Here is a 56,622-nt window from a genome sequence, read left to right on the forward strand (position 1 = left end):
TTCCCGTCAAGCCCCATGTGCGCAAGTACCTGCTGCTGCACCTGGGCGTGGAGCCCTACGTGCTGAGCCCCAGCGGGCGCTTCGGCAAGATTCTGTTTCACTTGCTGCGCCGCCAGGTGAAGGGCAAGCTCTGGCACGCGGGCAGCCGCGAGGGCTGCACCCAGACGCTGCAGGTGGATCTGCGCAACTTCCCCGTACACCAGTACGGGCTGACGGAGCTGACTGACTACTCCATCTTCCAGTTCAACGACTTTGTGGACGAGACCCTGAAGGAGGAGCTCTACACCTGGATCCGCAACTTTGTGAACCGGCGCACCACCATCCGCGAGGTCATCCTCGACTTCATGGCCGGCTACGACCTGCTGGAGGAGGACATCCAGTTCGAGACCCTGCGTAAGGCCGTGCAGCGCAACGTGAACGTGAAGGAGCTGAAAAATAAACGCCCGAAATCGGTAGGAAAAATGTCCCGCGAAAAGGTGGTTTTGTCCCAGGAATCGGTGGATTTGTCTCATAAAACGGTGGGTTTGTCCCGCTATGCCGACGTACTGGCTCTGCGTCAGCAACTTATGCAGACGCCACTTACGCTCTTCGCGCGCTAAATGGCCTTCGCATTCGACCCGTTTGGTCCCCGCAACCTCTACAACGCGGCAGCTGGCGAGGACAACATCGGTGGCCTGGCCGCCGTGTGGTACACGCCGGCCAGCAACTTCCGCAGCTGGCCCACCCTGGGCGAGTTGCGCATCACCTCGCTCGACCTGATAGAGGGCGCGGCCTGGTACCAGCTGCTGAGCACCCGCGGCTCCCTGAGCTACGACCAGAAGCCCAAGGCCCTGCCGCGCCAGGGTACCGTGCAGACCCAGAAGCTGGCGGGCGCCATTCCGCGCCACGCGGCTGAACTCGCAGCCGGCTTGGAACCGCTGCCGGCAGGGGAGTACGTGGCCCTCTACCGCGACCTGAACGGGCAGGTGCAGCTCGTGGGCACGCCTGCCGAGCCGCTGGAACTGAGCTACTCGTACTCGGCCGGCACCGAAAGCCGCCGCAACGGCTACGACTGGACGCTGCAGGGCGAGACGCCGCGCGTGGCGCGCCCCTACCTCGGCTCCTGGCTCGTGTCGGAGCGCGGGCTGGAACTCGGCGAGCTGCAGGGCACAGGCGACGGCTCCGTGCAGCTGCGCACGGCCGGTGGGCAGTTGCTGGCCACGGTGCCGGCGGGCAAGTCTATTATCCTGAAATCGGGCTTTAAGCTCGGCTACGAGATAGTCTAGTCCTTTTTCAGGGCATTCGGGAGGGTAAGCTTTGCCAGTAGATATGGCAAAGCTTACCCTCCCTGCTTTTAAGCTGAAGTGGCAGACCCGCTTCCGCGACAACGACAACTTCGAGATTGGCGAGGCCGACCTGCGCGAGTTTGCCCTCGACGCGGCCGACACGTTTGGCCTGGCCGATGCGCTGTGGAACTACCGCGGCGCGTTTATCGTGCCCACTGCGCCGGCTACTATCGTAGTAGCCCGCGGCGACGTGTTCACCTCCGGGCGCGGCCTGTGGCAGTCGCTGGAGGCCGGCAGCGTGAGCACCGCCCCAGCTGCGGGCACGCAGTGGCGCCAACTGCTGGAGCTGGGCTACCAGGACGGCGGGGTATTCGTGCCTGACACCAATCAGGTAGTGAAAAAGGACTGGGTGTACACCTATGGGCGGCAGCGCTGGCGTTCCAACCGCGACATGGTGGCCAACGCCGCCCCGGCCGCCGGCAACTGGACGCTGGTGCTCGATGCGACGCCCGGCAACACGTTCGACGAACTTTTCCTGGTAGGAGACACCGAAGCGGCCACCCGCGCCGCCCGCATCGCGCAGGATGGCGTAGGGAACATCTTTCTACGCAGCACGCTGTTTGGCTACGGGTTTCAGTATTACCCTGGCGACTACGAGGTGAAAGCAGACGGCGAGTTAGCCATTAATGGTCGGCAGGGCGTGCGTCTACCACGCCTGACGCAGGCCGAGCGGGAGGCTATTCTATTGCCCCGCCCGCCTGGTCTACTCGTGTACCAGACAGATGGTGCGCAGCCAGGCTACTATGAGCTGACGGCCTCGGGTTGGCAGCCGCTGGGCGGGGGGGCGCCCAGCCCCGCCGATGCGCTTACTCAGGACGAGGTGGATACGCTGCTGGCAACGGGAGAAGTCGCTGCCGCCGCATACGAAATAGCGGCGGGCTACATTCAGTACTTCGGCGCGGATGGCCAGGTGACTACGTACACCGACCTGGCTACGGCACTGACGGCGCCACACCGCTACCAAAACGGCATTGTGCAGGTACGCCAGAGCGAGCCGGCGCTGAGCCGTGACGCGCTGAACCCGCCGTATCGGTCGCTGTACGGCAACAACAACCTGCTGTTTCTGCAAAACCACACGCTGCAACTCTCGCTATCAGCTAGTGGTATTTCCATTAATGGTGGCGGCAGTGGCCGCATCATCGGTGGCGGCTACGGCGCGAACAAGAACTACCTGCGCAATGGTCACCTGGAGCAGGCTATTCTTGCGCCGGGCGCCGGCAATACCATCGTGCTGGAAAACATGCTGCCGCTCACCTACGGCCAGATGAGAATCGAAGGCCCTGGCACGGTGGAGCTGGTCGGCAGCACGGATATTACGGGCTGGCAGATAGACCCGCAAACGACGATTGTAGATAAGCGCGGCGGCACACCTGGCGACCTCTCCAACTACGATACACGAGCCGAAGCTGCCGCGAAATACGGCGTAGCTACCCGCGGCACGGCGGAGCTCACGTTTACGCAAGATGCCGAGTACGCGCAGGTGAACACCACCTTTACAGTCGATGCAGTAGGCGCCCGAGTAGGAGCCGTGGTGCGAATTCGGCTCGGTGCTGGTGCGTCTGAGCCAACGCTACCAAGTAGCGGTTTCCTCAAGCTCACCAGCGCCACGTTCACCAGTGGCAAGGCGCACATCTACTCATTTTGCGTGGCGGCTGATGGCATTATCGAGTACTATATCATCGTGCTACCATGAGCCTTAGACGTGCTTTTTTCGCGGGCCTGGCGCTAGCGCAAGCGCCGGTTGTGCCTATTGAAGCGGATGTGGCGTGGTCGCCAGCCTTTACGCAGAATGGGGCCATCCTCGCCCCAGCGCGTATTGGTGAGGTATTGGGCACTAGCTCGTACACGTTCGAGTGTTGGCTCTATACCACGTTTCAAGACGGTTTTAGCTGGGTAGGCGGCTACGACGACGTAAGGAATCGCTTCTCCAGCCATATTCCCTTTCAGGGGCGCATCTATTTCGACAGCGGCGATATTACCAATGGAGGGCGGATGGAGTTCGGCTATTTCGCACAGCTGATTCAAACGTGGAATCATATAGCCGTGCAGGTTGATACCGCCACTAATCAGATGCGGTTCTACCTGAATGGAGAGCTGTATTACCAGCAAACCGGTATTTCGTTACGCCTGCCGACCAATGATGTACCATTTGTGTTCGGCTATCAAGGCCAATCCTACCTGAGCGAAATTCGCTACTGGGATCTGATTCGCACGCCCCAGCAACTCAAAGCGGATATGGCTATCAGTTACGGTAACGGCGTCGGGCGTACAGGGCTACGCTTCTGCTGGCGCGGCAACGAGACGGGCGAGACGGGTACACTGGTACGCGACCGGAGCGGCAACAATCTACATGCACTACTCAACTAAACCATGCTCACAGAATACACTAGCCAACCTATTAGCGTCGACGTGATCGACTACGTGCGTGGCGCCACACGCTACCACCAAGTAGTGGTAAACCGCTCAATTTCCATTGTGAATAATGCGGACGGCTCCGTGACCGTCACCATGCCGCTGGAAATTCACGCTTACGCGGTGAATGAGGATGGCAGCCGCGGCGAACGAATGCCGCACGCCGACCGCCGCGACACGTTGGTATCGGAGGCTGACCGTGCTGTAGACCCCGCCACTGGTGCTATGCGCTACCGCCGTCTGACTAGCACCACCTCCTACAACTACGCTACTGGCGAGGAGGAGGAAATACCAGTGCCCGAGGGGCAGATACTAGGCGACTGGCTGGCATACCTGGAGGCCAAGCCAGAGCCGCTCATGCTACAAGGCAAGTTCTTGGCTGCCGTGCATGATACGCAGGATGTGAACCTACGTCACCTGCGCGAGCAGTACATTCGCGACGCTGACGCCGCGCCTAGTCGTTTTCAATAATGCTAGAACTACCTGACGCTACTGTGCCGGTATTGCTCGTTGCCCTCGTAGCCATGATAGCCGGCGCGGTCTGGAAGTCGCGCGCCAAGTAACTCGCAGCCGCCTGCTCACGGAGTAGGCGGCTTTTTTGTGTCCTTTTTGCCGGCTCCGGCTGCCGGCAGCTTTGCATCACTATTTACCCAAGGTGATGCGAATCAATACCCTTCTATCTGCTATTCTGCATGGTGCGTTCCTCCTGGAAGGAGCGGCCATGCAGACATTTAATGCCCTGGCTGTGCAGGTGCTTACGGGTCAGATCCAAGCCTCGAGCTTCGAGGACGAAGAGGAGAAGGAGCCGGTAGCCGCTTGCTATGCCCTGACGCCGCACGCCGCGGGCCTGGGTATCATCGGGTATGGTTCGCTCGGTGAGGTGCCCGCCGGCTCGGTGGCCATCCACACCATCGCCGGCGTGATGCTGCCCGAGGACAGCTGGTTCACCGGCATGGGCACCCGCACCATTGGCCAGCGCATTCTGGCGGCCGACGCGCACGAGAACATCATCGGCCACGTGGCCGTGTGGCGCACGCCCGGCGGCTCTACCATGGGCCTGGAGTCGTTCGCCAACATTATTGCTGGCACCAAGAAACCACTGGTCAGCTATGCCGAGCAGATGTGCTCAGCCGGCTACTGGGCTGGATCCAGTGCCAACGGGGGCATCGTCGTAGGGGGGCGCACGGCCATGATTGGCAGCATCGGTACCAAGATCGAGTTCCTGGATTTCACCGGCTTCTACGAGAAGCTGGGTATCAAGCAAATCGGCGCCAACGCTACTGCCTCTACCAACAAAAACGCTGCCTTCGACCAGCTCATTGCTGGCAATGCCAAACCGATCCAGCAGGAGCTACTGGATCCACTGAACGAGGTGTTTTTGAGCACCGTGCGCACCAACCGCGACGGCAAGCTCGACGCCAAGAAGGAGAAGGAACTGCTCTCCGGCATGGTCTACATCGGCCAGGCCAACGTCGACAACGGCCTGGGCGACATGCTCGGCACGCTCGACGACGCCGTGAACCTGGTTGCGCAGCTGGCTGAAGAAGCCAACGACGCCGGCACCAGTTCGGCCCAATCTGCCACCAATTCAAACTCACATACCGTGTCGCTTTTCGCTAAGAAAACCGTGACGCTGGGCGCGGCTATGCTCGCCCTCGTCGCCAAAGAAACCGTGACGGCCGAAGCTGCCGCCGCCGCTAACGAGGACCTGGTTGCTGCCGGCATCACCGGCGCCGCCCTCATCACTGAGGCCCAGGAGCAAGCCTACGAGACCACTGCCCAGCAGCTCACCGAGGCCCAGGCTACCATCAAAGCCACCAACGACGCCCTGGCTGCTGCCGGCGCCACCGATATCGCCGCCCTAGTGAAGCAGCGCGACGAGTTCGAGGCCAAAGCTATCGAGTACGGCGCGAAGGATGGTGACACTGCCACCACCGCCGTGCGCAAGGATGGCAAAAGCGACGTGGAGACCCCTGACGCCGACGCCAGCCAGCAGCTGATTGACGAGCTGCCTCACAACAAGGCCCTCGACAACAACCCGCTGTTCGCGGCCGCCAAGTAGGCGCGCTAGACCTCGCCAACTAGAGAGCTCAACTACCTCATTCCCATATCACTACTGCAATGACTATTGCAAACATTATCACCGAGTTCGGGGCGTATTACCTCAACAACGGTCAGAACGCTACCCGCCTGGTGCAGCTGCTGTTCCGTCCGGCCGTAACGTCGCTGCTGTTCACGCCGCGCGTGACCGACGACACCACCTACCAAGCCTCACAGACGCGCCTGGGCCGCATCCTGCAGCCCTTCCACAAGAACTGGACGCCGCTGGGCGCCCTGGAGGCGCTGCCTATCGTCATCAAAAACTTCCGCTTGAAAGCGGATTTGGAGGAAACTCCGGACGATCTGGAGGCCACGTGGTTGGGTTTCCTGGCCGGTGACGGCCTGGACCGCAAGACCTGGCCTTTCGTGCGCTGGTTCATCGAGGTGCACGCTTTGCCCCAGATCCAGGAAGATTACGAGCTGAACGAAATCTACCTGGGCGTGCGCGCTGAGCCTGACGGCAAGACCCCCGGCGCTGCTGGCACGGCCGTAGATGGCATCCGCAAACAGATCAACGACTTCGCTGGCTCTGGCCGCACCGAGCCGATGATCCTGGGCGCTATTCCTTCGGATCCAAAGGCGTTCTGCGAGTACGTAGAGTCGATGGCCCACCAGACGGTGAAGCGCTACCGCAACGTGCCCATGTTCATGAACATGAACGAGGACCTGGCCCTGCGCTACGCCATCGGCCGCGACGCCAAGTACAACCTCACCACGACCTACACGCAGGGGGCGCCGACTCCGGACGCCAATAACCTGCTCACGACGGCCGTGCCGATCCAGCACGCTCGTCAGCGCGTGATTGGCCTGCCCTCCATGGGCGACTCGACCAAGATCTGGATGTCGCCGGCCGACAACATGATCCGTCTGGAGAAGAAAACCCAGAACGCGAATCAGTTCCAGATTGAGAGCGTGGACCGCAAAGTGAAGCTGTTCACGGACTTCCGCAAGGGCACAGGCTTCCTGATGCCGGAGGCCATCTTCACCAACGACCAGGACATCGACTAAACGTCCACCTGCAGCATGACCGACTCCTCACTAAAGGGGAGTCGGTCTTCTGTAACAACGCATCATTCAATTTCAAAGCCTTACGACCGTGGGAGCTACTGCAAATACAAACAAAGAAGTTAAGAAAGAGGAGGTTACGCTGACGCCAGAGCAGGTAATCGAAAACCTGAAGGCCCAGTTAGCGGCGAAAGACGCCCAGATTGCGGAGCAGGAAACTGTGATCAGTGACCAGACCGAGGCGCTGAAGGCTGCCGAGGCCCAGGGCGCCGGTGCGCTGCCGGTGATCAGCCACGAGGGCAAGCGCTACAAAGTAGTAGCTCGCAAGTTCAACGTGGATGGCGACACGGTAGAGGCCACGACGCTGAAGACCAACAAGGAGTTGGTGGCCAAGCTGATCGAGAAAGGTTCGGGCATCCTGAAGGAAATCGAAGCCAAGTAAGCAGCTGCTCTCATTCAATCAAGTACTCACGTCTTATCTATCCTACAACTATGGATTTAAGCAATTTAACGAGCCTGGGTGGTTTGGAGGGTGCAGATAACACCCCCGGCCTGCTCAACTATGTGCTCTGGGCACCAATTAGCTGGTTTGCGACTATTGCAAAAGCGCCCAAGTATGACCCGACGGCCGTACCAGGTACGTCGGCCATTATCGCCACCAAACACACGTTTAAGCCAGGGTTCGGTTTCATTCGCATCTACCTGACGCTGGACAGCAACGAGCTAAAGGGCAGCGTCGTGGGGGAGCGGGATGGTCGCGGCCAGAAAATCGAGCTAGAAGGCTTTCACCCTGGCAACAAGGCCGCAGCCTTGGAGTTCTTCAACCTTGTGAAGAATATCGACGGCATCATGCTCGTGCCCGATGCCGATGGTACCTACGTGCAAGTAGGCGCTGATGGGCTGCCCGTGGAACTGGCTCCAGCCTACAACTCAGGTAAAATTTCTGGCGGTCGTCGTGGTATCACCGTGAAGGCCGAGTGCTACGCGGCTGGCATCAAACTCTACAGCGCTGATGTGGAGATGAAGCCAGGTGACCAGAGCCCCACGCAGACGCCTACTGCCTAAGATGGCCCTGAAATCTTTCCCTCAGCTCCGGCCGGAGGTAGCAGCCAAATACGAGGCGACCATTGTCCCCACTAGGATCGAGATCCAACGGTTGCGGCGTACAATCGATTTATGCACGTTGACGCTGGCTGAGGCCGACGAGCTGGTGAAGGATCCTCAGTTCACCTACCTGGTCGCGAAGCAGCCACGTAAGGGCAAGCGCACCAAGAGTGCAACGACAGTAACCAATTCGTAAAGGAACCGGATTGGTGAACCGAGGGAAAGGCCCCAGCCGCTTGGCTGGGGCTTTTTTGCGTCCTTTTTCACCGAGGTAGCCGGCGGCAGTTTTGGGGCATGAAACACAGAATCGCCCCCGCCAAACTCGCCATCGTGCAAACCCTCGACGGCCAGAAAGTTCGCATCGTGAAGACCGACCTGGTGCGCGAAAAAGTGCAGGTGAAGAACCTGGCCACCGGCCTGCCTTACTGGACTAATCCCGACCAGCTGCAGCCACTGTAATGCTGACGGACGTGCAGACTTGGCTGCAGCAGCCGGCTGACTTCGCTGCCGGCGCCGCTCTGTATGCCGCCCATGGTACGAGCTCGGTATATCGGCAGCTCTTCGCCCGCGGCGAGACGAGCTACAGCCGGCAGCTGCTCGTGCGTGAGCTGCAGGCCCTGGCCACGCGTGAGGCAGATGAAGCGCCAAAGTCGCCTACCCTGGAAATCGTGGTTTCTGCGCCGGTAGTGCCGTTTACGGCGCCCGAACCGCAGAAGTCGCCTACCCCTACAACGTCGGCGTCTGAGGAAAGCGTGCGCAAAGTGCGTGCGCAACTGAAAGCCCTACGCGACGAGCGCAGCCAAACGCACGCGCAGCTCACGGCGCCGCGCCTGGCCCGGAAGGACCGGCTGCAGCTGGCCCTGCGCATCCTCGATATCGGCGACGAGGTGCTGGCTGCGGAGGAGCGCCTGGCCTACGTGCAGCAGCATGGCCAGCTGCCGCCCGGCCCAGTGGCCACCGCTGATGTGACCGATGCCGGTGAGCTGCGCCGCCGGCTCGACAACCTGGTGGCCCTGCGCAGCAAGGTGCGCAAGCGTCCCGACCGCGCGGTCGAATTGCCGCAGATCGAGGCTGATATCCAACTAATCCGAGAAAAACTAACGGCTATTGTACGTGTCTGAATTAGTGCCAAAAAATCTACCCGGTGCGCAGGACGTGATTCTGCACAAGTCCACGGCCGTGGAGCGCATCTACGCGGCCAGTATCAACGAGGCCAACGGAGAAGGCCCTGGGCTGAAGGCGTTGTCGCCGGCCGACCAGCTGGTCAACCAGCAGATCGAGGCGGCGTACGCGCTGCTCTCGAACTACCACACCTTCGACCAGGCCTGGCCCCTGCTGGCGAAGCAGTTCGATATCAGTCGCGCCACGTGCTACCGGCGGCTGGCCGACGCGCAAAACCTGATGGGCGACCTGAAAAAGGTACGCAAAGAGGGCCGAAAGGCCATCCTGATGGAGTTTGCGCGCAAGATTCTGCAGTTGGCCCTCTCGCAGCGCCCACCCGATACGCGGGCGGCATTGGCGGCCATGAAGTTCGAAGCCAACGTGGCTGGCCTTATGCGGGCCGATTCGGGCCAGGAGGAAGCGGCCGGCGTAGGTGGTGGCAATACCAGCTACGTGATTAATCTGACTGTGGAAGGCCGCAAACCGCGCACTATCAACCTGATGGATCCAGAGAGCATTCAGGATACCGACTACGAGTTGATCCAGGAGGCCGTGCAGGGGAGTGTGTTCGATGGCAACATGATGGCCAAGATGATCGAGGAGCGGCGCGAGGAGGGCGGCACTGATGGTAATCGTTGACCAAATCAAGCTCAAGTTTAACCAGCCGCAACTGCGCTACGTCACCGCGCCGCGCAAAAAGGAGGGCGTCAGCATCTGGGGTAGGGGAACGGGCAAGTCGACGATTATCGCATGGGATATTCACGAAATCGTGCAGACGATGCCCCGTTCGTGCTGGGTAATTGTGGGGAGCACCTACAAACAGGTACTCACGCGCACCCTGCCCTCGACGATTGCCGGCCTGGAGGCCCTGGGCTACAAACTAGACCGGGATTTCTACGTCGGGCGCCATCCACCGCCCTCCAAGCTGTTTGATCGGCCCATCCAAGGGCCGCTGAAGTACGACCACTTCATTATTTTCAAGAACGGCACCGGGTTTCACCTGGTGTCGCTTGATGCCGGTGGTTCGGCCTCACGTGGTCTGAACGTAGACGGTTTTATCGGTGATGAGGCCCTGCTATTCAACAAAGAAAAGCTCGACGCCGACTTGTCGGCTACCAACCGCGGCAACGGGCAGTATTTCGGCAAAAATCCGAAGCACCACGGTGTTTTCCTGTTTTCGTCAATGCCCTGGGGCGACCAGGGGCGCTGGCTGCTGGACAAGAGCAAATACTACGAAAAGGACGGTATTGACCTCAACGAGCGGCAAAACGAACTGATTGCGGCGCAGGTGCGCTTTATCGACGCCGAAACGGACGAGGAGCGCCTGCACATCTGGCGGGAACAGGTGGTGAAGCTGATGATGGACATCCGCTATTACCCCAGTGCGGCCACCAAGGGCAGTTTCTATTCGGAGGCCAACGCGTTCGATAATATCCAGAACCTGGGCCTGCAGTACTTGCTGGATCAGCGCCGGTTCATGACCGACTTCACGTTCATGGTCGAAATCATGAACCGGCGGCCCACGACGGTGGAGGGTGGTTTCTACCCCAAACTCAACCAGGCCCGCCACGTGGTAGCAGCGGATGCGGACGACTATATCCTGGGGCTGGAGTACAACCTGAAGAAGCTCTCGGCCGCCGGTGGACCACAGAAACTAGGCGATAAGGACTTGTCCGATAGCCGGGGTGATGGGGACTGCCGCAGTCACCTACCCCTGGTAGGGGCCGTAGACTGGGGTGGTAAAATCTCGGTGCTCACAGTAGGCCAGAAGCACGACGACGTACGGGAGTACCGCATGCTCAAGGGCATGTACGTCAAGCACCCCAAGATGGTGAGTGACCTGGCCAACGACTTCTGTGACTACTATCAATACCAGCTGCGTAAGGAGTTGATCTTCCTGGAGGATGCCGAGTGGGGTAACAACCGCAACCCCAATAGCCCCTGGACGCTGAACGAGACGTTCATCAAGGTGCTGCAGAGTAGGGGCTGGAGAGTGAGCCGGGCCAACCTGGGACGTGTACCTGGCCATCCTACCCGCTACCTGGTCGCGCAGGAGATTCTGGAGGAGAAGGATCCTCGTCGCTACCGCATGCGCTTCAACAAGGTCAACACCAAGGACGTGGTGCAGGCCATGCTGCTGGCGCCCGTAGGGCAGGATACCAAGGGCAATATCTCGAAGATCAAGAAGAGTGAACGGAACGAGAGCTTCCCCCAGGAGCACGCGACCCACTTCACGGATACCGTGGATCTGCACATGCTCTACATCGGTACCGAGGTGCTACTCACCACGCCTGACTTCAGTAGCATCATCATCACGTCACGATGAGTGACAGTGTAGTGACATTATGGTGACAGTGCAGTGACATTATGGTGACAGTGCAGTGACATCCTGGACACGAGTCGGACATTGCTGTCCTTCGTGTCCGAGCTGAGCCCCGACCCCCAACGGTCGGGGCTTTTTTGTGTCCCGGCCTGGCAGATATCACCGAAGTCGCCATCGGCAGCTGCCGACCGAGATTAGTGCAAGCTGGGGCAATCTGCTAGACTTCTGAGACTGCAAACGCTCCAAACACGGCAAAAACGGCGTTTCTAGCGCGTGCGGGCACATCGCATTGAGATTGGCTTTTTGCCGGTTTTGGGAGCACGTCGGCCGGATTCGTGTCCTTTTCGCCGGCAACGCGACGCGGCAGTTTTGCACCATGCAAACCGCCCCGATTCGCCTCAAAGATGCGCTTGACCTGCTCGACAGCGGCACGCCGGTGGCCGTGCGCTTCGTCAAGTGTAACCGGCGCCAGCGCACTGGTGGCGACTTCGGCGAGCTGCCGGCCGCGCGCCTGGGCCGCAAGAAGTCGGCCGTGCTGCGCCTGCCCACCGCCGAGGAAGAAACGGAGGCCGACCGCGCCGACTGCGCGGCCGATGGCCTGGTACCGGTGCCCAAAGACCCGCAGCACTGGCGCAATGCTACCCGCAACCTAGTCGATACCCGCACCGGCAACCTGGTCAAGGTGCACCTCTATTTGCTCGTGTTCGTCGCGGGCCGCAAAGTGATTATCTAAATATGCAACGCGTAGTGTTTACTTCGGCCGGGAACATGGCCTATATGCCGCGTACGGGCGGATTTGTACGCCTGAACGGCGCCCTGGGTGCCGCGGCTGGCCCCGCCATCGGCGCGGCTGAGAAGCCCGCCGGCGTGGAGTCTACGACGCCCATCGAAAAGGGTCAGAACGGCGAAATCGCGCTCTGGGGCGATGCCAACGACTTCCCGCAGCAGGTCATCAAGTCGATTAATTCCAACACTATCCTGCCCGCGGTCCTGGACTGGAAAACGCGGGCCGTTTACGGTGGGGGCGTGGTGTACGGCCGCGTGACGGGCTTCGACAAGGACGGCAACGAGCAGTTTCAGCGCGTGCACCTGCCGGAAGTGGAGACGTTTTTCCGCCGCAGCAACATCAAGCGCTACGCGTTCGAGTCGCTGCAGAATATCTTCACCTTCGCCAACGGCTTCCCTGAGCTGATTCTCTCGCGCGACCGGAGCACCATCACGAGTCTGAGCACGCCCGACTCGGCGTTCTACCGCTTCTCAGTACCGACGTTGAAAATGCCGGTGCCGGAGTGGGGCTACATCTCGGCCAACTGGCCCGACGCGCAGCCCGGCGACGGCTACACCACCCGCGTACCGGTGCTCGACCCCTACGGCGACGCGGTGCAGGCCCTGCGCCAGGACAAGCGCGGCTTCAAATTCATCTACCCGCTGGCGCTGCCTTCGCCTGGTCAGTCACTCTACCAGCTGGCCGCGTGGAATAGCATCCGCAAAAGCGGCTGGCTAGACGTGGCGCAGGCTATTCCGGAGTTCAAGGCCGCCATGTTCAAGAATCAGCTCACGATTAAGTATCTGATTGAGGCCGATATCCGCTACTGGCAGTGGAAGTACCCCGACTGGGATACGCTCCAGCAAGACCAGCGCCGCGTCATCATCGACGAGGAGCTGGCTGCCTTCGAGGACACCATGGCCGGCAACGCTGGCGCCGGCAAAACGGTGATGTCGGTGACGATTCCCGACCCGCAGACGGGGCAGCAGATTTCGGTGTTCAAAATCACGGCTATCGACGACAAGATCAAGTCGGGCCTGCACATCGAAGACTCGCAAGAAGCCTCCTCGCACATCTACACGGCCCTCTCGGTCGATCCGACGCTGGTCGGCATCAGCCCTGGGAAGGGGATGGGCGCCGGCTCTGGCAGCGACAAGCGTGTAGCCTTCAACACCTTCATTTCGACCCACCGCTTCCACCAGGACCTGGTGCTGGAGCCGCTCTACCTGGTGCGCGACTACAACGGCTGGCCGGCCGACCTCGAATTCCGCTTCCTCAACCCGCTGGTGCAGACGCTCGATGCCTCGTCGCCAGTGAAAACCACCACTGGCAATGCCACAGAAAAAGCCCCTGCTGACGACGACAGCGCAGCTGAGTAAGTACGTTACGCTCGATACCAACGAGACGGAGCTGCCGGCGCCCCTGGTGACGGAACTCCTGCGGCTGGAGGACCAGCTGCTGCGGGCACTACTCGGTGGCCCGCTACTGGAATGGCTGCGCGCCGAGGCCGACGCCGACCCGGCGCTCGACGAGGCCGACTCGCTGGCCGGCGAGTTGCTGCGCCTGGTACACGCCCCGCTGGCGCGCATTGGCCTGTCGGGTGTGCTCGACGAACTGAGTGTGACGGTAAGCAACACCGGCATTCAGATCATGTCGACCGGCACGCATAAGACCGCCTTTCAGTGGCAAGTGGTGCGCCTGGACCGCACGCTCAGCCGCAAGGGGTACCTCGACGTGAACGTGCTGGTGCAGTGGCTGGAGGATAACTACCAGTCATCCGAGCAGCTGCAGGAGTGGGCTGACTCCGCCCAAGGCCAGCGGCATCGGAATAACCTCATCACGTCCGCGCCGGAGTTTAGCGACCTGGTGGATATTCAGGACTCGTGGTGCACGTTCCGTGGCCTCTGGCCGGTGATACAGCGCCAGTCCACTTTCGTGCTGCAGAACGCCATCGGCTACCTGTACTGGGCCGAACTGCACGAGCAAGTGCGGACGCGCACCCTGACGCCCGAAAACGAGCAGCTGCTGCGCGAGTACGTACGCCCGGCGCTGGCGCACCTGACGCTGGCCCGCGCCGTGCCCGAGGGCCTGCTGGTGCTCACCAGCGACGGCCTGGTGCTGGCGCAGGAGCAGGAACAGCCGGTGCGCCCCGACCCGCACTTTGCCGAGCTGCTGGCCATGCGCGCCCGCGACGCCGAGCAGACCGCCAGCGTGTATCTGCTGCAGCTGCGCCAGCACCTGAACGCGGAGGCCTCGGCCACCCGCTATGCCACCTATTTCAGCTCACCGGCTTACGTGAGCCCTTCTATCCCTCGCAATCCTACCAATACCGCGCAGTCGCGGGTGTATCGCTTTATCTGATGCGTATTCTGTTAGACGCTGCCGGCGCCGTGGCGACCAAAGGCAGCAAGCTGGAAGTATCCCTGCTGGCGGGTATCACGGCCCTGCCGTTCATGCCGCTGGTCGAGAAATACCTGTTCAAAGACTGGCAGTTCCTGGGCTTTTTGTCGGTGCTGATCATGGTCGACACGTTCACGGCCGTGGGCTATGCCTGGCACATGGGCACGCTCAGCAGCCGCGCGTTTTCGCGCCTGTTCAAGAAGCTGCTCATCTACATGGGCCTGCTGATCATGGCTCACGTCATGAGCAGCTTTACGGTCAACGGCCAGCCCAACTTCCTGTTTCAGCACTTCAATTGGCTGATTTTTATCTCCATCATGGTCCGTGAGGCCCTCTCCATTGTGGAGAACATCGGCGCCATGGAGCCCTCGCTCGTGCCGCCCTGGGTGCGCCGCCGGCTGGCCGCGCTCAACGAGTCCGGCCCTTCGCTGGGCGTGGTCTTCACGGCTGACCCACCGGCGCCTGCCGCCCCATCTCCTTCGTCACCAACTACTGACCCCGTATGAAAACCGGAGCCAAGGGCATTGCCCTGATCAAAGAAAAAGAGGAATTCCGCGCCCGCTGGTACACGTGTCCCACCGGCTACCCCACCATCGGTTACGGCCACGTGATCCAGAAAGGGGAGGAGCACTACTACAAAGTTGCGCTGACGGAACCGGAAGCTGCCGCCCTGCTGGCGAAGGATCTCGCGCGCTACGAAAAGGCCGTGCTGCGCGGCACGGAGGCCGTGACGCTCACCCAGAACCAATTCGACGCCTGCGTGTGCCTGTGCTACAACATCGGCGAGGCCGGCTTCGAATCGTCGACCGTAGCCCGCCGCATCACGGCCCGCACCTCGGAGGCCACGATCCGCGAAGCCTGGTCGCGCTGGAACAAAGGCACCGTGAAGGGGCAGAAGGTGACGTTGCCCGGCCTGGTAAAGCGGCGCAAGGAAGAAGCGGACCTCTTTTTCAGCAAGTAGCTATGACCAGAAAACGGATATACGAATGGTTATTTAAAGCATTTGTAGGCGCTTTAGGGCTACTGGTGGGCTTTTGGCTGGCGGCCATGATGGCCCTGCTCATTAGCAGCCTGAGCAGCTGCGCGGCTACCCGCCCCGAGCCAGTGGCGCCGCTGCTGGCCACCTCGCCGGCAGTGGCACTCGACTCGGCCGGCCACGAGGAGCCAGCGGTCGACTTTCGCCGGCCGGATTACGCCCGTAGCCTGCCAACGCGCCGCGGCAACGACGTCGCCGCGGCACCGGTGGCCAGCACTAAGAGCGGCGTGTTAGGGGCGCTGCACACTGTATTCGGCGGCAAAGTGAAGGATAAGAGCCGCAACACCTACCAGACGACCATCTACAACGCGCCGGCTAAGGTCAAAGGCAGCAACGTGGCCACCGACTCGGGCACGGTGACGGATAACTGGAAAGCGGCCAAGAAGCAGGACCAAAAACCGAAGATCAACCAGAGCACCAATCAGGGCCTGGCCAGTGTCCACGTCGTAGCCGGTGTTGTCGTGGTTTTAGCGGTGCTGGCCTTCTTTTTCTTCCGACGAAACAAGTAGGGATATGAAGAAAAACGCAAAAGCTCCTATCGGCTTTGGTCGCAAGCCTGACCCAGATCCCAACGGCACCGGTGACGGTTTCCGGCTCTATAGCGGTGACGTCGACGTGGAGGAAGAGGAGGAGTCAGGTCCACCGCCCCGCCAGCCCAAGGCGAATGCCGTTTTTGTAGGAGATATCGAGGCCCATGCCATCCTGATGGCGTATAGCCTGTTTCCGCTGACGCCCCTGAGCCTGTTGGAGCACCAACTGATTCAAGTGATTGCCGGTCTGGAAAAGGAACTGGAAAAGTACACGCAGGAGTTATAGGGGCGTGCCTTATGCACCGTACGCCCTTTATTGCAACAAGCCCCGGCCTCATGGTCGGGGCTTTTTTGTGTCCTTTTTCACCGAGGTAGGCGGCGGCAGTTTTGCCGCATGGATACCCTACAACTCGGCCCCAAACGCTACCAGGTAGCTACTTCCTGGAATCAGCTCAAGCGCGCCCAGCTGCTGCAAATAGTGCGCGTGCTCTACGGCCCCAAGTCGCACTACCCCCTGAAGCTGCGCCTGCTCAGTGTCATCAGTGGCGCCCCGCTCGACGACTTGCTGCGCCGGCCGGCCGTGCAGATGGTGCAGCTCTACCCGCTCACCGACTTCCTGTTCGACGAGGAGCAGTACCTCACCGAGCAGCTGCTACCCGAAGTGCGCGTGCCTGTTCAGCACGTCTCACAGTGGCGTGCCCGCTGGGTCGGCCCCCGCAGCAGCTTCCGCAACCTGCTCTTCGGCGAGTTCATTTTCGCCGATACCTACTTCCGCCTCTACGCCACGCGCCAGTCGGCCGAGGCGCTGGACCTACTCGTGGCCACACTCTACCGGCCCATGGTACCGGGCCTAGGGCCACGCCACCCGCAGTGGCAGGGCGACCGGCGCGAGCCTTTCAACGAGCACCGCACCGAGTACTACGTCAAGCACCTGCGCACGATTCCGGATGCCGAGAAGCTGGCCATTTACACCTGGTACCGCGGCTGCCGGCAGCAGTTGGAGCGCGAGTTTCCCGAGGTGTTCGAAGCGGCCGAAACCACCGCTAACGCGCAGGCCAGCGACTGGGGCCGCGTGCTACGCAAGCTCTCCGGCGGCGCCTTCGGTCCGCTGGAGCAAACCGCGCGGCAGCATGCGCGCACCGTGCTGGCCGAAATGCAGGACATGGCCCGCGACTACCAGAAAGCCCTCAAACAAGCGAAAAAATGAGAACCAGCGAGTACAACGCCCTCTTCCGCGGCCTGGCCATGCGACACAAGTTGATTCAGCATACGGAGGCCGCGCCCCGCTTCTGCCGCATCGTCGTCAGCATCGACCCGCTGCAGAAAATCGTCGACATGTCGGAGTTGATGAGCAAAGTCATCGGCCGCACCATCAAGCCTGGTCCCGGCCAACAGGTGTTGGTGGTGGAGTCATTCCACACGCAGTATCGCGAGTCGGGCGACAACCGCACGCGCCTGCGCAGTGGTGCTTTTATGGTGCTGCAGCAAGTCACGGCTGGCGACCACGACGCCATTGAGCAGGTGCTGGACCGCACTGAGCAGACCGGCGAGGAGCTGCTGGCGGCTATCCTGGCCGACCCCAAGTATCAGGTGAAAAATCGCTTCGATCCAAGCAGCATCACCAGCGACGAGTTAGGCCCGCTGGGCAACGGCACCTGGTACGGCACCCGCTTCGACTTCGACTTTATCACACCTGCCTCGGCCGCGCTGCACCACAATCCGACGGCCTTTCTCAGTTAACCGATGCTCATCGACTTAAAAATTGTCTATACGTTCTATGAGTCGTGGCGCGACCCACAGGACGACCGCATTTCGGAGGACCGCTACTGGGGAGCAACCTGGCGGTTCGATACGGTTACCCGCAAGGTTGTGTACCAGGAGCGGGGCACCAATTACGCCCGCTGGACGGGCGAGGGCGCGCAGGATGACTATCCTCTGGACTACTACCGGCCAACGGATAAGGAAGTGTTTGCCTTTACGGAGGGCGATAAGCGCTACGCCTATTTCCACGACGGAGAGGGCGACGTAGTCTTGCAGGAAGCCGGCATCTTTGTGGATTTCGACGTGGTGCAGGCCACGTGCTTCGGGGGCAACACGGCCAGCATCGTGCTGGCCGTTTCCGGCACGGACGGCCCCTACACCTACCAGTGGGCGGATGGCCCGACCACCAAGGACCGGAGCCTGGTGAAAGGTGGCGTGCAGTACACGGTGACCGTGACCGACGTGCCCACCGGCATGCGGAAAACGGTCCGGATCGATGCGGGCCAGAATCCGCGCATCGAGGTGCTCGTGCGCAAGACCGACAACAACCTGGTGCTGGAGGTGAGTGGGGGCGTGGCGCCCTACACCTACGCCTGGGAGGATGGGGCCACCACGGCCGCCCGCGAGGGCCTGGCGCCGGGCATTTACCAGTGCGAGATTACCGATGCGGTGGGCTGCTCGCAGACCGTGGACGTGACCATCGAAGGTTTCCGCTTCTACTGGAGCGGCAACCCCATTACGCTCTCGCTCGATGCCGGCAGCGAGTACCGCGACGACCCTGCCACCAAGCCCGACCTGACGTTCCTGTGCGAGGTATGGCTGGAGGAAGTGTACGGCAGCGGAGTATTCGTGCAAATCGGCACCGTGCTCGAGCAGCCCGCCGACCGCGACGGCCGCACCGTGTTTCAGGTGGAAGAGTTGCTCGACGCCTACCTCGACTACTACGTGCCGGCCGTATGGCAGGCTACCATCACGCAGGCCACGCCGCTGTTTCGCCGCTTCTACCTGCAATATGCCGAGGTGTTCGGCGAACCACCGGTGCGCGACGCGGCGACCGTGCTGACGCAAAACTTTGTGCTGCGCGGCGGCCTGAGCCGCTACGAGGGTGTGGCTCGCACCTACCAGGATAGCTACCGACCGCTGGTGCGGCCCTTCCTGACGTGGCAGCCCAACGACAAGGCCGTTTACCTGGATCAGCCTGAATTTCTCTACTACCTGGTCGACTCGGCCGTCACCGAGTTCGAGCTGCGCCTGCGCGTGCGCTACGACGACGACTCCACCGAGGAGCGCACCGTGGCCACGCAGGAAGGCGTGGCCCGCTTCGAGGTGTACTGCCTGCCCGCTGGCTTTCAGCAGCTGGGCCTGGCCGACACCGAGGAGCGCCACGTGGTGGGCTGGGAGGTGTGGGTGAGTTCTACCACCGGTACGGCCCAGACCGAAACCCGCCGCTACCAGCTCGACCGGCGCCCGGTGCGCCAGCGCCGCTACCTGGTCTATGCCAACTCGCTGGGCGGGATGGACACGGTGGCCATGACCGGCGAAGGCCAACTCGATGCCGAAGTGGTAGGCGAGGAGGTGGAACGCTCGCCGGTGCCGTTTCCGGATCCGCTGCTCGACGACCAGCTGGTGCTCGACCGTACCCTGCGGCCGGTGCTCAAGCTGGCCGGCGGCGTGCGCGACAACTCCCGCGAGTGGCTGGCCGCGCAGCAGGAGTTGCTGCTCTCGCGCCGCGTGCTGCTGCTCACTGGCCCGCGCTGGCAGCCGGTAGTCGTGAAAGCGCAGACGACGACCATCCGCAAGGAGGGCGAAAACGTGCAGACGCTGGAGCTGGTGCTGCAGTTGCCGCGGGAGCGATTTTACACCCCGCGCCTGGGGGCTACGGCCGTCACGCGCCACGATCTGCTGCTGCCATGATGGGCCTGAAAACCGCCCTGGGCTGGCTGGATTTGCAGCCGGGCACCGTGGGCATCGAAATCAACAATCCGTTTTTCCAGTTCGACGCCGTGCCGGGGGTGACCACCTACCCGTTCTCCTTGCCGATGACGCCGGGCAACCTGCGCAAGCTCAACTTCCCGCACGTGCGCGCCGCCCAGGGCGAGCAGCCCGCGCCCGAGTCGGTGGAGTTCTACGTCGACGGCGTGCTTTGGCGCGTGGGCAGCCTGCTCTATCAGGAGCACCAGCCCGACAAGCAGCTGCTCGTCTACAAGTTCGCGGCCGGTGCCGACGATTTGCAGGCGCGCATCGAGGGCGTCACGCTGGCCTCCCTCGACCTGGGCACCGTGCCGCTGGTGCGCGACCTGCAGCAGCCGACGTACGCGTTGCGCCGGCTGCGCAATGAGGGCTTCTACGGCGACAAATACCCGCTGTGGGCGGGCTATTTGAACGACGTGGGTGTGCTGAGCCCGCAGCCGCGCTGGGTGCCGCTGCTGCGCCAGCTGCTGGCCAGCGTAGGCTACACCGTGGCCGGCGACTGGCTAACCAGCGCTACGGCGCAGCAGCTGGCCATCTACTCCGACCGCGCGGCCGAGGATGAGGCCGGCAATCCACTCAGCGAGGTAGCGCTGAATCAGTTCGTGCCGAGCAACGTGGGGGTAGGGGCCGCGCTGGTGGCCATGCAGACGCTGTTCGGGCTGGGCCTGGACTTCGACACCGTGCGCCGGCAGTTGCGCCTGGTGCCCCTGCGCGAGGTGGCTGAGGACGATGCCTACCTGGTGCGTGAGCCCGGCGTGCTCACCCGCGCCCTGCCCAGCCAGTACCAGGGCTACACGCTGGAATTTGGGCTGGAGGCCGACGAGCTGAGTAAAACCGAGGATATCAGTTGGAGCAAGCTGGTCATCGATGGGGGGAAGGAAGTGATTACAACCGAGGCCGGGGCGCTGCACACCTTCATCGGTGGGCCGGCCGTGGTCAAGCGCGGGGCCTCGCCCGCGCGGGAGCTGGGCAATGAGTCGCGCTGTGGACTACGCTTTCTCTTCGACCGCGACGACCAGCTCAGCGGCGGCCTGGTGCTGCGCTGGGCCGGGGAGCAGGGCCTCTACGAACAGTGCCACAAGCCCTGGCTGGATCTGCTGGCCCGCGCCGGCACGGAGGAGCGCACCATGCCCTTCCGCGTGGCCGACCTGCTGGCGCTGAATCCGGCCCGCAAGGAGATGGTCGGCCCGCGCAAATACCTGTGGGAGAAGGTGTCCGTGACCGTGAGTACGAGCACGCGCCTGCAGTCTGCCCGCTTCACCTACCGTCACGTGCGTCGCTAATGGAACAGAATAACCAAGTACAACTGGCCACCCAGTGGCTCGACATCACCATCGAGCGGTTCGTGGCCAATATCCGCCGGCTGAAAGTCGTCGACACCGGTGCGCTGGCCGGCAGTTTTCAGAAGCAAGTCATCGGCGCAGCGGATGGCGACGTGCTGAAGATGCGCCTGAGCTACGCCCTGTGGGGCATGTTCCAGGATATGGGCGTGGGTAGGGGCATGGGTGCTGGCGTGCGCAAGGGGGACGACGGCTACGACCGCATCCGCAACAGCCGCGGCAAGCTCAAGCGCCACACGCGCAAGGCCCGCGCCTGGTACTCGAAGGAGGCCTACGCCCAGACCAAGCGCCTCTCCGAACTCATGCTGGAGCTAAAGGGCCAGGTGCTGCTGACGACCATCACCAGCCTGCCCACTCAAACAACAGTTAACCTATAAGTGAATTTACTGTGGCAGTAGATAAGGAACAGCGGCAGTTAGAGATTATCCTCAACGCCCAGCAGGCCAACGCCAGCATTAAAGATATGGCCGCGGGCGTCGCGCTGATGAAGAATCAGCTCGAAAAAATGGCGGCTGATGACCCCAAGCGGGAGCAGCTAAAGCAGGATTTTCAGGAACTCACGCAACGCGTAGGCGAGGCGCGAACGGCCCTGCGCACGCACGTAGAAACGGAAGAGGAAGCGGCGGCCGCGGCCGCTAAGTTGGCCGAGGAAAATGCCCGGCTAGCGGCTGAGCAGCAAGAAACCATCCGGACGGGCCAACTGGCGACGGCTTCCATGAAGGAGATGAAGGCCGCGGCCGGCCTGCTCGATACGCAGCTGCAGGGATTGTCGGCCGACGACCCCGGCCGCGCGGCCATGCTGCGCGACTACCAGGTGCTGCAGCAGCGTATCGGCGCAGCGGCTGCGGAGATGCGTACCTACCAGAAAACGGCCGAGGAGTTAGCCGAGGAGGAGCGGCAGCTGGCTGCCGAGACGGCGCGGCTCAATCAGGAAAATCAGCAAGTCATCCTGAACGGCAAGAAGGTCACGGCCTCGTTCAACGAGATGGACCAGGCCGCGAAGCTGTTGGAGGCGCAACTGAAGGACCTTTCGGCTGACGACCCCGGCCGCAAGAAGATGGTGCAGGACTACCAGGAGCTACAAGACCGCATCGGTTTGGTGAAGAAGGAACTGGGCGAAACGGCCGAGAAGGGCTTCACGATGAAGGATGCGCTGATGTTTGCCGGCGTGGATCTGGGCCTGAGTGCGGCCGTTGACCTGGTGAAAGAGTTCGGGGCGCAGCTCGCTGAAACGGTGAAGGAGTTCGGCAATCTGCGTAGTCAGATTAACCAACTGACCGGCGCCACCGGCGAGGAGCTGGACCAGCTCACCACCGGCGTGGCCGGCCTGGCGAAGTCCTTCGGCAAAGAATACGACGAGGTGCTCGTGGCCAGCAACGCGCTGAGCAAGCAGATGGGCATCTCCCAGAAGGAGGCGCTGGACCTGATTGAAAAGGGGTTTGTTTCCGGCGCCGACGTCAATGGCGAGTTCCTGGATCAGCTGAAGGAGTACCCTGGCCAGTTCAAGGCCGCCGGCTTCTCCGCCTCGGAGTTTATTGGCATCGTGAGCAAGTCGCAGACCGATGGCATTTTCTCCGATAAAGGGGCTGACGTGGTAAAAGAATTCGGCCTCCGGATACGGGAGCAGACTTCCTCCACCAAGGATGCCATGGAGGCGGCTTTCGGGCCGGAGTTTACCAGCGAGCTGTTTAAGGGCCTGAACGACGGCAGCATCACCACCACGGACGCGCTCAAGCGCGTGGCCACGGAGATGGACGAGACGAAAATCCCGGCCAACCAGCTGCAAACCGTCATTGCCGACGTATTCGGTGGCCCTGGTGAGGACGCAGGTATCGACTACCTGAAGTCACTGAAAAACGTGGGTGGGGGCATCGATGAGCTGATCGACAAGACCAACCCGTACATCCAGCGCCAGCAGGCCCTGATCGACTCAAACAAGGAGCTAGCCGGCGTGCAGAACGACCTGGCCAAGGAGTTCGAGGGGGGCAGCTCTATCCTGGACCGTCTCAGCAATCAGACCATGACGGTGCTCTACTCCATGGTGCTGAGCCTGGTGGCCGTGTTCAAGGAAATCTTCGCGCCCCTGCAGGACGTGTGGAACGCGTTTTTGGAGCTAGGGGAGTCGGTGGGCATCTTCTCGAAGGAAGGCATCACAGCCCGCGACATCGGCGAGGCGATTGGGGCCGTGTTTCGGGCGCTACTCACCCCGACCCGGTTCCTGATCACGGCGCTGGCCGAAGGGGCGAAGTGGTTTATCGACTGGGCCAAAAACTCGGAGGTGGCGCGCGTGGCCATCCTGGCGCTGACGTTTCCGATCCGCGCGTTTTTTGAGCTACTGACCAACGGGCCGGCCTACTTTGCGGGCTTCACGGCCGCCGCAGAAACGGCTTTCACGCGCATCGGTGGTGCGATTAAGATGGCACTGCGGGGCGATTTTGAAGGCGCGAAAGCGGAGTTCGGCAAACTGGGTGGCGATGCGGCTGCGTCGTTCCAAAAAGCGTTCAGCGACGCCATGGGCAAGCAGGCGCCCGATGTGCCGGCACCGGCGCCAGCAGCGCCAGGGGAGGAGCCTACTCTGCGCGCAGCGGGGGGCGATGGCACCACGCAGAAGGACCGCGACGATGCGGCGAAAGCGGCCGCTGCCGAAGCGAAAAAACGGCAACAGGAGCGCGACAAGGCCGATAAGGACCGCCTGGATGCCACCAAGCGGTGGGTAGCGGAGGAAGGCGAGTTGCTGAAGGGCCGCGACGCACTGCTCGACCAACTGGACCGCCAGAGCATGACCGACCAGGAGGCCCGGCGCCAGGCGCAGCGCGACAAATTATTTGCCGATGCCGATGCCCGCGTGCTGAAGCTCACCGGCACGGAACTGGACTACACCGAACAGGTGACTGGCATTGTGGAGGCCCGCAACCTGGCCCTGCGCGAGCTGGCGGCCAAGTTCGAAGAAGAAGATGAGAAGAAGCGCCAGGACGCGCTAGCTGAGCAGTTGGCCCAAAACGCGGCGGAAGAAGAAGTGAAGCTAGCCGAACTAGAAGTGAAGCTGGCCAACGGGGTGCTGAACGAGCAAACCTACCAGGACGCCATCTACGCGGTGAAAAAGGCGGCTGCCGAGCGGGAGCTGGCGCTGCTGCAGGAAAAAGGTGGCGTGGAGTCAGCCGAGTACGCCAAGGCCACTGCCGCCAAGCTGAAAGAAGAGGCTGCCTACATTACTAAGAAAAAGTCCCTGGATAACGAGCTGGTCAAATTCGAGATGTTGGTAGGGGCTGCCAAGAAGGTGCTCACCAGCGAGGAGGTAGCGTTTCTGGGGGAAGCCTTCGGTAAGAAGAGCGGCATTTATAAAGCCGCTATTGCCGCGCAGAAAGCTGTGGCCATTGCCGAAATCGGTATCGGGCTGAGCAAGCAGTTTGCCGCTAACGCCGAGGCTGGGGCCAAGATTTCGGCGCTGTTCCCACCGGCGTCCATTGGCCTGGGTACGGCCTATACGATTGGGGCAAACGTGGCCTCGACCGTCAGCGCTGGTATTGCCACAGGCAAAGTGCTGGGCTTCCGCATCGGTGGTGCCACCGGTGCTGCCGGCATGGGCAAGGAGGTAGGGCTGCAGGTCGGCGGCAACGGCAAGCTGGTCGACTCCGATGGTTTTGCCGTGGCCGGCGTGGTGCACGAGAACGAGTATGTCATCCCGGCCTGGCTGCGGCAGGATCCGCAAGTGATCCAGATGGAGCAGTACCTGGAGGCCCGCCGGGTGCGCGGCTACCTGGGTGGCGGCGCCACCTCGGGCGACGTAGTGCCAGCGGCCGCGGCCGTAGGGGAGAGCCAGCTCGCGCAGCTGCTCACCGAGCTACTTGCTGTGCAGCGGACCCAGAATGCCCGCATGGACGAGTGGGCACGTGAGCTGAAGGTAGTGCAGAGCCTCTACGAGTTTGACCGGGACTACGGTACCTATAAGAAGGTGAACAACGAGAGCGGCCTGCGCTAAAATGGTGTTCAGAATAGAGTTCTTTTCTGAACGGTTTCAGTGGCTGCCTTAGCGCCCCCGAAAACGCGGTTTTTCGGGGGCGTTTTTACATAGGTAATCTGAACACCTATCTTAGAGGGATGAGAGAAGCACTAAGGATGGATCCGGCTGATCGGCACCGAGGCCAGCGCAGCTATCGAAAACTACATGGCCAGTATGTCGAGCACCTCGACGTGGTTGATTATGATATCGAACGTTACTGGAGCTATGGCCACCGTCCACCGGGTAAACCAGTGCGGTGCTATGCGAAGTACTCGCCAATAAATCGAGATGTTGTTCTGATATCGTTTCCTGGTCAAGCGCACGAGGTGACGGATGTTATCACGAAAGAGCGTGCGCCTTATTGCCAGGTCGTAGGCAGTTTGTTCAGCGACTGCGAACTAGTACGCCAATTACATCTTGCTGAAAAGGCGTTTTTGTGCGAGTAGCTCTATACGCCCGCGTGTCTACTGGCGACAAAGATCAGGATCCAGAAAACCAGTTGATTGTACTACGGCGTGAGGCCCAGCGCGCCGGCGACATAATCTATAAAGAGTACATCGATCAAGAGTCCGGGCGTAAGAGCAGCCGGAAGGCTTTCCTGGAAATGATGCGTGATGCACAAAAGCGGCACTTCGAGCTGGTGCGCGTCTGGGACCTGAGCCGCTTCAGCCGCGAGGGTATCGAGAAGGTGTTCGAGCACACGTCTTTTCTGGAACAGTGCGGAGTAGCCTTCTGGAGCTACTCGGAGCCCCTGCTCAATACAGTTGGGCCAATGCGCGAGTTGATGAAAGCCATGGTGGCCTGGGCTGCCGGCTACTACTCGCAGCGCCTGAGCGAAAACGTACGGGCGGGCCTGGCTAGGAAGCGGCTCAAGGCCGAGGAGAAAGGGGAGGAGTACACCCACGGCCGCCGAGCAGTGGCGCCGGCACTCGTCGCCCAGATACAGGAGTTGCAGGCGCAGGGGCTGAGCGTCCGGAAGATCAGCAGGGAGGTGGCCATGCCGGTGGGTACCGTGCACAAGTACCTGAAGAAGGAGTTATCCGAGTAGCCTCGCAGAAAGCCTCTCAGTTTTGAGAAGCTTTCTGCGAGGCTCGCATTGTTGTGTCCTTTTTATCCGAAGCTGCTGCCGACAGTTTTGGGTATGAATAAGTTACTTCTCGTCTGTTTTTTGGTATTGGTGGTGTCTTGCGTAGAAGCCAAGCCGTACCCCATCAACCCAAGCCGACACGACCGGCTACACCACCGTGCCGGCAACCGCTGGGGCAAATATCGCCCAACGCGATGTCGGTATTGCCATCGGACTGCCCCATAATTTGCCCCACTATTCTTGAAAAATGCCTTCGTATGCTCTAAACCAAGTGTTGTAGAGTCCGGGTGGGGCGCCTTTTTTTTGACCCTGCTACAAGGAGCTATATTGAATCGCCTCATACACCGCGTATGAGGCTGTTTCTATGTAACGTGTATAACTACGGCTAACAAGTGATAACAATACTCCGCCCCCTATTGGGAATTCCTAGGCGACTATGCGAGCAGTCTTGCGGGCGGTCTGCAGCAACTCCTGCTCGTCGATGCTCAGGTAGCGGTTAAAGCTTTTATCAGTGGTGTGGCCGGTGGCCAGCATCACCTAGGACTTATGAATGCCTTGGTAAATTTTCAATGCGTTGTAAGTCTTGCGGTCCAGGCGCGAGGAGGGCGGGATGCGCGTGAGGCCGGTCAGGTGCTGCGCATGGGGTAGGTAGTCATATATCGTGCGCACATAGAGGAGGCAAGTGGCTAGGGGCCTAGCGGAGCATACTGCTCCACCAGCGCTACGGGCTTGAACAAGTCGTCGTCGAAATAGGGATGAAGCAGAAAGTGCCGGTCTTGTTGGGAGCAGCGGGCGCAGAACGCCTGCATGGACGGGTGGGCACGTGAATGGCAGGTAGTACAGAACCTGTACGATTTTGATAAATATTATGACAATTATAAAAAGGTGAATAAATAGAGCAGTATTCGGTAAAAAAGTCCTTCATAAATCGGGGTAAAAAATCGCCTCAAAAACTACGTTTTTAGGCCCGCCAACGTAGGTGCTCAACTCCTTCATAATCACCCGTTTTTGAATGGGGCTTCGTAGGTCTGAATATAACAGCGGTGGGTCTTTTACCTAGTAGCGTAAAGGCTAGCAGTTGCCAGCCAGTTTTGTAGGCTGAGTTTCGTAGCGTAAAAGTAAGATATTGGCCGACAGCCGGCGCCACTTGCTGACGGGGTTGAGCTTGGTAGTAGATGGTCCCACTATCTCAGCCGGGTTTATGAGGAAGAAGCCAGTGGGTAATCTTATCTTTGGGCTGGAGTCCCACTTTCGTGTAAATATTTTGCCTTTTACTCCTACTCTGGACTTCTTAAACAGCTTCATAATGCATTTGAATAAATGTATTTGTAAGGCTAATAATTTAATTTTTTCGACTTAATGGCATATCTGCCAAAAAATAATAAATGTTAAGTGTAATTAAGCCATTAACCTCTTTGAGATTCTTCTTTGCTATTATGGTTTTTTGGAGTCATATACAATTTTTTGATCAAGCTATGTATCCTGGTTATAATAAACTTTATAATAACGTGCTTTCAGAAGGTTATATAGGAGTTGGGTTCTTTTTTATTTTGAGTGGATTTATACTCTCTTATAATTATGATGATAAGATAATAAATAGAAAGATATCATTTAAAAAATTTTGGGTGGCTAGGATTGCGAGAATATATCCTTTGCATATTGCTGGTAGTATAATGGCAATACTCATTATAGTAAATTCAGTAAAATCATCAGCTGATTTTTTTGCAACCCCTGCTTTATCTGTTTCGATATTTTTAAGTAATATTACTCTTCTTCATAGTTTTATTCCTGATGTAAAATATTTTTTCTCATATAACTGGGTGTCATGGAGTATATCCGATGAATTGTTTTTTTATATAGTATTTCCTTTTATAATTTATTTTTTTGTCAAAAACAAGTTATTAATAAAGTTTGGCTGGGTTTTGTATTTATTAATTCCTGTATTAATATATTATTCAGGACATTCCTCTTATGATAATCATAAGTTTTTTTATATAAATCCTTTTTTTAGAATAGTGGATTTTATACTGGGTATTAATTTGAATCAGTTATTTAAATTAGAAATATTTTCTAGGTTATATAAGAAAAAAATATCGGCAACTGTACTTGAGATAATGTCTATAGGGATGTTTGCGGGGTTTATGTATATTCATGAAGATGTGCCACAGGTTTACAGATATTCATGTTTTTATTGGTTGCCAATGTCGCTTATTATATTTTCTTTTGCATATCAAAATGGATACTTATCTTCTTTAATATCTGGGTATTTTTTTGTTTTGTTAGGAGAAATGAGCTTTAGTTTCTATATATTTCATCAATTATTAGTAAGATATTTTGTATTCGAAAATAACCTGATGGTGATAACTGAAAATCCTTATCTGTTAGTTTTTGCAATTCTTATGACAAGCTTGTTTGTTAGTTACCTTGCGCATAAATATATTGAATTGCCTTGTAATGCATATATAAAAAATAGATACAAGAGAAGTAGTTTTGCTCTGCCTGCTAAAGGATAAAAATAATTACAGCTGTGCATAATACGAAAGCTGGGATCTATGCTTGTGTAAGTGCGCGCGACAGAAGCCAAGGTAACGAAAATAAATTATTTGAATTACGGGCTTTCGTAGAATGTCTGGGCTACTCAATATATAAGGGGCTACTAAAGCAAACGGGTTGAATTTATTTATAACCATTTGTAATGAAGCTAGTAGACCACCATCCAAAATTTTAAACCCCTCCAGGATCTTCGAAAACGCAGTTTCTTAGGGGCGGTTTTCATGCCGTTTTTTGGAGGGGTTCCGGTAGCTTTGAATGAGAAAAGTCGCGGTCGCGCATCCCTGTAAAGTGAAAGATACCTACTCCCGACCCAACCAGTTGTCTCTTGGCTCTAAGGCGATACTAGTTTTAACGGGCATCTGTCTTCTGCCATTTCTAAGGTTAGCTTTCTTCGCTCACGCATATTTGGATGACTTTATATTTCCTATTATGGTGCGCCAGCAGGGAGTGTGGGAACACACAATGCATATGTACAATGTATGGCAGGGACGTTTCTCTGCTTCTCTTATAACGGCACTGCATCCATTGGCTTGGGGTGATTTGCACGCAGTGAAGCCTTTTGCCTTTGGCTTCATTCTTCTATTTACAAGCGTAGTTTTTTTTGCAAGCAATTCGTTACTCGAAGGCAGCACAGTACCAATTAGCAAGCGTTTAGCGGCTGGCGGCTTGGTGCTCAGCATATCATTAGTTATGCTGCCTAATCCCGTTGAGGCGTTTTTTTTGGCTCCTTTCCGCCTTGTTTTATATGGGTGGTTGCGCGTGTTGCTTACTGCTGCTAGGTGTGGTCGCTAAACTTCATCTGCCTCAAAATAAAGTTAGTCGTTTGATATGTTGGGTAATAGCCATCATACTGGCGTTACTAACCCCCGGCTTCTCAGAGATGATTAACTGCTTCATTCTTGCCTTAGTGATTGTTTTGTTACCTCAGATCAGAAGTCGCAGCTTACAGAGGCCATGGATAGGGCTGCTAACAATAGCTGTTGTGGCGGCAGCAGTAGCAACGTTGGCACCTGGCAATTTTGTTAGAAGTGCTAGTTATCAGCATGTGGACCTACTGCATAGTGTGGTGCTCTCTGCCGCATCGCTCGGCTATAGTTTTATAGGGTGGTTTAGCAGTGGCATACTCATCTTACTGACGCTGCTTGTGCTACCGGCACTTCAGCGGTTAGTCAATGATCCAGCCCTTCCAATTACACGCTTCACTCGAATAGTCTGGTTTTGGCCTTTATGGATGTTATTAGGACTGGCTTTTTGCTACCTGTTTAGTTATTTAGCTATAGATGGTCCGCCACCATCCAGAGCAAGGAATCTCATAATGCCATTACTTATAATAGGCTGGTTTATGTCAATTGCTGGTATTCTCTCTTATTTGCTGCGTCGGGGTGCCACGCCTTTGCAACGGCTGCCTACTTATGTACGTCTAGGAATGAGTTTATTGGTACTATTACTAGTTTTGTCAGATCAGAACATTACTTTAAAAAGGAGTCGAATAGGGCAACCTACTAATAGTGTCACGCAGGCATACCGTGACTGGCTCAGCGGGGATGCAGCACAATACAATCGAGAAGAAGAAGCCCGATATACGCTTATCAGGCAGACATTAGCGGATTCCGTAGTCATACCTCCATTAAGTGTTCAGCCTGTTACCTTGGTGTGGTGGGACATCTCTGAAAATCCTGCCATGTGGGGCAACCGGGCTTATGCTGATTACTTTCATAAAAAGGCTATTTGGGTAAAGCTCTGAAAGCCGCTATCTATGTCCGCGTGAGTACCCGAGATAAAGGCCAGGGCATCGAAAGTTAACTGCTTAAGTTGCGAGCGAGGCTTCGCCGAGCGGCTGAGCTACTCTAATACACCGATTAGGAGTCGGGTGCTATTCAAGCAACTCTTTCGGGAGGCCTACCAGCGCCGCTTCGACGTGGTGCTGTTTTAGCCTCTGGATCGATTCAGTAGAGAAGGGGTAGCTAAGACGCTGGACTGCTTACAAAACGTATCCTTTTTTGGTAGGTCAAAAGCTTCACCAAGCACAGAATAGCACTAGTATTTAGGAGTACAGCAAATGGATGGAGTGTACCTAAGCAAGCTAGACTACCGACGCGACGTTTTAGGAGCTTGTCGGGAGGGTGGGGTGGCTTTGGGGGCTGCTTTTAGCTCCTCTCTACGGCGTTGCTCTACCAAGGCGTTGCTCCAAATGTAAACAGTGGCATTGTTAGTCAGTGTATTCTGCTCGTAGCCCAGATACACTTTATCGCCCTGCCAGACGTGCTTTTCTACGTGGTCGTTGGCCTGATAGCCAGGGCCATATAAGTCAGAAAACGCCTCCAACATTCCCCGGCTGTTGGCATCGCCCTGCGTAGTAAGGCGCACCGTGATAAGCTTACCCTTATAAAAATAATAGAGAATGCTAGCGGCCTGCGCCTGCCCTACCTGATAGGAGTCGGTAGTACGGCGGTAAATTTTGGTGTTGCCAGTGGCATCTACCAGCACCAGATTGCGGAAGGCAGAGATGGGCATCTCAAACGTTACGTCCCGAAACCCATACGTACGATCTAGCTGCTGCAAGCCGTCGGTAGTGGGAGCGGTGGCAAATGCGTCGGTGGGTTGCTGCTGCGCTTGTGCCGTTGGGCAGGCAGAAAGAAGGGTGCCAAGCAAAAGAGTCGAAAATAGCGTGCGAAGCATAATCAAGAGCAGGGAAAGAAACGGAATGGCAAGTATGATTGTAGTTGCCTATAGCGGGCAAATACAACCAGTTTGAGCGAATTCGCTCAAAACACAAGCCAAAAGCTACTTTACAGAAAACAAAATCCTATTTCCTGTTTTGATTTGAACACTGCTCAAAGAAAAATAGCATGCTAACAAGCAGGACGTTTTTCGTGCGGCGGAAGGTAGAGCTGCTGGTTAACAAGCAGTAAGTGTTTGGCCTTAGGAAGAAAAAGCGCCTAACAGCTACGCCTGGCTGGCCGGAGATGCATGCGGTGGTAGCAGAAGAGGCTCGGGCGTATCGTCGGGTAGCACTTCGGCCCCGCTGCCGGCATCGGGCACCAGGCGTTTCCAGACCGCTTGCTTCAGATTCTCAAGACGGTTGAGCGCCTCAAGGACGGTTGTATTGGTTTGTACTGTATGAAAGAAGCCAGTTTTGCGGCCTACCTGCACCAGCTGTTCCAGCACCAGCGGTAGCACCCAGCCTACTACATTGGAGGCCAGCGTCCCCCGGAGTCCCAGGCGCACCAGTATCCGGGCTGCCATGCGCTCCAGAAGCAGAGCTCGTGCGGCCGGAAGTGCTTTGTTTGCCAGAAAGTCGCTGACCAGCTGCATATTGCCTTTCTGAATTTCTGTCTGTAGAACATCGTGTACTGCCGTAAGCGCCGTGGTTATGGCCCGTCGGAAAAGCCGACCCGTTTGCCAGGCTGTTAGACCAGTGGTTTTGGCTGCTTGCAGCAGGCGAGGAAGCAAAGCGGAGGTGTTCATGCCAGACGAAGGAAACAAGAGGGGAGAAGTTAGCGTTGTACGTAGCAAAGCTGCTGGGAAGATGCTATTTTTGTAGATTCTTACGTAGTTTGTAGATTCTTACGTAGTGCGTTTTTCCGATCTATGCCTGCTTTTCTCCTGGATATCAATTTGCAGCAATTGCCTGATGAGTACCTGACCGGAGAATGGCGGGTGGCAGACCGGGTGCTGAACCGCACGGCACCCGATAGCACACTGGCACTTGCTACGCGCTTCTTGCTGTCGCCGGGCATGCTGAGGGTAGAGGCGCCGCAGCAGGAAAACACGGGTTCCTGGACCGTACAGCGCGATGAGTTGTTGCAGCGCCCCTACCTGCAACTAACGCTGCCACAAGAAGATACACGCGCGCTGATCACGCGCATGCGCCGCTCGCCCGATGGGCAGGAAAGCCGGCTGAATCTGTACTTCTTGTCGGGCATGGAGCTGCAGCTGACGCGCCCATAACCATCTTTCAAACTTGTTTCTCCTTACACCTGCTATTCGTATGGATGCTGCTGCTCATGCCGCCACTGCCCACTCAGCAGATCAGGAAAATGCACAATTTCTTTTCCTGGCTGAGGTAATCCCGCAACTTGTTTGGATTACTGATCCGGAGGGGTATCATACCTACTTCAATCAGCACTGGATTGAGTTTACGGGGTATGACGTGCAGGCCAGCAAGGGTACCGAAATGTGGAACAACCTGCTGCACCCCGACGACCGGCAGCGCGCCCGCGACCGATGGAACCACTCCCTAAGCACGGGCGACTTCTACGAGATTGAGTACCGGTTTTTGTCGAAGCAAGGGGGCTACCGCTGGTTTCTGGGCCAGGCCCTACCCCAGCGCGATGTCAGTGGCGCCATTGTACGCTGGTTCGGCACGTGCACGGATATTCAGGAACAGAAAGAAAAAGAAGAGCAACTCCGCCTGCGGGAGCAGGAACTAACGACGCTGGCCAATGCCATTCCACAGATGGCGTGGATGGCCGAGCCTAGTGGCCACATCTTCTGGCACAACGAGCGGTGGTACGACTATACGGGTGCTACCCTGGAGCAGACTCAAGGCCAGGGCTGGCTGGAAGTAGTGCACCCTACCTACATAAAGAATATCACCGAACACCTGACTCAGGCTTTTGCAACTGGAGAAGCTTGGCAGGATACCTATCCTATCCGGAACAAGGAGGGCGATTACCGCTGGTTTCTCGCACGGGCAGTGCCACTGCGCGACGAGGATGGCAAGGTGCTGCGCTGGTTTGGCACCAATACCGATATAACGGAACAAAAACAGCTGCAAGAGCAGCTGGAGCGTTCTTACTCCGATCTGGAAGCTAAAATTACCTTCCGTACGCTGGAGCTGGAACACCAGGTGCAGGAGCTACGCCGTCGGCTGGGCGAAGCGTAGGAGTGTAGGCAAAGCATACGGCAAACGAGAAAAACGGCCCTGGAGGCCGTTTTTCTCGTTTATACCAACCCAGATTCTATGCAGGCGGTAAAAGGGGAACATTCATTTTGCTACCTTCTTCCATGCAGGCTATTGTAATTACCGCCGCCGGCGGTCCGGAAACGCTACAACTACAGCAGGTTGACACGCCTACCCCTGCCGCGCACCAGGTGCTGGTGCGGGTGCAGGCCGCCGGCGTCAACCGTCCCGATGTGCTGATACGCCAGGGCAAATACGCCGGCACAGGCGACGTGGCGGGCATGGTGCCGGGACTGGAAATAGCGGGCGTGGTAGAGCAATGCGGTGCCGCCGTCACTCGCTGGCAGCCCGGCGACGCTGTGTGCGCCCTACTACCCGCGGGCGGCTACGCCGAGTATGCTGCGGTAGACGCTGCCCACTGTTTGCCCGTGCCGGTTGGCTGGAGTCCTGCTGAAGCCGCCTCCCTACCCGAAACCGTGTTTACGGTGTGGCACAACGTGTTTGAGCGCGGGGCACTGCAACCCGACGAAACGCTGCTGGTACACGGCGGTAGCAGCGGCATTGGCATCACGGCTGTGCAGCTGGCCCACGCCCTAGGAAGCAAGGTAGCCGCTACGGCGGGCAGTGCCGCCAAATGTGCGGCCGTACGCGAGCTGGGCGCCGATTGGGCCATCAATTACAAAGAAGAAGATTTTGAGGCGGTGCTGCGTGAGGCAGGTGGGGTAGATGTGGTGCTGGATATGATAGGCGGCGACTACACGGCCAAAAACCTACGCCTGCTCCGGTCTGATGGCCGCTTGGTATTCATCAACGCTATGCAGGGCTCGCGTGGCGAGTTCAACGCGTTGGAAGTGATGCAGCGTCGCCTTACTATCACGGGTAGTACGCTGCGGCCTCGCTCGGCGGAGTTCAAGGCCCACTTGGCAGCAGCTGTAGAGCGCCACGTGTGGCCCCTGCTGACGGCGGGGCAGTTTCGGCCGGTTATCTACCGGACGTTTGCGCTGGCGGAAGCGCAACAGGCGCACGAGCTGATGGAATCCAGCGAGCATATCGGCAAAATTGTGTTGATAGTAGATTGAGTGGTAACTTGCCGGGATAAATCCAACAATTCCCACATGCAACATTCCACTTACTCACTGCTCCCGGCTCGTCGGGTAGGGCAAGCTATTGTCTGGCTCGCGCTCTTTCTGCTGGGCCCCGCTGCCCTGGCCGAAACCGTACAATCGCCCAACGGCCAGCTCACCCTCGATTTCTCCCTGCAAAATGGAGGCGTGCCTACCTACCGCCTCACCTACAAGGGACGTGATGTCATCAAACCCAGTACGCTGGGGTTGGAACTAAAAGATGCACCGTCTCTGACCGAAGGTTTTGCCGTAGCCACCACCAAAACCGTCGCCATCGACCAGAGCTGGCAGCCGGTGTGGGGCGAGGTGAAAACCATTCGCAACCACTACAACGAGTTGGCCGTGACGCTCACGCAGGCCACTACCCAGCGCACGATGCTGGTACGCTTCCGGGTGTTTGATGATGGCCTGGGCTTTCGCTACGAGTTTCCGCGCCAGCCCAACCTGGGGTATTTTGTGGTGAAGGAGGAGAAAACGCAGTTTGCCCTGGCTGGTGACCACAAGGCCTTCTGGCTGCCCGGCGACTACGACACGCAGGAGTACAGCACCGTGACCTCTAAGCTCTCAAAGGTGCGCGGGCTAATGAAGGCGGCTACTACCCCTAACGCTTCGCAGACGCCGTTTTCGCCCACGGGGGTGCAAACGCCGCTCATGCTCAAGAGCAAAGACGGCCTGTACATCAACATCCACGAGGCGGCGTTGGTCGATTATTCGTGCATGTCGTTGGAGCTGGACGACAAGGACATGATTCTGACCTCGCACCTGACGCCCGACGCGCAGGGCAACAAAGGCTACCTGCAAACGCCTTGCCTCTCGCCCTGGCGCACGGTGATTGTAAGCGATAAAGCGGGTGATATTCTGGAATCCAAGCTGGTGCTGAACCTGAATGAGCCCACCAAGTTCAAGGATACGTCCTGGATCAAGCCCACCAAGTACGTGGGTGTGTGGTGGGAGATGATAACCGGCAAAAGTACCTGGGCCTACACCAACATGGACAACATCAAGCTCGATTCCATCGACTACAGCAAGGTGAAACCCAACGGCACGCACGCCGCCAACACTGCCCACGTGAAGGAGTACATCGACTTTGCTGCCCAACACCACCTCGACGCCGTGTTGGTAGAAGGCTGGAACACAGGCTGGGAAGACTGGTTTGGCAAGAGCAAAGATTACGTATTTGACTTCGTGACGCCCTACCCTGATTTTGATGTGGAGGAGCTGCACCGTTACGCCAAGAGCAAAGGCGTGAAGATCATCATGCACCACGAAACCAGCGGCTCGGTGCGCAACTACGAGCGTCACCTTGAGTCGGCTTTTCAGTTCATGAACAAGCACGGCTACGACGCGGTGAAAACCGGCTACGTGGGCGACATCCTGCCCCGCGGCGAATATCACTACGGGCAATGGACGGTGAACCACTACAACTATGTGCTGGAAAAAGCCGCCGAGCACCACATCATGGTCAACGGCCACGAGGCCGTGCGCCCGACCGGCCTATCCCGAACCTACCCCAACCTAATCGGCAACGAAGCGGCCCGCGGCACCGAGTACGAAGCCTTCGGTGGCAACAACGCCGACCACACCACCATTCTGCCCTTCACGCGCCTCATCGGTGGTCCGATGGACTACACGCCGGGTATCTTCCAGACCAAGGTAAGTGCCTATAATCCGCAGAACAACTCGTTTGTGCACAGCACGTTGGCCCGGCAGCTGGCCTTGTACGTAACTATGTACTCGCCCCTGCAAATGGCCGCCGACCTGCCCGAGACCTACAACAAATTCCTCGACGCCTTCCAGTTTATTGAAGACGTGGCCGTGGACTGGGACGACAGCAAGGTATTGGAGGCCGAGCCCGGCGACTACGTAACCATTGCCCGCAAAGCCAAAGGTACCAGCAACTGGTTTGTGGGTAGCTCGTGCGACGAAAACGGCCGCACCTCTACCATCGACTTCCGTTTCCTCGACCCTGGTAAGAAATACACCGCCACCATTTATGCCGACGCCAAGAGCGCACACTACGAGAAAAACCCGCAGGCCTACCAGATCCGCAAAATGACTGTCACCAGCAAAACCAAGCTGAAGCAATATTGCGCCCCTGGTGGCGGCTACGCTATCAGCGTAATGGCTGGGAAGTAGTATAAGGGATAAAAGAAGAAAAAAGGTGTCATCCTGAGCGCAGCGAAGGACCTTATCACGCGAGAACGACTGTCGTTACAATGACTCGTCCAAACGTGAGAAGGTCCTTCGCTCTGCTCAGGATGACACCTTTTTTCCTGTATCCTTCACCCTACCTCTCTACCGCATCACCAAGCACATAGGGGTAGGTACCTCAGCCGACTGCCCGGTAGGCGTGAGGCGGCCCGTTGACTGGTCGATGCGGAACGAGACGATGTTGTTGCTGCGCTGGTTGGCTACCAGCAGCATCCGGCCGTCGGGCGTGAGAGTGAATTGGCGGGGCCAGTTGCCGAGCACTGATGTGTGCTGCACCAGGGTGAGGCGGCCCGTGCCTTGATTCACGGCAAAGACCACGATGCTATTGTGGCCGCGGTTGGAGCCGTACAAGAAACGGCCGTCGGGCGAGAGGTGCAAATCGGCGCAGTAGCTCTCACCGGTAAAATCGGCTGGCAGCGTGGAGACTACCTCTATTTCCTGAAACGTGCCCTGGGCTGCGTTGTAGTCCAGCGCAGTCATGGTCGAGTTTAGCTCGCTGATGAGGTAGGCGCGGCGGCCATCGGGCGTAAAGATCAGGTGGCGCGGGCCGGTGCCTGGCTTCGTGCGAAAAGCCACCGTGGGCCGCAGCTGTCCTTGGCGGGCATCGGCTAGGGAGTAGCCATACACAGTATCCGTGCCTAGGTCAACGGAAAAAGCAAAGCGGCCGGTTGGGTCGGGGAGGAAGCAGTGGGCGTGGGGCGTGGTTTGGTTGGGGTGCGGCCCTTTGCCCTGGTGCTGGTCGAAGAGGGTAGCCGGGCCCAGGCCGCCGTTGGTCTGCACCGGCAACGCAGCCACGTTGCCGCCCACATAGTTGGCCACCAGCGCCAGCTTCTCGGGCGCATCGAGGCTGATGTAGCAGGGCGATCCGCCCCGCGAGGCCTGCCGACTGAGCAACGTCAGGTCGCCCTCAGTGGGGCGGCGGGGTAGGGCAAAAGCGCTGACGCCCCCGCTGGGCTGGCCCTCATACTCGGTGGTTTCGTTCACGGCGTAGAGGTAGCGGCGCTTTTTATCCAGCGTGAGGTAGGTAGGGTTGGCGCCGGCTCGGTAGCCACGCACGCGCGTAAGGGCACCGGTAACAGAATTCAGTCGATACAGAAAGAGGCTTTCGGCCTCGGCCCCCACATTGGTACCCACGTACAGCAACTGCTCATCGGCACTGCTGCCGGGTAGGGAAGCCGCGCACGAAAGGAAGGGTAGGCCCGCCAGGCCCAGACCGGCGGTGCGTAGAAACTGGCGGCGTGAGGCCGAGAAAGAAGTAAAGGTCATGCAGGAGAGGCGCTAAACGAAATCCTAAGGTAACAACAACGGACCAGCTCCCGCCGTACAAGCTTCGTTTACCGGCCAAAGGTTGCTCTGGCCGTTTCATCCGTAAAGCTGATCGACATGAAAAAGTCTCTGTTTTTTGCTGCTGTGTGTGCGTTGCTACTGAGTGCCGGCGAACGGGCACTGGCCCAGACTGCCCCCATGAAGAGCGACACCACAAAGGTGAAAATGAACCACAGACAAGCCAAGCTAAAAACCGACGATGGCAAGGCGAAAATCAGCCGTAAAAAAGACAAAGTCCGCATGAAGAGTGATGGCATGAAGACCGTACCGCAGCAAATGCGATAGGTAGCTCATCCGTTCTTCAGAAAGCACCCCTTACGTTGCCTCCACATTCCACTTAAACATTCTCTTCCTATGAAAAAGCTGTTGTTTGCCGCTAGTCTGTTTTCTCTGTCGCTGGGCGCTGCCGTAGCCCAAACCGCTCCCATGCAAGGCACTATGCAGGGTGATAAGGTAAAGGTTAAGGAAGATAAAATGAAGGCGAAGGACAAAGACGCCGACGCCAAAGTGAAGGCCAACGATAAGAAAGCCAAGATGAAAGCTGAAGATGGTAAGGTGAAAGCCAATGCCAAGAAAGGTACCATCAAAAGCAAAGGCGAAGCAGCCGACATGCGCTAAGCGCATGGTAGCCTAACTGCCAGCCAAAGAAAAGGCTTCTGCACACGCGGAAGCCTTTTTTGTGTGTATCGGACACCCGAAGAACAGTTCGGCAAGTATAAGCGTACGCAAGGGCAACCCTTGTTACGCAATAGCACCTTATGAAAACTGCCTTAGTAATCGGCGCTACCGGCTTGGTGGGCGACTATCTGCTGCGCCAGCTGCTCTCCGACGACCAGTACGATAAAATCCATGTCTTCACGCGCCGCTCTACCGGCTACTCCAACCCGAGTAAACTGGAGGAGCACTTGGTCGACTTCGACCGCCCTGCCGAGTGGCACGATCAGCTGCGCGGCGACGTGCTGTTCTCTTCTCTAGGTACTACCCTGAAACAGGCCGGCAGCCAGCAGGCGCAGTACAAAGTAGACTATACCTATCAATACGAAGCCGCCGCCGCCGCGGCACGCAACGGTGTGCCCGCCTACGTGCTCATTTCTTCTGCCGGCGCCGATCCGGATGCGTTTGTGTTCTACTCCCGCATGAAGGGCGAGCTGGAGCGCGATGTGGAGAAGCTGCCGTTTCAGCGCGTGCGGATTTTGCAGCCGGGTATCCTGGCCGGGCCGCGTTCCGAAGCGCGCCTGGGCGAGAAGGTAGGAGTTGTATTATCGTTGCTATTCAGCAAGTTGCCGGGGCTGCACCAGTACCGACCCTACCATGGCCGGGTGGTAGCGCAGGCCATGCGCGCCGCCGCCGCCGACACTACCCCTGGTATCCGCATCAGCACGCTGGGGCAGGTGTTTGAGGAGGTAGGAGAGTAAAGGGTAGGGGCACAGAAAACGCTTGTCATCCTGAGCTTGCGAAGGACCTTATCACGTGTGAACGAGTCGTTAGTACGTCTGTCGTTCTCGCGTGATAAGGTCCTTCGCGCTGCTCAGGATGACAAACTTTGTGGGCTGCCTACAGCGCTTTCTGCACGGCAGCCGTCAACTCGGCTTGGGTCAATTCCTTCTCAAACGTGGTGCGCTGGTTCTTTTTGTTGTTGACAATCAGCGTATACGGAATAGCACCCGACCACTTCTTGTCTAGTTTCGTCAGCCAGGCGTTGGGGTCCGGCTCGTTCATCAGCAGTACCTCCGATTTTAGCCCACGCTTCTGCACAAAGGGCACCACCTTCTTGTCGAGCAGGGTAGGGGTATCCATGCTTACCAACAGCACTTTCACTTTCTTATTGGCATAGTCGGCGTTCAGCTGCTCGAAGCTGGGTAGCTCCTTGATGCACGGCGCGCACCAGGTAGCCCAAAAGTTCACCACATAGGTAGTGTCGCTGGGTTGGGCCAAGCGCTTTGCCAAGTCGGCGTATTTGACAGATTGTACCGTTTGAGCACCGGCTAGGGCAGGGAGGAGAAACAGAGTGCTGAGAAGTTTTGGGAGTTTCATGAGAGGATAAATGAAAAGGCGCGGCTTTTGTTCCGCCCTGCTGGTCCTTTCAACATAGGAGGCGACTCATCAATAGCATAGCTGCTGTTGGCCGGTAACCCGAACAGGGCCTAGGGCCCTGTTCGGGTTGCACCCAAGCACGCCAGTCGTCTACCTTCGGCGTCGGACCACAGCCTATAACTCGTACCTTTGTCCTACTCGCAACTTTCGCCCTTTCGCGCCGGTTTTCCTCCTATGAACAAGACGTATTGCCCCAGCCTCACTGAGTATAAGCGCCGCCTCAGCCGCGAAGTCAAGATTGGCGATGTGCCAGTAGGGGGGCTGAATCCCATTCGGGTGCAGAGCATGACCACCGTAGACACCATGGATACCCTGGGGTCGGTGGAGCAAACCCTGCGCATGGTAGAGGCCGGCTGCGAGTATGTGCGCATCACGGCGCCCAGCGTGAAGGAGGCCCAAAACCTGCTGGAAATCAAGAAGGAACTGCGCAAGCGCGGCTGCAACGTGCCCCTCATTGCCGACATTCACTTCACGCCCAACGCCGCCGAGCTGGCTGCCCGCATCGTGGAGAAAGTGCGCGTGAACCCCGGCAACTACGCCGACAAGAAGAAATTCGACATCATCGAGTACACCGACGCCAGCTACCAGGCCGAGGTGGAGCGCATTCGGGAGCGGTTCCGGCCGCTGGTGCAGATCTGCAAGCAGTACGGCACCGCTATGCGCATCGGCACCAACCACGGCTCGTTATCTGACCGCATATTAAGCCGTTATGGCGACACGCCGCTGGGCATGGTAGAGTCGGCGCTGGAATTTTTGCGGCTCTGTGAGGAGGAAAACTACTACGACGTGGTGCTGTCGATGAAGGCCAGCAACACGCAGGTGATGGTACAGGCCTACCGCCTGCTGGTACAGAAGCTAGATGAGGAAGGCCTGCAGCCCTACCCTCTGCACTTGGGTGTAACCGAAGCCGGCGAGGCCGAAGACGGCCGCATCAAGAGCGCCGTGGGTATTGGCACGCTGCTGGAAGACGGCCTCGGCGACACCGTGCGCGTGTCGCTCACCGAAGCCCCCGAAGCCGAAGCGCCCGTGGCTAAAGCCCTAATTGACCGCTACACGCACCGCGCTGAGGAAGCCCGCCCGATTCCTGCCCCCTGCGAAGTTCCGATTGACCCTTTCCAGTATTATCGCCGACAGACTCGTGAAGTAGCCAACCTAGGTAGCCAGAACGTGCCCCGCGTGGTAGTGGACTTTTCGCGCCTACCCTCAGTAGAGTACGCAGACTTGCGTGCCGCTGGGCACCTGTATTCGGCCTTCCTCGACAAGTTCCAGATGAGTGACCTGGGCGCCGACTACCTCTACTCCGGTCAGCGTCCGGTGCCGTTTATGCTGCCCAACGGCCTGAAGGAAATCGTAGACTACGCAGCTTGGCTGGATGCGGGCCGTCGGCACGAGCACTACCCGCTGCTCACGCCTCAAGAGTACGCCGCCGCGGAGTTCAAGCACTCGGCGCTGAACTTCGTGCAGCACGAACTGGCTACCCTTACGCCCGACGCCCTGAACCAGTTGCGCCAAGATGCAACCGCCGTCATCATGCTGCGCACCGACAACGCCCACGCCATGCCGGAAATCCGCCGGGTGTTTTTCCGCCTGCTGAATAAGGAGGTGAACAACCCGGTGATTATTCAGCGTCAGTTTCCGCAGCTTACGCCCGAGCAAACCCAGCTCTACGCTGCCACCGACGTAGGCGGCCTGCTCCTCGACGGCCTCGGCGACGGGGTATTGCTCAGCACCGAGCTGCTACCCGAGCGCTCCAAAGACGAGTGGCTTCAGACCCTCGATCAGCTCAACCAGCTGAGCTTCGGCATCTTGCAGGCGGCCCGCACCCGCATGAGCAAGACGGAGTACATCAGCTGCCCCAGCTGCGGCCGCACCCTGTTCGACCTCCAGGAAACCACCGCCATGATTCGCAAGCGCACCGACCACCTCAAGGGCGTAAAAATCGGCATCATGGGCTGTATCGTGAACGGTCCCGGCGAAATGGCCGATGCCGACTACGGCTACGTGGGGGTAGGGAAAGGCAAAATCGCCCTCTACCGCGGCCAAGAAGTCATTAAGAAATCGGTGCCAGAAGAACGCGCCGTGGATGAGTTGATTGAACTCATGCGCGAAGATGGGCGCTGGATTGAGCCGGTATTGGTGGAGGAGCCGGTAGGGGTGTAGATCAGTACTAAAAGAAAAAGGAGCCGTTCTTCGGCTCCTTTTTCTTTTAGTACTGATCTAAAAACTCTTCAAACTTCTCTGTTAGGTCTTCATCCTCAAATTCAAGTATTACTTCGGCCATATCATAATTGCCTTTACTTGCTGCTACCGCTGCCAATGCACAACAAGCGAAGGATCTGTCCCACTGCAATGCTTGATTAATACCAATTAATCTGTTAATATTCTGCATACTTGAAAAGTACGCTTGCTGATATTCTGGTGGGATATTAATTGAGGATTTGTGCCGCTGAATATCAATAGTAGCAACTAAGCCAATTAACCGCCAATCGGTTATCTGCTTCTCGATGCCTATTCGTACAAGATGAGGCACAGCCATACAAGATGCCATTCCTATGTCACCCTGATGGTGAAGCTCCTCCCAGAGTTCATCAAGAATTGCTGCTATATCTTCGGGCGCAGTAGCTGCTTCAAGTTTCTTGAGCGGCGCTGATACATCATAGTTACTATGATATCCTCCATTAAAGTATTGCCATTGTAGACTGTCGAGTGGGAGCATAAAAGCTATTTATTAGAGCCTCAGCTAAAAAAATTATAAACTAAATGAGCTTGCCCATAATAAGCCATAACTTACATGATAATGTTATTGAACAATTTGATTTTGATTCGCAACGAAGTCGTTTAGTGATTGTTGTCTGGGAAGGCTTAATAAATAGAACAGGAATAATCTGTAGAAAATTAATTATATCGGGAATTAGTAACACTGCGTGTGTTGAGAAATTTCAACAGCAAATAAGTGCTGTCTTGAACAAGTCAGAGGAGTCACAGCTAGGTTACCGAATAGATGAGTTCGAGTATTGTGATTATCCTAAATCAGTAGTAGGGGATTTACACTTGCTACTGAGTATAGACCATTTAGGGCTGTTGAGAATAAACTGTAAGAAGTTCACTATTCAAACTATAGAATAGTAGTCTGTTAAAATATCCGCGTTTCTCATCCGTCTACCCCTCCATGAAACTACGCGTCATCTTAACGGGCGCTACCGGCATGGTAGGCGAGGGCGTCCTGATTGAGTGTCTCAACCACCCAGAGGTAGAGCAGGTACTATCCGTTAGCCGCCGGCCCAGCGGCGTGCAACACCCCAAGCTGCGGGAAATTGTGCACAACAACTTCCACGACCTCACACCCATTCAGGACCAGCTGGTGGGCTACAACGCCTGCTTTTTCTGCCTGGGTGTGTCGTCGGTGGGGATGAAAGAACCGGAGTACCGTCGTCTTACGTACGACCTCACGCTGCACTTCGCCCAAACCTTGCTGCCCCGCAACCACAACCTGACGTTCTGCTTTATCTCCGGCGTCGGCACCGACAGCACCCTGCGCAGCCGGCAAATGTGGGCGCGGGTGAAGGGTCAAACCGAAAACGATCTGCTCCAGCTAGGCTTCAAAGGGGCCTATATGTTCCGGCCGGGATTTATGCGCGCCACACCGGGACAACAGCGGGTGAAGGGCTACTACACCTTCATCGGGAGGCTCTACCCCGTGCTGCGGCGGTTGTTCCCGAAGTATGTCTCAACCATGCAGGAGGTAGGGCAAGCCATGATTCGCGTGGTGCAGCGCGGCTACCCCAAGCACGTGCTTGAAGTGCCTGATATGGTGCAGCTGGCGAAGGAATAAAAAGAAAAGAGCGCCCCGCAGGGCGCTCTTTTAGTTGATAGAGGGTAGGTGGGGCTACTGCCGCGCCACCCGATAAATCACCCCGTTTGTGTCGTCTGATACCAGTAGCGAACCGTCGCGGTTCACGACTAGTCCTACCAAGCGGCCAAAATGGGAGTTCCTGCCATTGATGAGGAAGCCAGACAGGAAATCATCGAAACGAGTGGGTTTCCCGTCTTCAAAATGCACCCGCACCACCTTGTAGCCCACCGGCGAGCTACGGTTCCAGGAGCCGCGCATGGCTACGAAAGCATCATTCTGGTACTCCTGCGGAAACTGTGTGCCGGTGTAGAACACCATGGCCATGGGGGCAGAGTGGGCCTGGTAGCCAAGGGTAGGGTTGGTGGTGCGCTTGGCGTATTCGGCGTAGGTGGTGCCGGCGGGCCGGTCGCCGGGATTGTATTTGCCAGCGTCATAGATATAGGGCCAGCCGTAGTCGGCGCCATCGGTAATCTTGTTGAGCTCCTCTTGCTGCTCGTCGTCGCCCAGCCAGTCGATGCCGTGGTCCATGCCCCAGAACTCCTTGGTTTGCGGGTGCCAGCCAAAACCAATAGTGTTGCGCAGGCCGCGGGCGAAGATGCGGCGGTTCGAGCCATCGGCGTTGGCTACTAGCATGGTAGCGTTTTCGGGGTTCGGCTCGGGGCAAGAGTTACACGTACTCCCTACCGACATATACAGCTTGCCATCGGGCCCAAAGGCCAGCGTACGGTTGGGGTGCTGGCCGCCGTCGGGTAGGTCGTTTAGCAGCATCTGGGGCCGACCCAGCGTGCCGTCGGCCATGTTAATATCAGTGGAATACAGCTCATTCACCGACATCACATAGAGCTTGCCTCCCTGTATAGCCAGGCCGTGCGCTTGCCGGATGGTCGCCACTATCTTCTGCACATCCGCCTTGCCGTCGTTGTTGGTGTCTTGCAGGAGCGTAACGGTGCCTGAGGCCCGGTCCGACACGTACACGTGGCCGGCATCATCCACCACCATGATGCGCGGCTTGCCTACGCCTTCGGCAAACTTATTGACCGCAAAGCCCGCGGGTACCTTCAGCTGCTGCACGTTCATTTCGGTGGCCGAGGTCAGTGCCGGGTAGAACACGAAGCCCTGAATTTGAGCGGTAGTAGGCTCTTTGTCGTTTTCCGGTATCACCGTGTCCAGGTCGTTGCCATCATCGCTACAACCTACCAGACCACTTGCCGAAACGGCCATTGCAACAGTAAATTTTTGCCAAAGCTTCATAGTACAGATAACGAGTTACAGAAAATGCGTTTCGGACGGCGGCCAGCTGTCTGGCAGCCTCACACCGATGGGTATGCGTTCTGTAACGTGCTGAGGGTAGTCGGGTTCGGCACGCAGGAGGGTAGGCGCAACGCAAGCAGAACCGTAAGGAAGCCGAAAGGAGAGGGCTAACTACTCAATCAGGTGTGCTGATCTGTACTGTTATTTGAATGCAAAATTCAGATAATCAGTAGTATAATGTATTTGTTGTTGAGGTTAATGGTAGCACGGCAGCAGAAAGCCACCGCTGCTAGCGTGTAGGGAAACAACATGAGTTTTTGATGAAGAAATCTGCCGCTGGTACGGCCAGCTACGCGGCTACCGGCACTTCTCCTTCCGGCGCGTGTCAATGACGTGCGCAATTTTCCAGCCGCCGGCCAGCTTCACCAGCTGAAACGAGTTGTAGCCGCAGTGGCTGAAGGTGCTACCCAGGTAGAATTCGTAGGGCGTCCACACGCTCGCCAGATTGGCATCTATTAAGACCTTGTCGAAGGTAATGCGCTCATCCCACACCGCTTGGTGCGGGGTACCCACCGCCTTCAGAAAGTCCGTAGGGTTTTCGGGTTGCACGTGTGTGGTCCCGTTGCGGTTGCTGATGGTGTGGAACACGGCACCAGGTGCAATGGTGCTGCGCACCAGCGCGCTGTCACCTTTGCGCATGCCCTCAAAAAACGTGTGGATAGTGCGCTGCACGGCGGCCGTTTCGGCGGTGGGGCTTTTTTGCGCTATAGCTGGGGCGTTGGCGCACAGAAGCGCAAAGGCGGGCAGGAAAGCTTTCATGGGGAGCGAAAAGAGGCGTAAAAGTTTGGGCAAACTAAATCATTCCGGTCGGGGTGGTGTTATCTTGCCGTACCCAATATCCAAACTTCTATGCGTACGAAAGGCTTGTTTGACTTCGGTCCGGTATTCGGTTATTTCTTCCGTAAGAACGACCCCAACCGGAAGACCAACTTCAACCTGCGCACCATGCACTTCATCAATAAAGTGAGCATGGCCATGTTTCTGGTTGGTCTTATTGTGTTGATTTACCGCTGGTTTATCCGCTAATACAAGAGGCAAGGGCGCATGGGATGCGCCCTTTCTGTTACTAGGCTTTTGGGAATTCACTACCTGCACGTGCGCTAATGGGCGCCCACTCTTACTTTCTTTTGCGCTGTGAACATCGAAGAATTCCGCGACTATTGTCTCCTGAAAGCGGGTGTGACTGAGGAACTGCCCTTCGGCCCCGAAACACTGGTGTTCAAGGTAGGGGGTAAGGTTTTCGCCCTCACGCCCATCGAGACGTTTGCTAGCGTCAACCTGAAGTGCGACCCGGCCCGCGCTACAGAGCTGCGCGAGCAGCATGACTACGTGCTGCCCGGCTACCACATGAATAAAAAGCACTGGAATACGGTGCTGATTGGTACCGGCGCCAGCAACGCCCAACTACAGGAGTGGATTGACCATTCCTATGATTTGGTGCTGGCCTCACTGCCCAAGGCTCAGCGAACCGCTATTCTACAGGAGCATACAGCCTCTTAAGCCTCTATAGTCGGCATTGCCGAGGAGCCCAACACAGGGCAAATTACCTATTCAGTACTTCCAGACCCCGCAAGTTGCGGGGTGTCACCTATGCCCGGCTTTGCCTAAGGCAGTTGGTAGAGTATTGCTATAGATGCTGTGAGAAATTTGTAAGAAAGTTGCAAAAGAAGTGGTCGGTACATGAGCTACGTGTTCGTGTGCAACGTCATAGCATAAGTAATAAAGAAATCTTTAAAGTATGTATGGTTATGCCTCTTATTATGCCTAATTTATTTTTATTAATATGAAACATTGATGCATTTATTGTTTTGCTATACATTTGCCATTCGATAGAAAAAGGAATTTAGCTACTGAATGGCTACTATAGTAATGCAACATATGTGCATCAATTAATATTTTATAGACAGTTATGGTTGGGGTGGGTAGTGGCGGCGTTGTGCGTTGCGCTAGCCACTACGTCGGCTATTGGCCAGGTGCGGCAGCTTACCGGAAAAGTGGTGGATGAGCGCGAGCAGCCGTTGCCGGGTGCCACTATCCGCCTCAGTCCGATGCTGCTAGCCACGCAGAGCGACGAAAACGGCGCTTTCCTTTTTTCGGCGCTGCCCGCCGGTGCTTATACCGTGCAGGTTTCCCTGGTAGGCTACGCCCCGCAAAGCTTATCTCTTGCGGCGCGCACGGGTAGCAGTCATTTACTTGTTCGCTTGAAAATCAGTGCGCAGGAGCTAACCAACGTGGTGATAGAGGCAAACCCCATTGCCCTACGCAAGCAAGAAGAGTCGCTGAACCTGGAGGTGGTAGGGGGGGCCTTCTTGCAACGCTACCGCGGCGGCAGCCTGATGCAGACGCTGGAGCGCCTGCCAGGCGTCAAAATCATCGGCATTGGCTCGGGGCAGTCCAAGCCGCTCATTCGAGGACTGGGTTTCAACCGGGTAGTAGTGGTGGAAAACGGCGTGAAGCACGAGGGCCAGCAGTGGGGCGCCGACCACGGCCTGGAAATCGACCAGTTTGCCGCTGAGCAGGTGGAAATCCTGAAAGGTGCGGCCTCCTTCGTGTATGGCTCCGACGCTATTGGCGGAGCGATTGAGGTGAAGCCGGCACCCGTGCCCGCGGCGCATACCGCCGGCGGCTCCGTAGACCTGATTGGCAAGAGCAACAACGCCCTCTACGGCACCTCCGCCAACGTATTTGGGCGCGGGCAGCACTGGTTTGCCAATGCGCGCGCCACCTACCAGAACTACGGCGACTACCGCGTGCCCACCGACCAGATTTACGTCTACGACTTTGCCGTGCGCTTGCACAACAACCAGTTGCGCAACACGGCCGGCCGCGAAACGGGCCTGCACCTGCACACAGGCTACGTGGGCGAGCAGCTACGCTCGGTGCTCTACCTGAGCTACGTGGGCAGCCGCAGCGGCTTTTTTGCCAATGCCCACGGCCTGGAACCCCGCCGCGTGGATACGGACCTACACGATGCCTCCAGCCGAGATATTCTGCTGCCCCGCCAGCAGGTAAGCCATTTGAAGCTCATCAACCGCAGCCAGTATCAGCTGCCCGGCACCCCGCACCGGCTGGAAGCGGAGCTGGGCTACCAGCACAACTTTCGCCAGGAGTTTAGCCAATACGTCAACCACGGCTACATGCCCCCCGTGTACCCCTCCGACCTGCCCATTCCGCAGGACCTGGAGCGTGCGTTTGACAAGCACGTGTACGCCGGCAACCTACGTGCCTACCTCCGTTGGGGGCGCCACGCGCTGACAGCCGGCGTGAACAGCGAAGTGCAGGACAACCGCATCAACGGCTGGAGCTTCTTGGTGCCGGCCTTCCGCCAGCAGGCTGTGGGCGCGTTTGCCTACGACAAGTTCCAGCTCAACGACCACACCTTGCTGCACGGGGCCGTGCGCTACGACCACGCCCACCTGCACATCACGCCCTACACCGACTGGTTTCCGTCGGCTACCCCCACCAGCAACGGGGCGTTGACGGAGCGGCTAGTGCGGGCCGAGGCGCTGACCCGCACGTTCAACAGCGTGGTGTGGTCGGCGGGTATCAACTACAACCTGGGGCAGTGGGAACTAAAGGGCAACGTAGGCAAAAGCTTCCGCGTGCCCATTGCCAAAGAGTTGGCTGCCAACGGTGTCAACTATCACTACTTCAGCTACGAGCGCGGCGACCCAGCGCTGGACCCGGAGCAGTCCTACCAGCTGGATGTGAGCTTGGGCTGGAAGCAGGATAAGTGGTCGGTGCAGCTGAGCCCGTTTTTCAACTATTTTCCCAACTACATCTACCTGAACCCTACCCCCGAGCACGACTACTTCTACGGGGCCGGCAACCAGGTATTTCAGTACGCCCAAAGCCGCGTGCGGCGCTACGGCGGCGAGGTGCAGCTCCGCTACCAACTGCTGCCTACCCTCCGCACCGAGCTGCTGGCCGAATACCTGCGCGCCACGCAGCTCTCGGGCGCCAAGCGCGGCTTCACGCTGCCATTCTCGCCCCCCGCCTCGGCCTTGTTGAACCTCACCTGGTCGCCACGGCTGAGCGGGGAGCTCTCCGGCAGCTATTTCGCTGTGGACTATCGTCGTACGGCTGCCCAGCCGAACATCGTGCCGCCTGAGCGGAAGACGTTGGGCTACCAGCTTTTTCATGTGCAGGCGGGTACTAGGCTCACCCTTGGGCAGCAGCCCCTGCTGCTCAGCCTGCAAGTGCAGAACCTACTGAACACGCGCTACCTCAACCACACCAGCTTCTACCGGCTCATTGGCCTCCCCGAAGCCGGGCGCAATGTCATTCTCACACTCAATCTTCCCTTTACTATTACCCCAGCCACTCATGAAAAAAATTAATCACTTCTCGTACCACCTGGCGTCAGCGCTCCACACCACGCGCACGCTGCTGGCGCTGCTGCTGTTTGCTACCCTGCTTTCAGCCTGTAATGACGACAACGAGCCCACACCAGCTGCTCAGCCTACCATCAGCAACGTAGAGATTGGCCTGGGAAACAACGAGATGGGTACTATTGGTGGGGACTTTCACCTGAACGCCGACATTGTGGCCGGCGATAAGATTGATTTGGTGACAGTGAAAATTCAGCAGCGGGCGGGCGAGACCTACGCCAAGACGTGGCAGCACGAGATAGTGTGGGAGCAGTACAAAGGCGCCAAGAATACGACCGTGCACAAGCACTTCGACATCCCGGCCGACGCGGCCGAGGGCAAGTACGATTTCCTGATCATCGTGACCGACGAGAACGGAACCAAGCTGGAGGAAAAGCGCAGCCTGACCATCTATAAGCAAGAGAACATGCCCGTTAATCCCACGCAAACCATCTTCAACGTATTCAAAAATGACCTGCGGTATTACCGGAGAGGCGTATTCGCCACGCCGGGCGAGAAGTTGGCTAAAGGGGATAAGCTCACGTCGCAGGTTGCCATCTCCGGCGTGAAAGGCGACGGCAAAATGTACTTGTTGCTGATCAACAAAAAGCTGAATCACCGCCCCGAGTCCATCGAGCAGATCGACTTCAGCAAAGCCATTGTGTATGATGTGGTTGAACACAAGAACATGGCTGCGTCCGGCGACTTCTCTAATTCTACGTCTGATCCGGTTACGAATACCGCTATTCGTGACTGGCCTAACTTCACCATTGGCGGCACCACTGACAACAACGCGCCCACACCTAACGCCATCAGCGGCAGCAAGGCCTGGGAGTCAGGCACCTACTACTACGGGGTAGTGTACAAGAATACCACCTACAACATAAGCTTCTTCCAGTACATCGAAGTGCCCATTGAACTATAGGCAGGCAGTAATATATGGTGTCGCTGTTGAAAAATAGGTGTCGTTACTTTACTCGTGAGGTTATGAAATCATGTAGCCTACTGGCGCTGGCCCTACTGCTGTCTGGATCGGCGGGGTATGCACAATCCATTTGCTTCGAGAACTATCAAGAGAAGATAGTGGCTCCTTCGCGTAAGGCGATGGAAACAGCGAAGACTGATAAAGAGCGCGACTCCCTGCGGTTTGTGCCGGCCGACGAGCTAAAACGGGTAGTGGGCTGCGCCATGCCCGATTTTACGGCGCAGGATATCCAAGGCAGCCCCATTAGCAAACGGACCCTAAAGGGCAAAGTGGTGGTCATGAACTTTTGGTTCATCGGCTGTAAGCCCTGCTTGGCCGAGCTACCGGCCCTAAACGACCTGGTAGACCAGCACAAAGGCCAGGAGGTAGTATTCATTGCCTTCGGACGGGATTCGAAGCAGCGCATTGTCGATGATTTTCTCCCTAAGCAGTCTTTCCAGTTCCAGCACGTGGCCGATAGTAAAGGCTACGCCGACACTTTCCTAGCGTCGGTGTCTGGCTTTCCCCTCACGCTGGTGTTCGACCAGCGGGGCGTGCTGCAATACGTCCATTCGGGCGGCTATATCGACGAGCGAGCCAAAACAGCCATTTACCAGCAAGTGTCGCCGGTGATTGCCCGGCTGCTCCAGTGAAAAGACAAGTCAAAAAACACATGAAGAAATACCTGTGTAGTTTACTCGCCATGGCAGCCTTAGGCGTCAGCGGTTGTAGCAAAGACGACGACGGGGCAGTGGACACAGAGTATCCCGTTATCAACGTGGACTTTGCGGAGGCTTTTCCCAAGCAGTGCAGCGTGCTCAAGCGCGGCCAACCGTTTACCTTCCGCACCTTGCTGACGGATAACGTGCGGCTGGGTTCGGTGAGCGTCGATATTCACCACAACTTCGACCACCATACGCACAGCACAGAGGTAATAGAATGTACAATGCAGGCTGTGAAGCGCCCCGTAAATCCGTTTCTGCTGATCAAGAGCTTCCCAATTCCTGAAGGCGTACGGGAGTACCAAACAGCTTTCGAATTGAGCATACCCGCCGATGTAGACCCCGGCGACTACCATTTCATGATTCGACTGACGGATCAGGAAGGATGGCAGACGGTGAAAGGATTGAGTATCAAGATAGAGTAGGAGAGAAGCCGCTTGGTGCGCGAGCACCGTCTAGGCCTTCTACAAGAAAGGAACATACGGCTGGCTGTTCTTATTTGCAACAATGTTGCAAATAAGAACAGCCAGCCGTATGTTTGCTGAATGAGTTCCAGCCGCCTGGCGGCACAAGCGACCAGCTTTGCTGTCGACACCGCGTAGTAATCTTTCTTTATTATATGACGCACTCACTTTCCGATACCCTACCTCGTAAGCTCCCCGTTACCGTGCTCAGCGGCTTTCTGGGGGCCGGCAAAACCACGCTGCTCAACCACATCTTGCATAACCGAGCCGGTTTGAAAGTGGCTGTGATTGTGAATGATATGAGCGAGGTGAACGTGGACGCCAACCAGGTAGCCCGCGAGGGTGGCCTCTCGCGCACCGAAGAAAAGCTAGTAGAAATGAGCAACGGCTGTATCTGCTGCACCCTGCGCGAAGATCTGATGCTGGAGGTAGAAAAGCTGGCCCGCGAAAACCGCTTCGACTACCTGCTTATCGAAAGCACGGGCATCTCGGAACCGCTGCCGGTGGCTCAAACCTTCAGCTTTATAAGCGAAGACGGCACACTGGACCTGAGCCGCTTCTCGCGCCTCGATACGCTAGTAACGGTAGTTGACGCGCTGAACTTCGCCCGCGACTTCGGCAGCATGGACCGCCTACCCGACCGCCACCTCCACGACGCCGACCCACACGACCAGCGCACCATTGTGAACCTGCTAACCGAGCAAGTGGAGTTTGCCAACGTGCTCGTGCTCAACAAAGCCGATCAGGTGAGCGAGCAGCAGTTGGGCGAAATTAAGGCGATTCTGCACAAGCTCAACCCCACGGCTCGCATCGTGCCAACCGTGTTTGGCAAGGTAGAACCCGCCGATATTCTCAACACGGGCCTCTTCAACCTAGACGAAGCCGAGCAAACAATAGGTTGGAAGGAAGAGCTGGAAAAAGCCCACCACACGCCCGAAACCGAGGAGTATGGCATTAGTTCATTTGTGTTTCGCGAGGCGCGGCCGTTTCATCCTGTGCGCTTCTGGCAGTATATCAGCGAGGAGTGGCACCCGGGCATCATCCGCAGCAAAGGCCTGTTCTGGCTGGCCTCCCGCCCCAACGACGCCCTGAATTGGGGGCAGGCCGGCGGCTCGCTCCGGGCCGAAAGTGCCGGTTCTTGGTGGGCCGCTGTGCCTAACCCAGAGCAGCACCCAGTATTCCAGGAAAACCGCGACACCATTCTGCAACGCTGGAGCCCGCTGTTTCAGGACCGCCTCAACGAGCTGGTCTTTATTGGGCAGGACATGCCCGAGGCTCAAATTCGGCAGGAGCTGGAAGGCTGCCTTTGCACACCCGAGGAAGTGCAGCGCTGGCACCACGGCGGCACCTTCCAGGACCCCTGGCCGCAGCTCTAGCCTGCCGCCTTGTTATACAAATAATGCCCTACCTCTAGCGATTTTGTCTCTCGCTAGAGGTAGGGCATTATTGCCGTTGTAGGTAGCCGGGGTGCGCTATCCTTGCCGCGACTTCGCATCGCGCCAGCTGAACTCGGGCTCGTAGCCCAGCACGCGACGCGCCTTCTCGATCGAGAGTAGAGTTTCGTATTCCCCCAATTCTTTCCGTATAGGCACGTTCGGGAAAGTAGAAGCCATTAGCTCGGCCGAGTGGGTAGTCATCACCGTATCGGCGTTGGCAATGATGAAGGCGTGCATGCCGGTGGCCTGCCACTCAATGGCTTTGCGAATGGCCTGGGAACCGTCGCGAGCGTCAATGTACGACCACATGTTCCACTTGCGCTCCTCGGGGTCGTCGTTGTAGGCCGGAAACTTGGCGTAGTCGGCGGGCTCCATCACGTTGGAGAAGCGCAGGCCCACAAGCTTCATATCGGGCGTCTGGTAGCAGAACTGGCGGGCCATGTCTTCCATCAGCACCTTGGCCAGGGCGTAGGCACTCTTGGCGCGCAGGGGGTAGTCCTCGTCTACGGGGGCGTAGGGTGCCGCCTCGTCGAAGGGCTCCCCGAGCGTGGTTTCGCTGGACGCCCAGATGACTTGGTGAATACCCAGCCGCCGCGCCGCCTCAAAGATGTTGTACGTGCCCATGATGTTGTTCTGAAACAAGTGGGCATCCGGGTATTGCCGGGGGGTAGGGTAGGCCGCCAAGTGCACAATGGCATCGAAGGCCTTCGGGGCTACGCCAGCGTGAATTTCGTGGCCTACGGAAGACAGTGCGTCTAAGGTCTGGCCAAAATCGGCTAGGTCGGCAATAATGCCCGGCACGCCCTTGGCAGGTACCGTATCGACCACGAATACGTCGTAGTTGTGGGCTAGTAAGTCGGCCACGCAGGCCTTGCCCAGTTTGCCGGCGCCGCCCGTCACCAGAATGCGCGGGCCCGTCGGTTGTTGTTGCTTGCTCATGATAGTGTATGCGGCCGGTGAGTGGCTACCAGCCGGCACGCGCCGGCCGTCCGGCCACGGGCGTATACGGAAACGGCGACGGGCGTAGAGACACAAGATTTTGTGTCTCGTCGTTGCTAAATCCTGCCCGTCATGCTGAGCGCAGCCCTAGTCGAAGCATCTCTACCGCAACGGTAATCTCAATCGCCAGGATTACTCACAGTAGAGATGCTTCGACTAGGGCTGCGCTCAGCATGACGGTTGAAATTTAACGCTTCAAGCTGACAAAAAATCGGTAAGCTCCCCAGTATATGTCAGCGTGAGTTGGTGCATAGCCCGGGTGCACGCCACGTAGAGCATACTTTTGTCAACCTCCGTTTTATAGTTTCTGGCAGAAGCAAAGGGCACCAACACGGCATCAAACTCAAGCCCTTTTGCTAAGTGGGCAGATGTAAGAATAATGCCTTCCCGGAAGGTAGTAGATTCTGCCGTGAGCAGTTGCACGCCAGCCAGTTGCAGCGCCTGATGCAGCTCCTGGGCCTGCCGCTGCGTTTTGCAGATAATCCCCAACGACTGGTAGCCGGAACTGCTAAAATCGTTGACTATCTGTTGAATAGCCGCCAGCTCCTCGCTTCTGCCGTCGTAGTGCGCAACCACGGGTGCCGGCCCGTGCCGCTCCAGCGGAATGATATGGGGATTAGGGGTGATGCGCTGCGCGAAGGCAGTGATTTTCAGGGTAGAGCGGTAGCTGCGGTGCAGCTTCACTACCTCGGCCTGCGGAAACACGCGCTCAATGGCCTCGGCCGAAGAGGCGCTGTAGGGATTCACCGTCTGGCTTACGTCGCCCAAAATGGTTTTGCGACACCGGAACAAGCGTGACAGCACAGCGTACTGCATAGGCGTGTAGTCCTGCATCTCATCTACCAATAGATGCTTTACGTGCTCGTAGGCGGTAGGAATGCCTTCTAGGCGCAGGCGCAGGTAAATGAGGGCAAATACATCGGCGTATTCCAGGTGCAGGCGATGCTGGTCAAGTTTCAGCAACTCGGGTCGGTCCAGCCAGTGGTAGAAATCCCGGTAGAAATCCAGCACGTTGTTGAACCGGAACAGGCGGGGTAGGGCCTCGCCAATGATAGATTTGTCCCTGCCCGTGAGCTTGCGGCCGGTGGCGTCGCGCACGTAGGTGCGGATGTCCTGCGCCACTTGCGCAAAGCGTTGCAGCAGCGGCACCCGGTGGTAGGCCTTAAACTTTTGCTGAATAACCGCGGCCGGCACCACCGTGCTGCCTACCCGCAGCTCCCGCGCCGCGAAGTAGTTATTTTCCACGTGGAGCAGGTACTGGTTCAACTTGCTCAGAAACTCAAACGACGATTTGAACTGGATGCGTTCGATGAAGGCGGGATTGGGCCGCTCCAGCAGCGCCGCCACCTGCTCAAAAAAGGTCTGGAAGGAATACCGGCTGTCGAGCAAGTCGGCGGCCAGCTCCTCCATGCCCAGCTCAGGAATGTGCTCTTCACCTAGCTCGGGCAGCACGTTGGAGATGTAGTCGGCAAAAACCTTGTTAGGCGAGATGATGAGGATGTCCTTGGCCGCAATGGTTTCGCGGTAGCGGTAGAGCAAAAACGCCAGCCGGTGTAGGGCAATGGATGTTTTGCCAGAGCCGGCCACGCCCTGAATAATCATCACCGGCGCGGTTTCGTTGCGAATCACTGCGTTCTGGTCGCGCTGAATGGTGGCCACGATGGTCTTCATCTTGTCGTCCGAAGACTTGGCCAGCTCCTGTTGCAGCACATCGTCGTGGATGTTCACGCCGCTGTCGAGCAAAAACTCCAGGCGGCCGTCGCGGATTTTATACTGCCGTTTCCGCTCTATAGTGCCTTTCACCTCGCCCTTAGGGGAAGGGTAGGCGGCGTCGCCGAGCTCATAATCGTAGAACATAGAGGAGATAGGCGCACGCCAATCGTAGATCAGGTTCTGACGCTGTTGCTCATCAAAAAAGGAATGCACACCGATGTACACGGGCGCGGCTTCCTGCCCCTGCGGCGCAAA

58 protein-coding genes (2 of these 58 only partly in view) are annotated in these 56,622 nt (G+C 57.7%); 47 read left to right on the plus strand and 11 right to left on the minus strand.

The window, feature by feature from the left end; translation table 11 throughout:
- The 28 genes from MUN82_RS06410 to MUN82_RS06545 all read left to right on the plus strand — a co-directional run.
- On the plus strand, positions 1–599 hold the 3' portion of the coding sequence (locus MUN82_RS06410; RefSeq protein ID WP_245095925.1) for a hypothetical protein. It extends 19 nt beyond the left edge of the window; 599 of the gene's 618 nt are visible here — the last part of the coding sequence; the start codon falls outside the window, past its left edge; its stop codon occupies positions 597–599.
- A complete protein-coding gene (locus MUN82_RS06415) occupies positions 600–1,265 on the plus strand; it encodes a hypothetical protein (protein WP_245095926.1) in 666 nt (221 codons plus the stop codon). It abuts the gene before it with no gap.
- 43 nt (positions 1,266–1,308) lie between these two features.
- Entirely contained in the window at positions 1,309–3,018 is a 1,710-nt protein-coding gene (locus MUN82_RS06420; RefSeq protein ID WP_245095928.1) for a phage tail-like protein, read from the plus strand.
- Complete coding sequence (locus tag MUN82_RS06425) at positions 3,015–3,692, plus strand: LamG-like jellyroll fold domain-containing protein (RefSeq protein ID WP_245095929.1); 678 nt, start codon at positions 3,015–3,017, stop codon at positions 3,690–3,692. Before MUN82_RS06420 ends, MUN82_RS06425 begins: the two co-directional genes overlap by 4 nt.
- Positions 3,693–3,695: 3 nt before the next feature.
- Positions 3,696–4,208 (plus strand): hypothetical protein, encoded by a 513-nt coding sequence (locus MUN82_RS06430; protein WP_245095930.1) that lies wholly within the window; start codon positions 3,696–3,698, stop codon positions 4,206–4,208.
- Positions 4,209–4,395: 187 nt separating this feature from the next.
- On the plus strand, positions 4,396–5,799 hold the full coding sequence (locus MUN82_RS06435) for a S49 family peptidase (RefSeq protein ID WP_245095932.1): 1,404 nt from the start codon (positions 4,396–4,398) through the stop codon (positions 5,797–5,799).
- A gap of 59 nt (positions 5,800–5,858) precedes the next feature.
- Complete coding sequence (locus tag MUN82_RS06440) at positions 5,859–6,845, plus strand: LolA-like protein (RefSeq protein WP_245095935.1); 987 nt, start codon at positions 5,859–5,861, stop codon at positions 6,843–6,845.
- Between the two features lie 88 nt (positions 6,846–6,933).
- Complete coding sequence (locus MUN82_RS06445) at positions 6,934–7,284, plus strand: hypothetical protein (protein ID WP_245095937.1); 351 nt, start codon at positions 6,934–6,936, stop codon at positions 7,282–7,284.
- Positions 7,285–7,334: 50 nt separating this feature from the next.
- Positions 7,335–7,907 (plus strand): hypothetical protein, encoded by a 573-nt coding sequence (locus tag MUN82_RS06450; RefSeq protein ID WP_245095939.1) that lies wholly within the window; start codon positions 7,335–7,337, stop codon positions 7,905–7,907.
- A gap of 1 nt (position 7,908) precedes the next feature.
- Entirely contained in the window at positions 7,909–8,142 is a 234-nt protein-coding gene (locus tag MUN82_RS06455) for a hypothetical protein (protein ID WP_245095941.1), read from the plus strand.
- 98 nt (positions 8,143–8,240) lie between these two features.
- Positions 8,241–8,405: a hypothetical protein gene (locus MUN82_RS06460; protein ID WP_245095943.1), complete on the plus strand. Its 165-nt coding sequence runs from the start codon at positions 8,241–8,243 to the stop codon at positions 8,403–8,405.
- Complete coding sequence (locus tag MUN82_RS06465; protein ID WP_245095946.1) at positions 8,405–9,067, plus strand: hypothetical protein; 663 nt, start codon at positions 8,405–8,407, stop codon at positions 9,065–9,067. The genes MUN82_RS06460 and MUN82_RS06465 overlap by 1 nt, the downstream gene beginning before the upstream one ends.
- 4 nt (positions 9,068–9,071) lie before the next feature.
- On the plus strand, positions 9,072–9,746 hold the full coding sequence (locus tag MUN82_RS06470; protein ID WP_245095948.1) for a hypothetical protein: 675 nt from the start codon (positions 9,072–9,074) through the stop codon (positions 9,744–9,746).
- Positions 9,733–11,433, plus strand: coding sequence for a hypothetical protein (locus MUN82_RS06475; RefSeq protein ID WP_245095950.1), 1,701 nt, complete (start codon positions 9,733–9,735; stop codon positions 11,431–11,433). Before MUN82_RS06470 ends, MUN82_RS06475 begins: the two co-directional genes overlap by 14 nt.
- 373 nt (positions 11,434–11,806) lie before the next feature.
- Positions 11,807–12,163: a hypothetical protein gene (locus tag MUN82_RS06480; protein ID WP_245095952.1), complete on the plus strand. Its 357-nt coding sequence runs from the start codon at positions 11,807–11,809 to the stop codon at positions 12,161–12,163.
- 35 nt (positions 12,164–12,198) lie between these two features.
- Positions 12,199–13,575, plus strand: a complete 1,377-nt coding sequence (locus MUN82_RS06485; protein ID WP_245095955.1) for a hypothetical protein — start codon at positions 12,199–12,201, stop codon at positions 13,573–13,575.
- Positions 13,529–14,557 carry a DUF6712 family protein gene (locus MUN82_RS06490; RefSeq protein ID WP_245095956.1) on the plus strand — a complete coding sequence of 343 codons (1,029 nt, stop codon included), beginning with the start codon at positions 13,529–13,531 and terminating at the stop codon, positions 14,555–14,557. Before MUN82_RS06485 ends, MUN82_RS06490 begins: the two co-directional genes overlap by 47 nt.
- Complete coding sequence (locus MUN82_RS06495; protein WP_245095959.1) at positions 14,557–15,102, plus strand: phage holin family protein; 546 nt, start codon at positions 14,557–14,559, stop codon at positions 15,100–15,102. Before MUN82_RS06490 ends, MUN82_RS06495 begins: the two co-directional genes overlap by 1 nt.
- Positions 15,099–15,557 carry a lysozyme gene (locus MUN82_RS06500; RefSeq protein WP_245095962.1) on the plus strand — a complete coding sequence of 153 codons (459 nt, stop codon included), beginning with the start codon at positions 15,099–15,101 and terminating at the stop codon, positions 15,555–15,557. The genes MUN82_RS06495 and MUN82_RS06500 overlap by 4 nt, the downstream gene beginning before the upstream one ends.
- Positions 15,558–15,559: 2 nt before the next feature.
- Entirely contained in the window at positions 15,560–16,141 is a 582-nt protein-coding gene (locus tag MUN82_RS06505) for a hypothetical protein (RefSeq protein ID WP_245095965.1), read from the plus strand.
- 4 nt (positions 16,142–16,145) lie between these two features.
- Positions 16,146–16,448 (plus strand): hypothetical protein, encoded by a 303-nt coding sequence (locus MUN82_RS06510; protein ID WP_245095967.1) that lies wholly within the window; start codon positions 16,146–16,148, stop codon positions 16,446–16,448.
- Between the two features lie 108 nt (positions 16,449–16,556).
- The gene (locus tag MUN82_RS06515; RefSeq protein WP_245095969.1) at positions 16,557–17,369 is read left to right on the plus strand and encodes a hypothetical protein; all 813 of its coding nucleotides are present in this window, start codon (positions 16,557–16,559) and stop codon (positions 17,367–17,369) included.
- Positions 17,366–17,902: a hypothetical protein gene (locus tag MUN82_RS06520; RefSeq protein ID WP_245095971.1), complete on the plus strand. Its 537-nt coding sequence runs from the start codon at positions 17,366–17,368 to the stop codon at positions 17,900–17,902. The genes MUN82_RS06515 and MUN82_RS06520 overlap by 4 nt, the downstream gene beginning before the upstream one ends.
- Before the next feature lie 3 nt (positions 17,903–17,905).
- The gene (locus MUN82_RS06525) at positions 17,906–19,837 is read left to right on the plus strand and encodes a SprB repeat-containing protein (protein ID WP_245095974.1); all 1,932 of its coding nucleotides are present in this window, start codon (positions 17,906–17,908) and stop codon (positions 19,835–19,837) included.
- A complete protein-coding gene (locus tag MUN82_RS06530) occupies positions 19,834–21,177 on the plus strand; it encodes a hypothetical protein (protein WP_245095976.1) in 1,344 nt (447 codons plus the stop codon). Before MUN82_RS06525 ends, MUN82_RS06530 begins: the two co-directional genes overlap by 4 nt.
- On the plus strand, positions 21,177–21,611 hold the full coding sequence (locus MUN82_RS06535) for a hypothetical protein (protein WP_245095979.1): 435 nt from the start codon (positions 21,177–21,179) through the stop codon (positions 21,609–21,611). The genes MUN82_RS06530 and MUN82_RS06535 overlap by 1 nt, the downstream gene beginning before the upstream one ends.
- Before the next feature lie 11 nt (positions 21,612–21,622).
- Positions 21,623–25,213, plus strand: a complete 3,591-nt coding sequence (locus tag MUN82_RS06540; protein ID WP_245095980.1) for a phage tail tape measure protein — start codon at positions 21,623–21,625, stop codon at positions 25,211–25,213.
- 457 nt (positions 25,214–25,670) lie between these two features.
- Positions 25,671–26,282 carry a recombinase family protein gene (locus MUN82_RS06545; protein ID WP_245095983.1) on the plus strand — a complete coding sequence of 204 codons (612 nt, stop codon included), beginning with the start codon at positions 25,671–25,673 and terminating at the stop codon, positions 26,280–26,282.
- A gap of 576 nt (positions 26,283–26,858) precedes the next feature.
- Here the strand turns inward: MUN82_RS06545 and MUN82_RS22255 are convergent.
- The gene (locus MUN82_RS22255) at positions 26,859–26,990 is read right to left on the minus strand and encodes a hypothetical protein (protein ID WP_262922844.1); all 132 of its coding nucleotides are present in this window, start codon (positions 26,988–26,990) and stop codon (positions 26,859–26,861) included.
- A gap of 17 nt (positions 26,991–27,007) precedes the next feature.
- The gene (locus MUN82_RS22260) at positions 27,008–27,130 is read right to left on the minus strand and encodes a hypothetical protein (protein ID WP_262922845.1); all 123 of its coding nucleotides are present in this window, start codon (positions 27,128–27,130) and stop codon (positions 27,008–27,010) included.
- A 606-nt stretch (positions 27,131–27,736) separates the two neighbouring features.
- Here MUN82_RS22260 and MUN82_RS06550 point away from each other — a divergent pair.
- The 3 genes from MUN82_RS06550 (at position 27,737) to MUN82_RS06560 (ending at position 30,618) form a co-directional block, all read left to right on the plus strand.
- Positions 27,737–28,834: an acyltransferase family protein gene (locus tag MUN82_RS06550; protein WP_245095985.1), complete on the plus strand. Its 1,098-nt coding sequence runs from the start codon at positions 27,737–27,739 to the stop codon at positions 28,832–28,834.
- A 328-nt stretch (positions 28,835–29,162) separates the two neighbouring features.
- A complete protein-coding gene (locus MUN82_RS06555) occupies positions 29,163–29,666 on the plus strand; it encodes a hypothetical protein (RefSeq protein WP_245095986.1) in 504 nt (167 codons plus the stop codon).
- Positions 29,620–30,618 carry a DUF6056 family protein gene (locus MUN82_RS06560; RefSeq protein WP_375374093.1) on the plus strand — a complete coding sequence of 333 codons (999 nt, stop codon included), beginning with the start codon at positions 29,620–29,622 and terminating at the stop codon, positions 30,616–30,618. Before MUN82_RS06555 ends, MUN82_RS06560 begins: the two co-directional genes overlap by 47 nt.
- A gap of 344 nt (positions 30,619–30,962) precedes the next feature.
- On the opposite strand, the gene MUN82_RS06565 is transcribed toward MUN82_RS06560, so the two are convergent.
- Positions 30,963–31,553 (minus strand): hypothetical protein, encoded by a 591-nt coding sequence (locus tag MUN82_RS06565; RefSeq protein ID WP_245095991.1) that lies wholly within the window; start codon positions 31,551–31,553, stop codon positions 30,963–30,965.
- A gap of 267 nt (positions 31,554–31,820) precedes the next feature.
- Positions 31,821–32,342 carry a hypothetical protein gene (locus MUN82_RS06570; protein WP_245095993.1) on the minus strand — a complete coding sequence of 174 codons (522 nt, stop codon included), beginning with the start codon at positions 32,340–32,342 and terminating at the stop codon, positions 31,821–31,823.
- Positions 32,343–32,465: 123 nt separating this feature from the next.
- Here MUN82_RS06570 and MUN82_RS06575 point away from each other — a divergent pair, with 123 nt between their 5' ends.
- The 4 genes from MUN82_RS06575 to MUN82_RS06590 all read left to right on the plus strand — a co-directional run bounded on the left by MUN82_RS06575 (position 32,466) and on the right by MUN82_RS06590 (position 37,040).
- Positions 32,466–32,825, plus strand: a complete 360-nt coding sequence (locus tag MUN82_RS06575; RefSeq protein WP_245095996.1) for a hypothetical protein — start codon at positions 32,466–32,468, stop codon at positions 32,823–32,825.
- A gap of 40 nt (positions 32,826–32,865) precedes the next feature.
- Positions 32,866–33,762 (plus strand): PAS domain-containing protein, encoded by an 897-nt coding sequence (locus MUN82_RS06580; protein WP_245095997.1) that lies wholly within the window; start codon positions 32,866–32,868, stop codon positions 33,760–33,762.
- Positions 33,763–33,884: 122 nt separating this feature from the next.
- On the plus strand, positions 33,885–34,859 hold the full coding sequence (locus MUN82_RS06585; protein ID WP_245095999.1) for an NAD(P)H-quinone oxidoreductase: 975 nt from the start codon (positions 33,885–33,887) through the stop codon (positions 34,857–34,859).
- Between the two features lie 36 nt (positions 34,860–34,895).
- Positions 34,896–37,040, plus strand: a complete 2,145-nt coding sequence (locus MUN82_RS06590; RefSeq protein WP_245096001.1) for a glycoside hydrolase family 97 protein — start codon at positions 34,896–34,898, stop codon at positions 37,038–37,040.
- A gap of 159 nt (positions 37,041–37,199) precedes the next feature.
- Here MUN82_RS06590 and MUN82_RS06595 read toward each other — a convergent pair whose 3' ends face one another.
- A complete protein-coding gene (locus MUN82_RS06595) occupies positions 37,200–38,381 on the minus strand; it encodes a lactonase family protein (RefSeq protein WP_245096003.1) in 1,182 nt (393 codons plus the stop codon).
- Between the two features lie 117 nt (positions 38,382–38,498).
- Here MUN82_RS06595 and MUN82_RS06600 point away from each other — a divergent pair, with 117 nt between their 5' ends.
- The 3 genes from MUN82_RS06600 (at position 38,499) to MUN82_RS06610 (ending at position 39,856) form a co-directional block, all read left to right on the plus strand.
- Complete coding sequence (locus MUN82_RS06600) at positions 38,499–38,726, plus strand: hypothetical protein (protein ID WP_245096005.1); 228 nt, start codon at positions 38,499–38,501, stop codon at positions 38,724–38,726.
- 69 nt (positions 38,727–38,795) lie between these two features.
- Positions 38,796–39,059, plus strand: coding sequence for a hypothetical protein (locus tag MUN82_RS06605; RefSeq protein ID WP_245096007.1), 264 nt, complete (start codon positions 38,796–38,798; stop codon positions 39,057–39,059).
- A 140-nt stretch (positions 39,060–39,199) separates the two neighbouring features.
- Positions 39,200–39,856 (plus strand): NAD-dependent epimerase/dehydratase family protein, encoded by a 657-nt coding sequence (locus MUN82_RS06610; protein ID WP_245096009.1) that lies wholly within the window; start codon positions 39,200–39,202, stop codon positions 39,854–39,856.
- 139 nt (positions 39,857–39,995) lie between these two features.
- Here the strand turns inward: MUN82_RS06610 and MUN82_RS06615 are convergent, their stop codons facing one another.
- Positions 39,996–40,475: a TlpA disulfide reductase family protein gene (locus tag MUN82_RS06615; protein WP_245096010.1), complete on the minus strand. Its 480-nt coding sequence runs from the start codon at positions 40,473–40,475 to the stop codon at positions 39,996–39,998.
- A 234-nt stretch (positions 40,476–40,709) separates the two neighbouring features.
- Between MUN82_RS06615 and ispG the strand changes: the two genes are divergently transcribed.
- A complete protein-coding gene (gene ispG / locus MUN82_RS06620) occupies positions 40,710–42,695 on the plus strand; it encodes a (E)-4-hydroxy-3-methylbut-2-enyl-diphosphate synthase (RefSeq protein WP_245096012.1) in 1,986 nt (661 codons plus the stop codon).
- 46 nt (positions 42,696–42,741) lie between these two features.
- Here the strand turns inward: ispG and MUN82_RS06625 are convergent, their stop codons facing one another.
- Positions 42,742–43,251: a hypothetical protein gene (locus tag MUN82_RS06625; RefSeq protein WP_245096014.1), complete on the minus strand. Its 510-nt coding sequence runs from the start codon at positions 43,249–43,251 to the stop codon at positions 42,742–42,744.
- A gap of 453 nt (positions 43,252–43,704) precedes the next feature.
- Between MUN82_RS06625 and MUN82_RS06630 the strand changes: the two genes are divergently transcribed.
- A complete protein-coding gene (locus tag MUN82_RS06630) occupies positions 43,705–44,367 on the plus strand; it encodes a Rossmann-fold NAD(P)-binding domain-containing protein (RefSeq protein ID WP_245096016.1) in 663 nt (220 codons plus the stop codon).
- Positions 44,368–44,421: 54 nt separating this feature from the next.
- Here the strand turns inward: MUN82_RS06630 and MUN82_RS06635 are convergent, their stop codons facing one another.
- A complete protein-coding gene (locus MUN82_RS06635; protein WP_245096018.1) occupies positions 44,422–45,609 on the minus strand; it encodes a PQQ-dependent sugar dehydrogenase in 1,188 nt (395 codons plus the stop codon).
- A 387-nt stretch (positions 45,610–45,996) separates the two neighbouring features.
- Positions 45,997–46,458: a nuclear transport factor 2 family protein gene (locus tag MUN82_RS06640; protein WP_245096020.1), complete on the minus strand. Its 462-nt coding sequence runs from the start codon at positions 46,456–46,458 to the stop codon at positions 45,997–45,999.
- A 90-nt stretch (positions 46,459–46,548) separates the two neighbouring features.
- Between MUN82_RS06640 and MUN82_RS06645 the strand changes: the two genes are divergently transcribed.
- The 7 genes from MUN82_RS06645 (at position 46,549) to MUN82_RS06675 (ending at position 53,595) form a co-directional block, all read left to right on the plus strand.
- Positions 46,549–46,725, plus strand: a complete 177-nt coding sequence (locus MUN82_RS06645; protein ID WP_245096021.1) for a DUF6728 family protein — start codon at positions 46,549–46,551, stop codon at positions 46,723–46,725.
- Positions 46,726–46,833: 108 nt separating this feature from the next.
- Positions 46,834–47,199, plus strand: a complete 366-nt coding sequence (locus MUN82_RS06650) for an MmcQ/YjbR family DNA-binding protein (RefSeq protein WP_245096023.1) — start codon at positions 46,834–46,836, stop codon at positions 47,197–47,199.
- Between the two features lie 380 nt (positions 47,200–47,579).
- Entirely contained in the window at positions 47,580–50,039 is a 2,460-nt protein-coding gene (locus MUN82_RS06655; RefSeq protein WP_245096025.1) for a TonB-dependent receptor, read from the plus strand.
- Positions 50,026–50,994, plus strand: a complete 969-nt coding sequence (locus MUN82_RS06660) for a DUF4625 domain-containing protein (RefSeq protein ID WP_245096026.1) — start codon at positions 50,026–50,028, stop codon at positions 50,992–50,994. The genes MUN82_RS06655 and MUN82_RS06660 overlap by 14 nt, the downstream gene beginning before the upstream one ends.
- Before the next feature lie 62 nt (positions 50,995–51,056).
- A complete protein-coding gene (locus MUN82_RS06665; RefSeq protein WP_245096028.1) occupies positions 51,057–51,686 on the plus strand; it encodes a TlpA family protein disulfide reductase in 630 nt (209 codons plus the stop codon).
- Between the two features lie 50 nt (positions 51,687–51,736).
- Entirely contained in the window at positions 51,737–52,180 is a 444-nt protein-coding gene (locus MUN82_RS06670; protein WP_245096030.1) for a DUF4625 domain-containing protein, read from the plus strand.
- A 194-nt stretch (positions 52,181–52,374) separates the two neighbouring features.
- Complete coding sequence (locus MUN82_RS06675; RefSeq protein WP_245096032.1) at positions 52,375–53,595, plus strand: GTP-binding protein; 1,221 nt, start codon at positions 52,375–52,377, stop codon at positions 53,593–53,595.
- Positions 53,596–53,691: 96 nt separating this feature from the next.
- Here the strand turns inward: MUN82_RS06675 and MUN82_RS06680 are convergent, their stop codons facing one another.
- Together MUN82_RS06680 and MUN82_RS06685 are read right to left on the minus strand one after the other, a co-directional pair.
- Positions 53,692–54,594, minus strand: coding sequence for an NAD-dependent epimerase/dehydratase family protein (locus MUN82_RS06680; protein ID WP_245096033.1), 903 nt, complete (start codon positions 54,592–54,594; stop codon positions 53,692–53,694).
- A 255-nt stretch (positions 54,595–54,849) separates the two neighbouring features.
- On the minus strand, positions 54,850–56,622 hold the 3' portion of the coding sequence (locus MUN82_RS06685) for a HelD family protein (RefSeq protein WP_245096035.1). The gene runs 279 nt beyond the window's last position; only the last 1,773 of its 2,052 coding nucleotides appear in the window; its start codon lies off the right edge, out of view; it ends in the stop codon at positions 54,850–54,852.

Source organism: Hymenobacter aerilatus (genome assembly GCF_022921095.1).
Classification (GTDB): domain Bacteria; phylum Bacteroidota; class Bacteroidia; order Cytophagales; family Hymenobacteraceae; genus Hymenobacter; species Hymenobacter aerilatus.

Excerpts from the sequence above, each read along its gene's own strand:
- MUN82_RS06465 (WP_245095946.1), top strand. The coding sequence starts at position 8,405 with ATGCTGACGGACGTGCAGACTTGGCTGCAGCAGCCGGCTGACTTCGCT.
- MUN82_RS06640 (WP_245096020.1), bottom strand. The coding sequence starts at position 46,458 with ATGAAAGCTTTCCTGCCCGCCTTTGCGCTTCTGTGCGCCAACGCCCCA.
- MUN82_RS06560 (WP_375374093.1), top strand. The coding sequence starts at position 29,620 with ATGGGTGGTTGCGCGTGTTGCTTACTGCTGCTAGGTGTGGTCGCTAAA.
- MUN82_RS06475 (WP_245095950.1), top strand. The coding sequence starts at position 9,733 with ATGGTAATCGTTGACCAAATCAAGCTCAAGTTTAACCAGCCGCAACTG.
- MUN82_RS06585 (WP_245095999.1), top strand. The coding sequence starts at position 33,885 with ATGCAGGCTATTGTAATTACCGCCGCCGGCGGTCCGGAAACGCTACAA.
- MUN82_RS06535 (WP_245095979.1), top strand. The coding sequence starts at position 21,177 with ATGGAACAGAATAACCAAGTACAACTGGCCACCCAGTGGCTCGACATC.
- MUN82_RS06500 (WP_245095962.1), top strand. The coding sequence starts at position 15,099 with ATGAAAACCGGAGCCAAGGGCATTGCCCTGATCAAAGAAAAAGAGGAA.
- MUN82_RS06415 (WP_245095926.1), top strand. The coding sequence starts at position 600 with ATGGCCTTCGCATTCGACCCGTTTGGTCCCCGCAACCTCTACAACGCG.
- MUN82_RS06630 (WP_245096016.1), top strand. The coding sequence starts at position 43,705 with ATGAAACTACGCGTCATCTTAACGGGCGCTACCGGCATGGTAGGCGAG.
- MUN82_RS06525 (WP_245095974.1), top strand. The coding sequence starts at position 17,906 with ATGCTCATCGACTTAAAAATTGTCTATACGTTCTATGAGTCGTGGCGC.
- MUN82_RS06455 (WP_245095941.1), top strand. The coding sequence starts at position 7,909 with ATGGCCCTGAAATCTTTCCCTCAGCTCCGGCCGGAGGTAGCAGCCAAA.
- MUN82_RS06460 (WP_245095943.1), top strand. The coding sequence starts at position 8,241 with ATGAAACACAGAATCGCCCCCGCCAAACTCGCCATCGTGCAAACCCTC.
- MUN82_RS06610 (WP_245096009.1), top strand. The coding sequence starts at position 39,200 with ATGAAAACTGCCTTAGTAATCGGCGCTACCGGCTTGGTGGGCGACTAT.
- MUN82_RS06495 (WP_245095959.1), top strand. The coding sequence starts at position 14,557 with ATGCGTATTCTGTTAGACGCTGCCGGCGCCGTGGCGACCAAAGGCAGC.
- MUN82_RS06435 (WP_245095932.1), top strand. The coding sequence starts at position 4,396 with ATGCGAATCAATACCCTTCTATCTGCTATTCTGCATGGTGCGTTCCTC.
- MUN82_RS06645 (WP_245096021.1), top strand. The coding sequence starts at position 46,549 with ATGCGTACGAAAGGCTTGTTTGACTTCGGTCCGGTATTCGGTTATTTC.
- MUN82_RS06595 (WP_245096003.1), bottom strand. The coding sequence starts at position 38,381 with ATGACCTTTACTTCTTTCTCGGCCTCACGCCGCCAGTTTCTACGCACC.
- MUN82_RS06615 (WP_245096010.1), bottom strand. The coding sequence starts at position 40,475 with ATGAAACTCCCAAAACTTCTCAGCACTCTGTTTCTCCTCCCTGCCCTA.
- MUN82_RS06440 (WP_245095935.1), top strand. The coding sequence starts at position 5,859 with ATGACTATTGCAAACATTATCACCGAGTTCGGGGCGTATTACCTCAAC.
- MUN82_RS06480 (WP_245095952.1), top strand. The coding sequence starts at position 11,807 with ATGCAAACCGCCCCGATTCGCCTCAAAGATGCGCTTGACCTGCTCGAC.
- MUN82_RS06565 (WP_245095991.1), bottom strand. The coding sequence starts at position 31,553 with ATGCTTCGCACGCTATTTTCGACTCTTTTGCTTGGCACCCTTCTTTCT.
- MUN82_RS06660 (WP_245096026.1), top strand. The coding sequence starts at position 50,026 with ATGAAAAAAATTAATCACTTCTCGTACCACCTGGCGTCAGCGCTCCAC.
- MUN82_RS06600 (WP_245096005.1), top strand. The coding sequence starts at position 38,499 with ATGAAAAAGTCTCTGTTTTTTGCTGCTGTGTGTGCGTTGCTACTGAGT.
- MUN82_RS06420 (WP_245095928.1), top strand. The coding sequence starts at position 1,309 with ATGGCAAAGCTTACCCTCCCTGCTTTTAAGCTGAAGTGGCAGACCCGC.
- MUN82_RS06580 (WP_245095997.1), top strand. The coding sequence starts at position 32,866 with ATGGATGCTGCTGCTCATGCCGCCACTGCCCACTCAGCAGATCAGGAA.
- MUN82_RS06635 (WP_245096018.1), bottom strand. The coding sequence starts at position 45,609 with ATGGCCGTTTCGGCAAGTGGTCTGGTAGGTTGTAGCGATGATGGCAAC.
- MUN82_RS06505 (WP_245095965.1), top strand. The coding sequence starts at position 15,560 with ATGACCAGAAAACGGATATACGAATGGTTATTTAAAGCATTTGTAGGC.
- MUN82_RS06490 (WP_245095956.1), top strand. The coding sequence starts at position 13,529 with ATGCCACAGAAAAAGCCCCTGCTGACGACGACAGCGCAGCTGAGTAAG.
- MUN82_RS06530 (WP_245095976.1), top strand. The coding sequence starts at position 19,834 with ATGATGGGCCTGAAAACCGCCCTGGGCTGGCTGGATTTGCAGCCGGGC.
- MUN82_RS06670 (WP_245096030.1), top strand. The coding sequence starts at position 51,737 with ATGGCAGCCTTAGGCGTCAGCGGTTGTAGCAAAGACGACGACGGGGCA.
- MUN82_RS06510 (WP_245095967.1), top strand. The coding sequence starts at position 16,146 with ATGAAGAAAAACGCAAAAGCTCCTATCGGCTTTGGTCGCAAGCCTGAC.
- MUN82_RS06575 (WP_245095996.1), top strand. The coding sequence starts at position 32,466 with ATGCCTGCTTTTCTCCTGGATATCAATTTGCAGCAATTGCCTGATGAG.
- MUN82_RS06665 (WP_245096028.1), top strand. The coding sequence starts at position 51,057 with ATGAAATCATGTAGCCTACTGGCGCTGGCCCTACTGCTGTCTGGATCG.
- MUN82_RS06590 (WP_245096001.1), top strand. The coding sequence starts at position 34,896 with ATGCAACATTCCACTTACTCACTGCTCCCGGCTCGTCGGGTAGGGCAA.
- MUN82_RS06485 (WP_245095955.1), top strand. The coding sequence starts at position 12,199 with ATGGCCTATATGCCGCGTACGGGCGGATTTGTACGCCTGAACGGCGCC.
- MUN82_RS06680 (WP_245096033.1), bottom strand. The coding sequence starts at position 54,594 with ATGAGCAAGCAACAACAACCGACGGGCCCGCGCATTCTGGTGACGGGC.
- MUN82_RS06675 (WP_245096032.1), top strand. The coding sequence starts at position 52,375 with ATGACGCACTCACTTTCCGATACCCTACCTCGTAAGCTCCCCGTTACC.
- MUN82_RS06605 (WP_245096007.1), top strand. The coding sequence starts at position 38,796 with ATGAAAAAGCTGTTGTTTGCCGCTAGTCTGTTTTCTCTGTCGCTGGGC.
- MUN82_RS06425 (WP_245095929.1), top strand. The coding sequence starts at position 3,015 with ATGAGCCTTAGACGTGCTTTTTTCGCGGGCCTGGCGCTAGCGCAAGCG.
- MUN82_RS06570 (WP_245095993.1), bottom strand. The coding sequence starts at position 32,342 with ATGAACACCTCCGCTTTGCTTCCTCGCCTGCTGCAAGCAGCCAAAACC.
- ispG (WP_245096012.1), top strand. The coding sequence starts at position 40,710 with ATGAACAAGACGTATTGCCCCAGCCTCACTGAGTATAAGCGCCGCCTC.
- MUN82_RS22260 (WP_262922845.1), bottom strand. The coding sequence starts at position 27,130 with ATGCAGGCGTTCTGCGCCCGCTGCTCCCAACAAGACCGGCACTTTCTG.
- MUN82_RS06515 (WP_245095969.1), top strand. The coding sequence starts at position 16,557 with ATGGATACCCTACAACTCGGCCCCAAACGCTACCAGGTAGCTACTTCC.
- MUN82_RS06430 (WP_245095930.1), top strand. The coding sequence starts at position 3,696 with ATGCTCACAGAATACACTAGCCAACCTATTAGCGTCGACGTGATCGAC.
- MUN82_RS06625 (WP_245096014.1), bottom strand. The coding sequence starts at position 43,251 with ATGCTCCCACTCGACAGTCTACAATGGCAATACTTTAATGGAGGATAT.
- MUN82_RS06450 (WP_245095939.1), top strand. The coding sequence starts at position 7,335 with ATGGATTTAAGCAATTTAACGAGCCTGGGTGGTTTGGAGGGTGCAGAT.
- MUN82_RS06520 (WP_245095971.1), top strand. The coding sequence starts at position 17,366 with ATGAGAACCAGCGAGTACAACGCCCTCTTCCGCGGCCTGGCCATGCGA.